We start from the raw sequence: 53,387 nt of genomic DNA on the forward strand, positions 1-53,387 counted from the left end.
GGCGCAGCAGGTGAAGAAAGAGCGTCGCAATGTGCGCGAGGTCGAGCTCGCCGCCAGGCAGACCGCGCTGCCGCTGAAGAAATATGGCGTCATCTACGCCGATCCCGAATGGCAGTTCACGCCCTATGACGAAGACACGGGCATGGATCGCGCCGCCGACAACCACTATCCGACCAGCGATCTGCTGACGCTGATGCGTCGCGACGTTGGTGCCATCGCGGCTCCGGACTGCGTGCTGTTCATGTGGGCGACGGTGCCGATGCTGGTCGAGGCCATTTGCGTGCTCGACGCGTGGGGCTTCGCCTGGATCGATCGCGACCCGACCACCGGATATCTCGCGCCGAACAAGACGCGTTGCCGCTATGTCAGCCACTGGGCGTGGCTCAAGCAGCGGATCATCACCGGCTATTGGAATCGCGGCAAGCACGAGGTGCTGCTGATCGCCACGCGCGGCAAGCCCGTGGCGCCGGCGATGGGCGACCAATTGGAAAGCTGGCGCGACGACTTCGCCGTCGAGGCGGAAGCCGGCGAGCATTCCGCCAAGCCCGATGTATTCGCCGAGTGGATCGAGCGGCAATGGCCGCATACGCCCAAGATCGAGCTGAACCGCCGTGGTGCTGCGCGCGAGGGCTGGGACGCCTGGGGCAATGAAGCGGGCGAGGTGGCGGCATGAGCGCACCGGTTCCGGAATACTCACCCGCCATGCTTCGCCTGATGCTCGAAGGCCGCGCCGTGCTTGCGCGCGACGACACCGGGCAGACGGCACGGCAGTTCATTCATGGCTTTGCCCGACTGGCCAAGGTGCATGTGCGCTGCGTCCATGACGCACTCGCTGGGCGCCTGAAGAACGCAGAACGGCGCGCCCGCCTTTGGGCCGTGCTGGGACATCACCCTTCCGACCACGGCATCGTGCTGACCGACGATGGAGGCCAGCGCCATGGCTGAGATCGAGCGCAAGCTGTTCGCCGCTGCCCTGACTGCTCGCCTGCGCGAGCTTGGCTATTCCTACGGCAAGGCCGTCGAGATGTGGCCGGCGCTGAACCGGGCGATGCTGTCGCGCGCCTGCAACGGCATGGAGCTTTCGGCGGGCAATTACCTGCTGGTCTGTGAAATGGCGGGGCTCGATCCGTACCGCTTCCTGAAGCGTGAAAAGCAGACGCGCTACACGCTGAAAAGCATTCTGAATCAGACTGTTACAGCAGGCGTTTCCCGTGAAGCGCGGGAGACGGGCCGATGACCGACGCGATGCTGCCGATCATTCGCCAGTTGCACGATGCCGAAAGCGACCAAACGCGGGCGCGGATCCTGCTGGTCGTGCCCGACGCCGTGTTGCAGCGCTACCGCGAGGTGTTCGAGGCGGCATGCCTGCGCGTCGGATTCGACCTCGGCGTGGCCTTCATCCAAATCCGCCGGGCCGAGTGGCACGCCGTGCGCGGCCCCGATGGGCGGCACATCAATCCATTGTTCGCCGACGTGCGCGAAGCCTTCCTCGAATTCGCCGGGGTGACGGCATGACGATCGCCCTGGATAGCGCCAAGACCATGACGCCGCCGCCACTGCATGTGGCGCTGCCCGGAACGCTGGCGGAAGGTGTGCGCCGACTGGCCATGCGTCGCGGGGATCATCCGCAGGTGCTGGTCGCCGCGCTGATGAGCAAGCTCGTCGATGACGTCGCCCGCGTTGACGATCTGATGGGCGAATGCGTCGCCGCTGAAGAAGCGCCGGGGCAGGGCCGGCGCGTGCTCGACAGCTTTCCGCAGGGCCTGACTCAGCGCCAGTGCGGCGTCATCTACGTGCTCGGCTTCCATGCTGACGAAGACGGCGTGTTCCGCAAGCAGCTGATCAAGATCGGCATCATCCTCAACGGCGTCGAGATCACCAGCATCGGCGATGTGCTGGCAGCGCTCAAGAAAAAGGGCCTCGTGCAGACCGTGCCGGGGCGCGAGGGCAAGCCGAACTGGCAACTGACCAAGTCGGGCCGCTTCGTCTTCAAGGAACTCAGCAGCGAGGAGGAGGGGGCATGAACTTTGCCGCGACAATCGATCATCCGCCTTTGATCTGCGACAGCTTTGCCGGCGGCGGCGGTGCCTCGACCGGCATCGAAATGGCGCTGGGGCGTTCGCCCGACATCGCCATCAACCACAACCCGGCAGCGCTGGCGCTGCACCAGGCGAACCACCCCGACACGCTGCACCTTTCGGAAAACGTCTGGCAGGTCGACCCGCTGGACTATGTGCGCGGGCGGCATGTCGGGCTCGCCTGGTTCTCGCCGGACTGCAAGCATTTTTCCAAGGCCAAGGGCGGAAAGCCGGTGGAGCGCAACATCCGCGACCTCGCATGGGTGGTGGTGCTGTGGGCCGAACGCGTGCGGCCCGATGTCATCCTGCTCGAAAATGTCGAGGAGTTCCGCGACTGGGGCCCGCTGATCGAAACCGATCGCGGGCTGATGCCGTGCCCCGACAGCCGGGGCCAGACGTTCCAGAAGTGGCTGAAGCAGCTGAAGAAATGCGGCTACAAGGTCGAGTGGCGCGAGTTGCGCGCTTGCGACTATGGCGCGCCGACAATCCGCAAGCGGCTGTTCCTGATCGCGCGCTGTGATGGCCAAAAGATCGTGTGGCCCAAGCCGACGCACGGCAAGCCCGACGATCCCGAGGTGATCGCGGGGCGCAAGAAGCCGTGGCGGACGGCGGCCGAGATCATCGACTGGTCGCTGCCGTGCCCATCGATCTTCGACACCACAGCAGAAGTGTTCGACAAGCACGGCCTACGCGCGGTGCGGCCGCTGGCCGATGCGACGATGAGCCGGGTGGCGCGCGGTGTTGACCGCTATGTGCTGAAGGCTAAGAAGCCGTTCCTTGTCCGCACCGACATGGCCAGTGCTGCCGCCCGCAACGGGGTCTATGACCTCGATGTTCCGTTGCGGACACAGATGACGGCCGGTTCGTTTGCGGCTGTGACGCCGGTGCTGTCCTATGCCCAGCAGGGCGGCGCCAACAGGAGCGTCGAGGAACCGGCGCACACGATTACCGCCAGCAGCAAGGACCAGAACGTCCTGCTTGCGCCGACGCTGATCCAGACCGGCTACGGTGAACGCGACGGGCAGGCGCCGCGGTCGCTCGACATCGAAGCGCCGCTTGGCACTGTGGTTGCGGGTGGTGTCAAGCATGCCCTGGCGGTGCCGACACTCGTCGGCTGCGGCGGTCGGGCAGGGCAGAGCAGGCCGCGCGGTGGCGATGAGCCTGCGGCGACGATCACAGCCAAGGCCGACGTCTGCGTGGTATCGGCGTTCGTTGCCCAGCACAACAACGATGGCCGTCGCGACGGCGGGGTCAACCCCGGCCGCCCCGCGACTGAACCATTGTCGACGATCACCGCGAACCCGCAGCAGGGTGTCATAGCGGCGTCGCTGATGAGCCTGAAGGGCAGCGACCGGCGTGACAGTCCTGCCGATGCGCCTCACCCGACTGTGCTTGCCGGTGGCGGCCATTCTGCGGTGATCACGCCGCATCTGATGACGATGCGCAACGCCGGCAAGCCATTCAATGGTGCTGATGAGCCGACGCATACCATCACGGCCGGTGGCGCTGGCTTGTCGGTCGTCGCACCGTTCATCAGCAAATATTACGGCGTCGAGCAGGAAAGCGGCCTCGACGAGCCTTTACATACTGCGACGGGCAAGGCTCGCTTCGGGCATGTCGAGGCAGAACTCGACTGCGCACCATTCACCGAAGGGATGGCCGTCCGCGCTCGCCAGGTCGCCGCTCTGCTGCGCGCGCATGGCTTTTGGGACGAGCGCGAGTTCGTCACAGTCGCGATAGACGGCGAACTCTTCACCATCGTCGATATCGGCATGCGCATGCTGACGCCGCGGGAACTGTTTTCGGCGCAGGGCTTCCCAGCCGACTACATCATCGACCTCGACTACAACGGCAAGCCGCTGCCGAAGTCCGATCAGATATCCTGCTGCGGCAACAGCGTGTCGCCGCCCATGGCTGCGGCGTTGGTTGCCGCCAATTGCAGCCACATGAGCGCATATCTGGAGGCTGCGGAATGATGGCGCAGCTAGACCAGCAGCAGGCCGGAACTTTTGCAGAAGGCTTCGAACGCCTCTCGGGCGTCGGCGGTCGACATGGTGCCGTCGACGGCGCCCTGCAGGGCGTTGCTGGCGAGATACCAGAAGGGGCTGCGGGCGTTGACCGGCCATTCCTGGAGCCAGGCGGTGGCGTCAGCCACGGATCTGATTTCCCGGAGGTCGAAGCCGGGGCCTTTGAGCAGAACGGGCGGGGCGAAATCCATCGCACCCAACGCGCGGACGGCGCTGCGGTTGCATCGCGGCTTTCGCCCGATGCGATGAAGCTGAAAGCGATCCGCGCCAACCTGGCGGCGCTCCAAAGCGTGGACTGGACGGTGGTGCATGACGCGGACGGCCGCTACGTGCTCAACGCCACCGGGCCGATGGACGAGCGGCAATGGCGCGTCTGCAGCTTCGCCCGCGACGCCAGCAAGGACGAAATGGCGCTTATCAGCAGCGCGCCGGAGACGATCGGATTCCTGCTCGGCCTCGTCGACAGGGCATGGCGGGCGCTTCGGCCAAGCCATGGCGTGCATGAGCGGCGCGGCGAGGCGAGGGGCGAGGCTCAGGTCGACCCGAAGAACTATGCCGCCGAGGCGGCGATGAAATGCCAGGAGCCGGCGTTTCTCGTCTTCCTCGAGCAGGAACACGGGCTGGAAAGGCCGCTGACGATGGAGCGGGCGGCGCAGAAGCTGCGTTCGCTCTGCGGCGTGACCTCCCGAAAACAATTCAATGACGGCGGGCAGGCGGCGGAGGCGTGGCGACAGCTGCGCGACGCCTATGCGGCATGGAAGAAGGCAGGGCGATGAGCGAAGAAGCCACGATCAGGCGCGGCGTTCGCAATGCCCGCTACACGACATTGCCGAACCATGTGTTCGAGGATGTCAGGCTGTCGATGGAGGCGCGGTGGCTGCTCGGCTACCTGCTGTCCAAGCCCGACAACTGGACCGTGCGCATGGGCGACGTCGCCAAGAAAGGCGTCTGCGGCCGCGACAAGGCGCGCCGGATGATCAACGAGCTGGTCGAGCATGGCTATGCTGAAAAGGACCAGCAGCGCGAGGACGGCCGCTTCGCCAAGCTGTCGCTTGTGATCTATGACGAGCCAAAAGAGGCGAGCGAAATCAATGGCTCGGCGCAAGGTGTTGCATTTGTACCGCAGACTGAAAACCCGTCGACGGTGAATCCGTCGACGGAAAAACCGGCGACGGTAAATACGGCACTAGTAAAGACTGAAGATCTAGCAATACCTGAATCTCAGTCTGAGAGAGAGCGCGGGCGAGATGAGGAAGATCACAGGGTTGTGGTCAGGGCCTTCAAGCGGGCCTTCATGGCGTGGCCGACGGCCATCTCGGACAGCGAACCGCAGGCTTACGACGTGTGGGCGACGCTGTCGGCGCAGGAGCGTGAAGCCGCTGTTGCCGGCGCCGAGCGGTATGTGACCGCCTCGAAGGCGACGGGCCGCACCAAGGTCTGCTCGTTCGCCGTCTACCTCAAGGAACATCGCTGGGAAAAGCTGCCGGAGGTGGCGGCGGCCACGGCAAAGCCGCTGAACCGGGAGGTTCGTCCCTTCGGTCCCGGCTGGGCGCTGCTGAGGTTCCGGGCGCTGCTCGCCGGGCATGTCGAGCTCGGCGAGCCGGAGGTGACGCGCGAGAAGCGGACGGCGAACTATCAGGCTTCGCGCCAGATGCTGGGCGCGGCAAAGGCCGAAGCGACCTATCGCAACATGGGTCACGATATCGGTCCCGACGGCGAGCTGTTGTTCCCGGACGACTTCGAAGAGCGGGCCTGGCGGGCGCACATCATGGCGAACGGCTATCCCGAGGTGACGCGCCTCGACAAGGCTGCGAGCGAGGGCAGGGCGTTGCCTGCCGCCGAGGGGTTCGACCCCATGGCGCAGCTGATGGAAGCGGTGCCAGTAGGCCTCAGGACCTGGCAGGCGTGGAAGGTCGAATTCGAGCGGCGTGGCTGGCCATGGCTGCCGGCGCCGGGAAAGCAGCCCGTCGTGTTCTTCCCGGTCGGTGGGCCGGAAGGTTTGGAGCAGTTCGAGCAGGCAATTCGAGACGAGGGAAACGACGATGATGGCGGTACGCGGCAGCAAGCAGCTGAGTGAGAGTGACCGCGTATGGCTCGACCCGAAGGGCGAGCCGATCAACATCGATCGTGCATGGCAGAAGAGCGACAGGCGAATCGCACTGTCGCGTCGTGAGCAGGCGATGCTCGCGGCTGCTGGAATGGATGGTCCTGACGCGCAGTGGTATGTGCTTCAGGTAGAGCGCGGCAGCGACAGTGTTGTGGATAAGTCCCTTGAAGCCGCGAACATCGAACGCTGGATGGCACAGGAAACCATCGTCGTTCGGCGTCGCGGACGCTTCGGAATGATGCGTCCGACGCCTCGCACAGTGCCCTTCCTGCCGGGCTACATCTTCGTAAAAGTGGTGTGGTGCGCACCATGCTGGCATGCGCTGACCAGCATCAAGGGCGTGGTCGGCGTGCTTGGCGGTGGCGAACGTCCTGCTTCAGTGCCTGACAGCAAGATGTTGAAAATGCGGGCAGATGTGGAACACGACCCGGAGGCCATCAAGGCGATGATCAAGTCGTTCCAGCCCGGTGACGAGGTTAGTGTCGATGATGGTCCCTTCGCATCGTTCCCCGGTGTCGTCGACCGGGTCGACGACAAGGGCAGAGCCGTCATCGAAGTGCTGATCTTCGGGCGCACTGTGTCGGTCGACCTCGATCTTGCGCAGATCAGCAAGAGGTAGTAGCCGAGTCAGCACAGGACGCGCTGAAAGAGTCGCACCCGCCATTTGGCGAGGGAAGCGCCATCAGCCCCAGGTGAAGCGGATCAGCTTCACCGCAATGGGGTTCTATGGCCACCATCTAGCTGACCGACCGAACTCGATAACGACCAATGCCCATGCAGCAGCTAAACCGGCTGCTGCTAAACCGCGTTCGAAAGTCGAGAACCGCTTAGTCGTCTCCAATCTCTGGCCATTCCAATACAAATCCCCGGTCGATTGGTGCACGGCAAAGAGCTGCAATCCATTGAAGTTCAGCGTGCGTATCTGGGGATCCCAGTCGGGAGGTAGGATGGCATCGGCATACGGCTTGCTACGGATCTTGTCCCAGTCGAGCTTTGCATTTCCATGCTCATCGAACTCAATTTGTTTGGTCATGGCGTTGTCCCCCTGCCGCGTAGAACGCCAGCAACGGTAAGCGCGCGTGGCCAAACTTACCAGCCTCAAGCCGCGCATCGCTGCGCTGGCTCCGCGCATCGGGTATGCGCCCGGTGATGAGAAGCAGCGGCTTCGGCAGCGTGATGCAACGGTGGCATGGCGTGCCTGGTACAAGACTGCACGGTGGTACAAGCTGCGGCAGAAGATCCTGCTGCGCGACCACTACACCTGCAAGCGGACTGGTGTGCTGTGCATCGGCAAGTACCCAGCCGACAACAGCGCTGTGGTCGATCACATCGTGCCGCATCGTGGTGATGAGGCGCTGTTCTGGGATGAGAACAATCTCCAGACCGTGAGCAAGGCCTACCACGACAGCGAGAAGCAGAAGCAGGAGCGGGCGCACCCCTGACCGCCGAGGCGGGGGGGGTGGGTCGAAAGTCCAGCGACCCATCCGGCCCGTACCCGCGTCCCCCTCATTCAGGGATTTTTTTCGTGACGACTGAGAATTTCGACCTGTTCGGCAATCCTTTTGTGGAGCGACCGACCAAGCGCGGTCGGCCGCCTCACGACGTAACGCCGAAAACTCGCAACAGAGTCAGTATGTTGGTGGCTCTTGGTTGGACCAATCCGCGGATATCGGCAGCGATGGGTGTTACGCTGCCGACGTTGCACAAGCATTATTTTTACGAGCTGCGCCAGCGCAAGGTCGCTCGCGATCGACTTGAACTCCGTCGCCTCGAGATGGCTTGGGACATGGCTGAGGCCGGCAACGTCGGCGCCTTCAAGGAATTCGGCAAGCTGCTCGAGCGTAACGATCGCATGGAGATCGAGCGTCAGATGGGTTCACAGCCGAAGCCCGATGCTTCGTCACCTGAACGCCCCGGCAAGAAGGTCATAGACGAACAGCGGGCGATCGACGCCGATGCTGACTTGATGGCCGAGCTGGAGCTTGAGGCATCGCAGAATGCTCACCACCACTGAGGATCTGCCACGCTTTGCCTGCCCAGACTGGTGGGAGCGCATCCAAGCCGGCGAAACGCCGATGGTCGACGTCCCGCTAAACAACGCAAAGGCCGCAAAGGCGCTAGCGTTCTTCAATCGCCTGCGATTGCCGGACGTCCCGGGAAATCCGCCGCTGGCTGAGGCCTGCGGAGACTGGTTTCGCGCCATCCTGTGTGCGTTCCTGGCGAGCGAGGATCCGGACACCAAACAGCGCCTGGTCTGGGAACTGCTCTGCATGGTTCCCAAGAAGAACTCGAAGACGACTTACGTTGCAGCCCTTGGCTTGACGGCGCTGTACATGGAAGACGCCCCGAACCGGCAGATGCTGCTGGTGGCGCCCAGCCAGAACATCTCGGAGCGCTGTTTCGCCCAGGCCCAAGGAATGATCAGACTGGATTCTCGGCTCGACGCGATCTTCAAGGTGCAGGATCACCTGAAGTGCATCACCCGCCGTAAAACCGGCACCAAGCTCGATGTGAAAACCTTCGACACCACGATCGTTACGGGCGAGATCCCGATCCTGACGATCATCGACGAACTGCACGAGCTGGGCAAAAAGGCCAAGGCTGCGGCCGTCATGCAGCAGATACGTGGTGGTGGCATCACGATGCAGGGTGGTCAGGTACTGATGATCACGACGCAATCGGACGAGCCGCCATCCGGCATCTGGAAGAACGAACTGGCCAAGGCGAGGAAGATCCGCGACGGCAAGGGCGGCCAGTCTCCAATCCTGCTGCCGGTCCTCTATGAGTTCCCGGTCGAGTTGCAGCGCAATCAGGACTTCTGGCGCGATCGCCGCAACTGGAAGCACATCCTACCCAATCTTGGCCTGTCCATCGACCCGCAGCGGCTTGCCGATGACTATGAAAACAACGGCAAGGTCAACAAAGAGGCGGAGCAGATCTGGGCCAGCCAGCATCTGAATATCGAAATCGGCGTCGGCTTGGGTGGGGATGGTTGGTCGGGTGCGCCGCACTGGGAAACCTGCGTAGATTCCAGTTTGACCGGGCTTGATGCGCTGTTGCAGCGCTCCGAAGTCTGCACGATTGGCATCGATTGGGGCGGCGCTGACGATCTCGCAGCGATCTATGTGATCGGGCGCGAAGCAGCGACCAAGCGTTGGCTTGGCTGGGGCAGGGCGTGGGCGAGGCCTACTGTCTTCGAACAACGCAAGGGCATTTCCGCCCGCCTGCGCGAGTTCGAGGGGGCCGGCGACCTGGTCATCTCGAAAACCGGCGAAGACCAGGCGGCATCGGCCGCCGACATTTGCCGTCTCGTTGCTGATAGCGGCCTTCTGCCAGACACCGCTGGCATCGGCCTTGATAGCGCTGGAATAGCGCTTCTTTTGGATGCGCTCGAGGAGCGCAATCTGGAGCAGCCGCTTGTGCAGGCGATTGCGCAGGGCTGGAAGCTGCAAACCGCCATCGCATCGGTGCCGCTCAAACTTGAGGATCGGCGATTTCTTCATGGCGACCAGGCCATCATGGCGTGGTCGGTAGGGAATGCGAAGCAGACGCTGAGGGGCAGCAACTACGTCGTTACCAAGGAAGTGTCCGGCGCGGCGAAGATCGACATGCTCATGGCGATGTTCAACGCCGCGATGCTGATGTTCTTGAACCCGGAAGCCAAGCGCGCTCCGGCCTATCAAATGCTCTTCGTGGGCTGATCAAGGAACTCCGACATGAACAGGGCCTATTCGATCCTGACCGTGAAAGCGGTCGAGGAAGATCAGCGCGTTATCCGCGGCACCGCCACGACACCGTCACCTGACCGGGTCGGTGACATAGTCGAACCCCTTGGCGTCAAGTTCAACAACCCCATGCCTCTGCTGTGGCAGCACAAGCATGACAAGCCGGTCGGCACCGTCACCTTCGACAAGCCGACGAAGGACGGCATCACCTTCGAGGCGAAGCTCGCCAAGATCGACGAGCCCGGCACGCTGAAGGAGCGGACCGACGAGGCATGGCAGTCTGTCAAGGCCGGCCTGGTCTCGGCCGTGTCGATCGGTTTCCGCGCCCTCGAATACACCTTCATCGAGAACACCGGCGGCATTCGCTTCACCGAGAGCGAGGTGATGGAGCTTTCTCTTGTCACCATCCCGGCGAATGCCGACGCAACCATTTCCCAGATCAAGTCGATCGACACCGAAATCCGCGCCGCGACCGGCATCAAGGATGGTGAAGGTCGGCCTGTACCTCCCGGCGTCACGGGAACCCCGAAAGTCAAAGCCAACAAACCGACGCCCAAGGAGGGCACGAAAATGAAGACCATTGCAGAGCAGATTTCTGCATTCGAGGCCACCCGCCTGTCGAAGGCAGCCGACCTCGAAACGCTGATGACCGGATCGGAAGGCGAAACCCTCGACGCCGACAAGGCTGAGGCCGCCGACACGCTGACCGCCGAAATCAAGTCGATCGATGACCACCTCAAGCGCCTGCGTATCGTTGAGGGCCTGAAGGCGTCGACGGCAAAGGCCGTGGCCGGCGTCGTGGACGCCAAAACTGGTTCGGATGCGCGCGATGCGCGTATCCAGGTGAAAGCCCAGCAGAAGTCCGACCCCGGCATCGAGTTCGCTCGCCTCGCCAAGGTCAAGGCGCTGGCATTCCTGAGCCAGGGCGAGCATCGTCAGGTTGACGTCGCCAAGGCGCTCTACGGCGAAAACTCGCTTGTCTATGGCATCGTCAGCAAGGCCAATGTCGTTGCGGGCGCCTCGGTGTCGGGCAACTGGGCCGAAAACCTCGTTGGTGACGAAACCTCCGTCTATGCCGACTTCGCGGAATTCCTCCGCCCCATGACCATCGTCGGCAAGTTCGGCCAGGGCGGCATCCCGAACCTTCGTCTCGTCCCGTTCCGCACTCCGTTGATCGGCCAGACCGGCGGCGGTCAGGCCTACTGGGTCGGCGAAGGCAAGCCGAAGCCGCTGACGGCGTTCGACTTCAACCGCACCACACTCGATGAGCTGAAGGTCGCCACGATCTCGGTCGTGACGGAAGAGCTTCTTCGCAAGTCCAGCCCGTCCGCCGATGCCATCCTTCGCGATGCACTGGCTGCGGCTGTTGCTGAACGTATCGACATCGATTTCATCGATCCTGACAAGGCGGCTTCTGCCGGCGTGTCTCCGGCATCGATCACGAATGGCGTTGCGGCCATCGCGTCCAGCGGCAACGACGCTGACGCGATCCGTGAGGACATCCGCGCTCTGATGGCGATGTTCGTGGCGGCGAACAACCCCCCGACCTCTGCGGTATTCATCATGTCCTCGGCGAACGCACTCGCCGTGTCGCTGATGCGCAATCCGCTCGGTCAGCAGGAGTTCCCCGGAATCACCATGAACGGCGGCACTCTGGAAGGCATTCCGGTCATCGTGTCGGAATACTTCGCTCCGGTCACGGCCGGCGGCTTCGTCGCTCTCGTCAATGCGTCGGATATCTACTTCGCGGATGAAGGCGGCGTCATGGTCGACGTCTCGCGCGAAGCATCGCTCCAGATGCTCGACAACCCGACCAACGACGTCGTCACGCCGACCGCAACCAGCATGGTCTCCATGTGGCAGACCAATTCGGTTGCTTTCCGCGCGGAGCGCATCCTGAATTGGGCGAAGCGCCGGACCTCCGCAGTTGCTCTGCTCGACGAAGTCAACTGGGGCATGCCTGGTTCCTAATCCTCACTGACTTCTTGCCCGCCGCGGCTGCATAGCTCTGCGGCGGGCTTCCTCATTCTCGGAGGTTCCGACGTGAAGAAGAACAACGGTTACATGAACCGCGCCTTGCAGTCCTCCGACCCCCGCTTTGCCCGCATTCTCGGCAAGCTGGGCTATGGCCGCCGCGACATGCAGGCCACACCCATCCAGAGCGCCCCGACCTTCGACGATATCGCCCGCGTGCGCGAGGAATATGCAGAGATCGTCGGCAGGCAGCCGTTCATGGGCTGGGATATAGACACGCTGCGCGAGAAGATCGCTGCGGCGAAGGCCAAGGGCTGACCCATGCGCCTGTTGGGCTTGCCGATCCCGTTTACGCGCCAGAAGGCGCAGAACCTCGCTTCGGTTGCAGACAACCGCGGCTGGTTTCGTATCTTCGAATCGTGGCCGGGTGCTTGGCAGCATAATGTCGTCGTCGATCGCGATCTGGCTCTGTCCTACCATGCGGTGTTCGCATGCATGACGCTGATTGCGTCCGACATCGCCAAGCTGCGGGTCAAGTATGTCGAGAAGGACAAGGACGGCATCTGGACCGAGGTCGCGAACTCCGCATATGACCCGGTGCTTCGAAAGCCGAACACCTATCAGAACCGGATCCAGTTCTGGGAAAGCTGGGTGCTGTCGAAGCTCTCGCGTGGCAACACCTATGTCTTGAAGGTGCGCGACAGCCGGGGTGTCGTGGCCAAGCTCATGGTCCTGGACCCGAACCGGGTTATCCCGCTCGTGGCCGACAGCGGTGACGTCTATTACCGGCTGGATAGTGACAACATCGTCGGCATCGAAGACAGCATCACGGTCCCTGCCAGTGAGATCATCCACGACCGGTTCAATTGCCTGTTTCATCCGCTCGTCGGCTTGTCGCCACTCTTCGCCGCCGGCGTCGCGGCCATGCAGGGCTCGCGCATCCAGAGCAATTCAGCATGGTTCTTCGGTAACAAGTCGCAGCCGGGCGGCATTCTCACCGCACCAGGCGCCATCGACGACGGCACCGCGCAGCGCCTCAAGGAAGCGTGGGAGACCAAATTCACGGGCGAGAATGCCGGAAAAATTGCGGTTGTCGGCGATGGCCTGAAATACGAGCCGATCGGCATGTCGGCGCACGACAGCCAGCTGATAGAGCAGCTGAAATGGACGTCCGAGGTCATTTGCTCGGTTTTCCACGTTCCTCCGTACAAGATCGGCGTCGGCCAGATGCCGTCCTACAACAACATCCAGTCGCTCAACGTCGAATATTACAGCCAGTGCCTGCAGTCTCACATTGAGGCCGGCGAGCTTTGCCTCGACGAGGGGCTGGAGATCAAGAACGGCGCCGGAACTGAGTTCGAGGTCGACAACCTGCTGCGCATGGACAGCATCACGCAGATGGAAGTCCTCGATAAGAGCAAGGGCATCCTGTCGCCGAACGAGCAGCGGGCCAAGCTGGACAAGAAGCCCGTGAAGGGCGGCAACAGCCCCATGCTCCAGCAGCAGAACTTCAGCCTTGAGGCATTGGCAAAGCGTGATGCGCAGGCCGATCCCTTCGGCGGCCCGAAGCCTGCGGCGCCAGCGGAGCCCGTGGCAAACGACAACGCAGAGGCTGAAGCGCGCGCCGCGCTCGTCGAGATCTACAAGGGGTTGCGCTGATGGCATTCGACGGCAAGGCGTTCGGCGCGGAGATCGTCGACGTCGTCAAGGACTTCATGTCCAAGGAACTGGCACCGCTCGCCGCGCGGATGGCCGATATCGAGCAGCGTCTCGCTGAATTGCCGGCTCCGAAGGATGGTAAGGATGCGGACATGGACGAAGTCCGTCGCATCATCGGTGCGGAGTTTGGTGATCTGAAGTCAGCCATTGAGGCAATCGCCCCGGCGCCAGAGATGCCCGACATCGCGGCCTTGGTTTCGGGCGCTGTTGCAGCCCTGCCAGCACCACAGGATGGCAAGAGCGTCACAGCCGAAGACCTACGTCCGTTGGTCGAGCAATGCGTCGCCAAGGCCGTTGAAGCGCTCCCGGTGCCAAAGGACGGCAATCCTGGCAAGGATGGTGTCGGCCTCGCTGGCGCTCTGATCGACCGGGCCGGCAACCTCGTCGTCACGCTGACCGACGGCACCACCCGAGACCTTGGCCCTGTGCTGGGCAAGGACGGCGATCCGGGCCAGCCCGGCAAGGATGGCAAGGACGGGTTCAACCTCGAAGACTTCGACGCCACCGTCATGGATGACGGGCGCACAGTGCTCCTGTCGTTCGAACGTAGTGACCTCTCCTACAAGATCGAACTCGGCTTCCCAGTGATGCTCTATCGCGGCGTCTTCACCGAGCGGGAATATGAGCGCGGCGATACCGTGACCTGGGCTGGCTCGCTCTGGCATTGCGATGCCGCGAAGACGACCGAAAAGCCGGGTGAGGGCTCTTCGTCATGGACGCTGGCCGCCAAGCGCGGCCGGGACGGCAAAGACGGCACGATGAAGGCCGTCCCCGAAAAGCCAATCGTGAGGGTCTGATGCTGGCGCTGGTTACGCTCGAGGTGGTGAAGGCAGCCCTCCTAGTCGACACGGACGACGATGACGACACGCTCGAGCTGCTTATCTATGCGGCTTCGCGGTCGGTCGTGAAGTACTTGAAGGCGCGCGCCGAGGTGCTGCTCGATCTGGACAGCAGCGGTGAGATTTCCTCCGGCTTCGAAGTGCCGCCAGAAATCGTCGTCGCGACCATCTTCCTTGTCGGCACGCTCTATCGCGAGCCAGACGGCGACGCGGAGAAGGCATTCGAACAGGGCTACCTGCCAAAGCCGGTGACGGCGCTGCTCTATCCATTGCGGGATCCGGCACTGGCATGAACGTCGCGCTGAAGCGAGAGTGCAGCCCATTCGAAGGGGCGCCCGCCTGGTTCCCGTGGTGGCGAGGCGAGACGGTCGTGCTGGTTGCGTCCGGCCCGAGCGCCAAGGATGTGCCGCTGGATCTGGCCAAGGGCAGCGCCCGGTTCATCGCCATCAACAATTCCTGGCAGTTGGCCCCATGGGCTGACGTGCTCTACGCCTGCGACGGCGCATGGTGGAAGAATGCCAACGGTTGCCCAGAGTTCGGCGGCCTCAAGCTTACCATCGACCGCCGAACCACACAGGAGCACGATTGGGGCGTGCGCCGCGTCGAGTGCAGCAAGGGCTCCGACATGCTGGAGCTGCGCAAGATCAACACCATCGGCTGGGGCGGGAATTCAGGCTTCGGTGCTCTGAATCTCGCCATTCAGTTCGGGGCCAGCAAGATCATCCTCGTCGGCTACGACATGACGGTCAGCTACGGCGCGCACTGGCACGGCGAGCACCCGTCACACATGAACAATCCACGGCCTGGCAATGTCGAGCGGTGGCGTCGGGCGATCGACAACGCGGCGAAGCAGATCGAGCCGCTGGGCATCAAGGTCATCAACTGCAGCCCGATCTCGAAGTTGCAGAACTATCCGCGCATGACGTTTCAGGAGGCGCTGGAGGAATGAGGGCGTTGATGAACATGCTGAAGGCTCTCCTCGGACAAGTGCGAAAGGGCGGGCTAAATGAGCTTCCCACCCCCCATGACAGGATGCGGTTACGCCCGGTCCCTCCCTTCAAAGATGCGAAAACAGGTTGGTCATGATCCATCATCGCGCCTTCGTGCATCCGAAGGCACATGTCGACATGGACACGGTCCAGATCGGCGCCGGCACCCGCGTCTGGCAGTTCGCTTCGATCACGCGCGGCACTGTGCTTGGCGAGGATTGCAGCGTGTCGCCATTCGCCATGCTCGACGGCTCGATCTATGGCGACCGGGTTGTGATCTCGGCCGGCGTGGCATGCGGTGCCGGTTTCAAGGTCGGCAATGACGTCTTCCTTGGCCCCGGTGTCTGTCTCGCCAACGATTGCTGGCCGTTCGCGTCCAAAGATGGATACGACGATGCGGCCTTGCGATCTGGTGCCCACTTCGCGGTCCAGATCGGCGACGGCGCTGCCATTGGCGCAGGTGTCGTAATCCTGCCGGGTGTTCGTATCGGCGCGGGCGCCGTCGTAGCAGCTGGGGCTGTCGTCGAGCGTAGCGTGCCAGATGGCTTCCTGCTGAGGCGCGACGGGTGCCTCGGCGTCATTCCTGAAAACTGGCGAGAAAAGAGGATGCGATGGGCAAATCCGGCGGCATAGAGTTCTTGGGCGATCTGCAGCGGCTTGATCTTAAGCCAGGTGATCGTTTTGTGCTTACCATGAACGGCCCTGTCAGCATGGATACTGCTGCTCGCATCCGTGATGCGTGGACGCATTTTGTCGGCGGCGATGAGGATCAATTCAAGCTCCTGATCCTTGATGGAGGCTGCAAGCTGGGAGTGATCGGCTCTGAGGCGATGGACGAGGCGTCGTCTTGATCACTGTCGCCACGCTGTTTTGGCAACCGAACGGCGCATCCCGCAATTTCTCCCGCTGCTACAGCGAGGAGTGGGTGGAGAAGCTTTACCGCGGCTTCCGGCGCAATCTGACGATGCCTTTCCGCTTCGTCTGCTTTTCCGACCGGCCGCGCAGGTTCGCCGAACCGGATATCGAGCAGGAGCGGATCAAGGCGGAAAGGCCCGACTACGGCACCTGCATCGAGCCGTACCGGTTGGGCGTGCCGATGATCCTGGTGGGGCTGGATACCGTCGTGACGGGCAACATCGACCATCTGGCCGACTACTGCCTGACCGGCGACAGGTTGGCGCTGCCACGCGATCCATACAAGCCGGCGATAGCCTGCAATGGGGTTGGCCTGGTGCCTGCCGGGCACAGGGACGTTGCTGAGCAACATCGGGGCGAAAACGACATGGAATGGGTGCGGAAGTTCCCGCATCGGTTCATCGACGATCTGTGGCCAGGTCATGTCGTCAGTTTCAAGGGCCACGTCAAACGTCGCGGCATGGCCGATGCCCGCATCATCTATTTCCACGGACTGGAAAAGCCGCACCAGTTGCCGCACGTCGACTGGATCAAGGAGCACTGGACCTGATGGCCGCCAAGACATCTGCCGGGCATCTGCGCCAGCGCGTTGCCTTCGATGAACGCCCGCCGGTCAGCGACGGCTACGGCAATTCCGAAGGCGAGTTCGCCGAGGTGTTCTCTTGCCGCGCTGGGTTCACCTATCTGCGAGGTGGCGAAACCGTCATCGCTGGACGCCTCGAAGGCCGGCAACCGATCGTCGTAAGGGTCCGGGCATCATCGGAGACGCGCCAGATCACGGCGGGCTGGCGGATGCGCAATCTGCGCGACGGCGCATGGGCTGGATCGTCCGGCGAGGAATACTGGACTGGGCCTCTCTACGCCGTCCGCTCGATTGCCCCGACTGAGGACCGCCGGTGGATCGATATCATGGTCGAAAGTGGTGTGGCGGCGTGATGGTCCAGGGTATCGCTGCGCTTAACCGCAAGCTGACGGTCACCATTCCGGCCAAGGTGGAGGCAGCCACCAAGAAGGCCATGGAGAAGGGTGCCGATGAACTCGTCGACATGATGAAGCGCCTAGTTTCGGTGAGTGCTGACGGTTCGCATGGAAAGGCTCCCGGTACGCTTCGCGATAGTATTGGCTGGACCTGGGGGGATGCGCCCAAGGGTAGCTTTACCATCATGAAATCGAGTGGTGGGCGAGAGTATTCAGGCCTCAAGATCACGATATACGCCGGCAACAAGGAAGCATTCTACGCTCGTTGGAACGAATTTGGCACCATGAAGATGTCAGCACAGCCGTTCTTCTTCCCGAGCTATCGAGCTATGCGCAAGCGGATCAAATCGAGGATCACGCGCGAGATGAAAAAGGCCATCCGGTCGGAAAGCGCGGAATGAGCGTCCAAGCTGAACTTCAAAAGCTGGTCAAGGACACGCTCACCGCAGACGCGTCAGTGATGGCGCTGGTGGATGGCGTTCATGATCGGGTGCCGACCGATCCGTTCAAGGCGAAAAAGGCCTACCTGGCGTTCGGTCCATCTGATGCCGTCAGCGATGACGCAGAGTGCATCACCGGTGATGAGATCACGCTGCAAGTCGATGCCTTCTGCCGGCATTCCGAACTCGACGTCACCTGCCGTCGGATCGTCGACGCGGTGAAGCGTTCCCTGCACGGCCAGGAGTTGGAACTAAACACGAATGCGCTGGTCGAGATCCGCGTCGACAGCCGCCGGGTTTTTCGCGACCCAGACGGGCTTACCAGTCATGGCGTCGTGACGATCACTGCCATGGTTGAAGAACCGGAGGTGTCATGATGGCTTGGGTCTTGGTGTTCCGCGAGATCAACTATCGCCGACCGAATTCCCGCTTTTCCTTCAACCTGAAACCGTCTCCCGTGCCCCAGGAATGGCCGCGAGACGTCTGTGATTACGCCGTGTCGAAAGGCGCGGCAGAACAGGTTCCTTCTCCGACCCCGGAGAGGAAACGCGCCATCAAGCGCGCACACCGGGCGTCGTAGCCCAATCCTGAACCGGGCCTCGGCCCCATCTTCATCGGCTGGTTCGTCACCGGCCTATCAGCGCATGGAGAAATCAAATGGCGCGCGCTTCAACTGCCAACTTCCACGAAATGGTACTGGAGGTGGAAACCACTCCCGGCTCCGGTGTCTATGCTAAGCTCTGCGGCCTCACTTCACGGGGGCCCAGCCGTTCGCACAACATGCAGACGAGCGAAGTGCCGGACTGCGACGATGAGAGCCTGCCGGCCGCTGTCGAGCGCGCCGTTCAGTCATCTGAGGTGACCATTTCCGCATCGGGTGTGTGGGCTGCTCAGAGCCATCAGACCATGTTGGACTGGTGGTATTCGGGGCAGACCAAGAACATCCGCATTGGTCACCTGAAGGCCGATCCGGGCGACACCGAATATGAGACTGGCCCAGCATATCTGGTCAGCCTGAACAATACCGCCGAACGCGGCCAGAAGGTAACCGCCGAGCTCGATATCCAGTTCGACGGCCTGCCGACCCGCACGGCGGCGGCGTCCTCGTAATGCGGCAAGCAGAGAGCATTGTCTGGCCGGGCGGGGAGCATGACTTCCGGCTCGGCATCGGCGAGCTGCGCGCGCTCGAGCAGAAGTCGGACGCCGGTTGCGCCGTGATCCTCATGCGCCTGCTCGGTGCGGCGTGGAAGATCGACGACGTGATCGGCCCCATTCGGCTGGGGCTGATCGGCGGCGGGATGGCCTCGCATGAAGCTCAGAAGGCAGTGGACGAAGCTCTGCAAGAGGTCAGTCCCTATGCCCTGGCGGTGACAGCTGCCGATGTCCTTCGCCGCTTCATTATGTGGGATGGAGACGATCAACCGGGGGAAGCGGACGCGGGGGCGGGGAAGCAGACCCAAACCCGCTCCCCAACGGCCGAACCCGATGGTCAAGCTACTACGGCGCCGGTGGCGCCATAGGAATGTCGCCGCGCGAAGTGGACGAAAGCACCCTTTGGGAATTCGCCTGCACCGTTGAAGGCTACCGCAAGGCCAACAGCACTGAAGAAGAAGCGCCACCCACGATGGGTGACGACGACCTGGCCAAACTTGGGATCGAAGGTTTTAGCTGATGGCTGCTACAGCAGAAGACCAAGCCCGACTGCTCGTCTCGATCGAGGCGACGCAGAAGCGTTTCGAAAAGCAGATGGCGGTGATCGCCAAGTCGGCGGGCGATTCCGCAACCAACATCGAGCAACGCTTCAAGAAGGCCAACGACAACGCCGCCAAGTCGTTCGACACCGCCAGCAAACGCTCGACGGCATCGGTGCGTCAGACGCAGGCTGCGGTCGCCAACCTGTCTTTCCAGCTGAACGACATCGCTATGGGGCTGGCTTCCGGCACCTCGCCATTCACCATCATGGTGCAGCAGGGCAGCCAGGTTTCGCAGGCGTTGTCGATGGCTGGCGGCGGACTGGGAGGGGCAGTTCGGGCGCTTGGCGGGGCGTTTGCCTCGATGGTCAATCCTGTTTCGCTTGCGACCTTTGCGGTGATCGGGCTTGGCGGCGCCGCGGTCCAGTATTTTGCCAGCCTGCTTGGCGATAGCGAGCGGTCTGAGGAGAAGCTGAAAGAGCAGGCCCAGCTTATCCAGAAGATCGCCGACAAGTGGGGCGACGCCATACCGGCGCTCAAGGCCTACAATGATGAGGTCCAGAATGCACTGGAATTGGCCGACATCGAGGCGAGCGGCAAGGCTGCGTCGCAGAACCTGATCGACAAAGCTCAGCAAGAATTGGCGAAGATTTCGAGCGCTGGCGAAGATCTGATGTTGGAGTTGAGCCGCAGCAGCACTGCGTCGACTGAAGCTATTTTGGAGCTGCAGCGTGCCCTCAAGAAGACCCGCAAGGAGGCGGACGACACCAGCAAGACGACCGAGAATGTCGCGGCGGTACTTGCCGCGTTGAACGGTGTCGTCGGTACGGGCAGTGATGCGATTAATCTGTACCAGAGCAAATTTTCGTTGCTCGTCGCTGATATGGCTGAGGCGACCCGCAAATCCAAGGAGTTGGAGCAGCAAACCAAGAGCCTCGCCGACACCATGCGTGTGCAGGCGCAATTGGCAAACAACCCCGCCGGCCTGGCGCCCCTGTCCCCACTGTTCAGCGGCGGCGGCAACTTCATGAATGCCAACCAGTTCCAGTCGTACAAGTTCGATCAGACGGCTTTGCGTGAGGCCGGCTCGTCTGCTGCAGCCGAGATGATCCGCGGGTTCGAGAGCTTTGTTGAAAAGGCCTATGCCGACAAGCGAACGTCGACTGGCCAGTTCGATGCTTGGCGCGTTGGATTTGGCAGCGACACAATCACCACGGCAAGTGGTGAAATTCAGCGAGTAACGCAGCAGACCGTGGTCACACTGGCAGATGCCGAGCGGGACCTTTCTCGCCGGATTGTCGAGTTCCAGAGCGGCATTCAGAATGCTATCGGCGTGGAGACCTGGAAGAGCCTGAACGACGCTCAGCAGGCGGCGCTGACATCGATTGCCTACAACTACGGCAGCCTGCCGAAGTCGATTGTGGCAGCGATCCAGAATGGTGGCGGCCCGCAGTTGGTCGCACAGGCCATTGCAAAGCTAACGGCCAATCCCTCGCGACGAAAAGAAGAGGCACAGGCATTCCTGTCGGGTTCGGGCTTTTCGATGTCGGATGCCGGGCTGGGTGGCAGCAAGTCACCAGCCGATCTGTTCAAAGGCGATGTTGCCGAGGTGCAGAAGCGCATCGACGTCCTGAATGCGCAGTACCAGGCGCAACTGAAGCTCAACCCGCTGATCAACGACTATGGCTACGCGGTGCAAAAGGCGCGCATCGAGGAGCAGCTGCTCGCTGACGCGAAGAAGGCTGGGCTGGAGATCACGCCTCAACTCTCGGCTCAGATATCTCAGTTGGCCGAGAACTACGCCAAGGCGACCGCCGCTGGTGGGATGCTGGCCGAGAGCAACCAGAAACTGCTTGCCACCATGCAGCAGTCGTCGACCTTCGGCAAAGACGTCCTCGGCGGGTTTATCAGCGACCTGAAGGCCGGCAAGTCGGCGACGGAAGCATTGGCTGGCGCGCTGGAGAAGGTCGCCAACAAGCTGCTCGATATCGCGCTCAACAGCCTCTTCGATGGTTCCAAGCCCGGCTCGGGTGGCGGCATCCTCGGCGGTCTGTTCAGCTTCCTGTTCGCCAAGGGCGGCGTGGCGGCCAACGGCAGGCCTCAGCCACTCAAGACGTTTGCCCGAGGCGGGGTGTCCAGCACGGCCGCCATATTCGGTGAGACTGGCCGGCCGGAGGCAGCGGTGCCACTACCAGACGGGCGCCGTATCCCCGTCGACCTCCGGGCGCCGACTGTGCCCCCCGGATCGGCTGGCCGGCAGTCGGTCGACGTCACAGTAGGCGTGTCGGCTGACAACAACGGAAACCTGATGCCCTTCGTCGAGAGTGTGTCGCAGCGAACGGCAGCAGGTGTCACCCGGCAAGGCATCGCCGCCTACGACAAGCAGCTTGACCGGTCGATGGGCGGGAAAATCGCACAGGCGCAGTCGAGGCAGCTCTGATGACATTGATGTGGCCGGTAGGCGTCCTTAGACCGCAGAACGTCGCATTCGACCTTGCGCCTCGCACACTCGCTGGGCCGTCATCGGTCAGCGGCTTCACGCAAGTTGTCGCCTCGGATGCCGGCATCTGGAAGGCGGAGTTCGGCAGCGTCGTCATCAATCGACGCCAGCATGTTCTGGCGTTTCGTGCGATCGACGCGCTGCTCGAGGGGAGGATGACGCCGATCCTGGTGCCGTTGTGCCGTGGCTATCAGCCGGTGCCGGCAGGCGCGGTCGCGGCGGGGCTGTATGGGGAAGTGCCGCATTCGGATGACGCGTTCTTCGACGACGACACCGGCTATGTCGGCACCGTCATCGACGTGACCGCGTCTTCTGACGTGCTGGTGCGCGCGGTGAGCCTGTCGGTCGACATCGGCTATGCCGGTGATATCGAACCGGGGCAGCATTTCAGCATCGGCGAGCGGCTGTATCGGGTGAGGGGGATCACCTATGCCAGCCCAACAGCGGCGACGATCAGCTTCCGTCCGCCGCTCCGCGAGGCCGTGACAGCAGGTGATCGGCTAGAGTTCGACAACCCCATCTGCCGGATGCGGCTAGCCTCCGACGACGCCATGAACCTCGACCTGCAGCTTCGCCGCTTTGGGTCGCCTTCGGTCGAATTTATCGAGGATCTGTGATGGACTTCTTCACGCCTGACCAGATCGCGCTGCTGTCAGCGTCGACAGTGCGGTGCGACTTCCTGGTGAAGTTCGAGTTCGCGTCGTCGACGATGCGGGCATGGAACGGCAACACTGAGCTGGTGGTGGATGGCGACACCTATCTGCCGATGTTCGGTTTCGGCCAGATCGACGGGCTCGGCATGAGTGGTGGCACGGTATCAGAGGCGGTGACGCTGTCGCTGAGCGGTTTGCCGGGGCAGGCGCTCGATCTTCTGTCGGTTGCGCTCGACGACACGCCAGAGGTCGACCAGCAGATGCTGACGATTTTCCTGCAACTGTTCACCGAGGAGTGGCAGCCGGCGGGAACGCCTATCCCGATCTTCCGCGGCTTCATGCAGCCGCCCAGCGTTTCGCGGTCGGCAATGCAGGGCACGGAAGGGGCGACACAGTCGATTTCACTGACCGCCGAGAACATCTATTACGGCCGCTCTCGCCCTGCCTATGGCCGCAACACCGACCGCGACCAGCAGGCCAGGTCGCCGGGGGACAAGTTCTTCGGCTTCGTCGCGTCGCTGATCTCCAAGACGATCACCTATCCCGACTACTAAGGGCCGTTCCATTGAAGCAAGCCATTGATGCCGTGCGCGAGTTCATCGCGTCCGAGAGCGCGAAGCCGTTCGAATGGGGCAAGACCGACTGCGCCTCGACAGCAGACCGCTGGGTAACTGGGGTGCTCGGCGTTTCGCCGCTGCGGATCTTCGGACGGGTGCATCATGACGAGGCCGAAGCTCGCGCGTGGTTGTCGCAACCCGGCGGCATTGCCGTCGCGGTCAACCGTGTGACGCGCAATGCCGGCCTGAGCAAGACCTCTGCACCTCAGGCCGGCGACATCGGCCTGATCATCCACCGACAGAAGCTCTGCGTGGCGATTCATGCCGGCGGGCTGTGGTTCTCCCGCGACACTGACGGCCTGATTGGCGCGCCGCTCGCCTCGGTCTGGAAAGCCTGGAAGGTGGTTTGATGCCCGGCCTGATCGAAAGCTTCGTCCTGCTGGCGTTGACGTCGGCCGGCGTGACAGGTGCTGCGCTGACCATCGGCGTGTCGCTGATCGCTGGAGCTATCGGCATCGGCTTGAGCGTAGGTCTGTCTTACCTGGCTTCGTCGCTGTTCCGGCCTGACCCGCCCAAGCCCGAGGACGTGCAGGTTACGGTGAAAAGTCCGGTCGCTCCGCGTCAGCGGCACTATGGACGGGTAAAGACGTCAGGGTCATGGGTCTTTGCCGAGAGCAAAGGGGGCGGTCTTCACAAGGTTCTCGCTCTTGGAACTGGTGAACTGGATGCCATTGAAGAGCTGTGGGTGGATGACAACCTCGTTGTCAACAGTGGCACGAATGGGCTTGTTCCGACTGCTCCATATAACAACCGGCTGCGCTTGCAAACGCGGCTGGGGCTCTCGACCGAGACACACTACTCGCTGCTGACAGCCGCCTTCCCAGAATGGACATCGGCACATCGTGGCGATGGAGTTGCCTCCATCTATGCTACTCAGGCTGGCGTCGCCCAAGACCAGATCTCATCCGTTTTCCCAAACCTATCGAACACGCTCTATCGGGTGGTTACCCGTGGGGCCAAGGTGCTCAACCCGTCGACGGGTCTGACCGGATGGAGCGACAACGCTGCGGCAGTCATCCGTGACTACATCACCCATGCAGATGGGATGCGGTTGCCGTCGTCTCTGGTTTCTACGCCTCAGGCAGCCGCAGGGTGGCTGGCCGCCTACAACAGGGCGGCAGAGGCTGTCGAGCGCAAGGCTGGTGGCACGGAGGCCCGATATCGGCTCTGGGGAACCTATCGCTTTGATGAGCGGCCTGCCGACGTTCTGGGGCGGTTCCAGGAGTGCTGCGACGCTCGGATCGTACCGACACCAGACGGTGGGGTGACGCTCGACATCGGCACATGGGAAGAGCCGACCGTGATCCTCGACGAGGATGCAATCGTCGGGTTCTCCGAGCTGGCGCGCGGTCGCGATATCCTGACCACTGCAAACACCATTCGCGCCACGTATCTGTCGCCGACGCACGACTATCAGTCGACAGATGCCGACCAGTGGATCGACGACGCTGACGCCGCACTTCGCGGCGAGATCGCTACCGACAAGCAGTTCCTGCTGGCACCCAGCCACGGCCAGGCGCGCCGGCTGATGAAGTTGGCCGCCTATCGGGCGAACCCGTCATGGGTCGGCGGCTTCCAGTGCAACCTCAAGGCGCTCGCAGCCTTCGGCAAGAGGTTCGTGCGCATCCGCTATCCGCTATTCGGGATCGACGAGGTGTTCGAGGTGCAGGACTTCCGCTTCAACCTCGGCGAGGGCGGCATTCTCACCGGCGTGTCGCTGCAGGTGATCTCGATGCCGGCGGCGGCCTATGCCTGGGATGCGGCCACCGAAGAAGGCACGGCGCCGATCAGCGAGGATGTCGCTGTCGACCGGACGATCCCTGTTCCGACCGGGCTTTCCTTCGGTGTCAACAGGATCACCATCGGCGGCCAGCAAGTGCCGGTCGGCGTGATCCAGTTCGACACGCCTCCCTCGGAGGCTCTGATCGTGGAAGGCCGATACAAGCGCACTGCGGTCAGCGAATGGCAGGTCATCCCGATCGGCGACAAGGCGACTGAGGCGCAATCCGGTGCGCTTTCCGATGGTGATCAATATGAGGCGCAGGTTCGCCATATCACCATCACCGGGCGTCAAGGCGCTTGGTCGGCAAGCCAGACCGTCAACGTGGTTGCCGACACCACGGCGCCCGGTGTCGTGACCGACGTTACCAAGACGGGCGGGGTCGGGACCGTGGATCTCGGCTGGAAAAGCCCGAACAGCGCCAACTACTCGGCGGCCAACATTCGCCGGAACACCGTCAACACCGAAGGCACGGCAACGCTGGTGCGCACCGAGTATGGCGCGCCCTCGGCCAACGACAGCTGGCAGGACACCGGCCTTGCCGCCGGCACTTACTACTACTGGATCAAGGCCCGTAATGCCTCCGGCGTCGAAAGCGCCAGCGTGGCCACCGGGTCCGTGACCGTCACCTGACACCCCTGAAATCTGACAATTCGAACAGCTGGAGCCTGGCATGGTTGATCTTGCCTCGACGATCTTTCGCGACTTTGAGACAGATGGAGTCCCCTCGTCGGGGCTTCACAAGCCGCACAAGTCGAAGATCCGTGAATGGGGTGCTTGGCTGGAAGCGCGCCAGACCGGCGCCGGATTGCTGTACGGCTTCGATGAGGCGACGGCTGACTCCGACCCTGGTGCCGGGCTATTCCGTGTGAACAATGCTTCGGCAGCGGCAGCAACGAAGATGTTCATCGATGATGTCGATGCCTCAGGCTCCAATGTTGGCGACATCCTTGCGGGGTGGGACGACAGCACCAGCTCTGTTCGTGGCACGCTTGTTTTCCGTGGTGTCGACAATAGCAGCGTGCTGCACGCCTATAATGTGACCGGGGCGGTTGTTGAAGGAGCCGGATACCGTACAATTGATATTGTTCATGTTGGTGGCGCCGGCGATTTCGCGGACGGCGAGGAATACGTCCTTGCCTTCTCGCGAACGGGGGATGCTACCCACCCCGGTATGACGTTTGACGGGACTGTCCCGCCACATGATGGGTTCTTCAAGGACACCACACCTGCCACAAAAATCATCCGCTGGCAGGACCGCATGTTCGGCGGCGCATCCTCCGTCCACACGGGAAACAAGTCGCCTAATCCGCTAGGCGGGTCGTGGCTGACAGAGCGCGGCGCGAATTACTTCGAAAAGAACGCCTACTTCGCAATATCCACGGAAGAAGAGAACCCGCGTATCGCCATTCTCGGCGCTGCTTGGAACCCGCCGGGATCGGCAGGAACCACAGTCAACGGGGGTGTCTTCGGTGTCTCTCTGGTCGAAGATGGGTTTGGCCGAGCCATCTATGCCGAAACGATGATGAAGGGAACGGCAGTAAATTCTGTCGGCATCGAAGTGCAGGTGGGCAACTACACGGCCATCAATTTCAACCCGAACGCTTACTCCATGGGCGGAGTGTGCGGCTTGATGCTCGGTGTTGTTGGCGGCAACGGGTACGTCTTGGGGGACGCGGATACGCCGCAGGTCGACCCCACGCTCCCTGCGTCCTGCGCTGTCGACATTTCGGGTGGGGACACTGCGGCGACGTGGCAAAAATGGCGATCTGGCATCGTCTTCCGCAACGGGGCGCTCTATCGTCATATCGACGGGTCTACCGGGCACGCAAAAGCAATCTCCATGGCACAGGGCCATGAAATTTCTTGGGAGGCGTCCAGCGCCCTTAGGGGCGCTGTCATTCGGTCCGATGTCACTGCTGTTTCCGGTCAAGATGTGGGCGTGATCTTTGCCAACACCGAGGTAAAGATTTCCGGCACGAGCGAGCGCGCTATAGCGAGCTTCAAAGACGACACCTCAGGGGCTGGCGCGGTCAACTGGTTGCAGATCACGAACGCGCGCACCGGGGTTCCTAACTCTATCCGTGCCAAGGGTGCCGATGCCAGTGCCTCTATCGACGTCAGCACCACAGGGACAGGCGTCATGCGCTTCCAATCGCATGACGGGGCAGGCGAACATTTTCGCGTATCTCCAGCTTCGCAGGCTGTCAATTATGCCTCGGCGACCGGCGGAACTGCTGGTATCAACCCGCGCTTGGCGGCTGCAGGGTCGGACACCAATCTATCCCTGATCCTGCGCGGCAAAGGGACCGGAGGGGCGCGGCTTGAGGACGGCGGATCTGCCGCGAAAATAGAAGTCAATACGACTGGCGTCGGCTTCTTTGGTGTTTCACCTGTAGGTCGTCCATCCTTGGCGGCGGCTACAGGAACTGCAACCCGCACTGCCTTTGACACTGCATCGGTAACGCTTCCGCAACTCGCTGAGCGGGTCAAGGCGATGATTGATGATCTTCGGGCCTACGGGCTCCACGCATAAGGATGAAAGAAACATGGAATATGTACTTAAGTTCAACGAGCAGCAGATGCAGGTGCTTGATGCTGCCTTACGCGAGATGCCCTACCGGCTAGCCGCGCCCGTATTTCAGACCATCAATGAGCAGATTGCAGAGGCCTCCCGGGGGCGGCAAGAGGTTGGTAATGACAAGGAGGAGGAGTAATCACTCGATCCCTGGCCACGCCAGTTGTCCAGTAGCTGGATCGAGAGGGGGATTCCCGCCTGCACCCTCGAACGGATCCTTCGCTTCGACCGATTGCGCTCTCTCTTGACGATCTACCTGTTCTTCGGTCGGCTTATCTTGCAGCGCGGGGGTGTCTTTTCGGTTCATGGTATTGCGGTCTCCTAGTTGTCGGCTCACGTCTGCCTTGTCCGAGTTACCCTAACGTGTCATGTACCTGTCATCAAAGTGTCATTTTGCGGAGACAGGGATTTGCTGCACGACAATCGCGTGGGCGGGCGCGACAAGGGGAGATATTGGAACGAATTCTATGCCGGTCGGCCGGGCGGAAAAATAGACCCGCCATCCCAATTCGCCGCATTCGTCCTCCAGGAAGCGCCTGATCTCAGCCTTATGATCGAGGTCGGCAGCGGTGGCGGCCGTGACAGCTTCTTCTTTGCCCGTCATGGCGTCACAGTCGCAGCGATCGATGGGTCGATCTCAGCTGTTCAGGCTTGCGAACGATCGCGGGCTGATTCTGGGCTGGCCAATGTGACATTCCATTGTGCGTCAGTTGGAACATCACAGTTCCACGAAGTCATATCCGCCCTGCGAAGCGCGACAGATGGGCCCGTCATGGTGTATGCGAGGTTTTTCCTGCATGCGCTGACTGATGACGAAGAAGATGATTTCTTTTCGGGTTTGGCCGAAGCGCTAGAGATCGGAGATCTCGTTGCGTTCGAATATCGAACTGTACGGGACGCGTCAGGTGCAAAGGTGACGCCAGATCATTACCGACGCTTCGTTGACCCTGCGCAGGTGTTCGTGAAAGCAGGCAGTCACGGCTTCGTCGTAGACTATGCTGTGGAGGGCTACGGCCTGGCTAAATTCAAGCAGGATGATGCCTATGTCGCCAGATGCATCTTGCGGAAGATCTGACATGCTGGAGGCAAGTGCAGCGTCGTTCCATGACAAATACTGTGCGATGGTGGCCAACGGCGACTATGCCGGCGCCTATCGCGGCCTGCTTGCAGAGACTGAGCTGTCGCCCGAGGAAAAGAGATCAATCATCGCGGCCATCAATACCGAGTACTTGAGCCTTAAGGGGCTGGAGTGGGGAAACCACGGTATCCGTCGAACATTCCGGTTCTGGACAGACGAGCAGAAGATCGGGATGATTCGGCAAGCCAACAGGCTCACGGATGCACTCTCACGGTTCACCCCGCATGTTAGCTTCGGTTTTGGTTCGGTGTTGGGGTTCGTGCGTGACGGCGGGTTCATCCCGCATGACGATGACCTCGACCTCATCATAGCTCTGCCGTCCGAAGGTGCTACGTTTCAGAAAGCCAAGCGAGAATTAAGAGAGTTTCTTGAGGCGAACGGGTTCACGCCGCATGGGTTCGACGGGAACTTCCCAACACATTTTGGGGTCAATGAAGGAAACGGGACAGCCGTAGACGTGTTCATCGGTTTCGTCGAAGCAGACCGGGTAGCATGGTTCCCAAGCGCCCGCGCCGGAATGCTTGTTTCCGACGTTTTTCCGACATCATCGATGACAATTCTGGGGGAAGAAGTCCGCGTTCCGGCGAACCCGCAGCGCTACCTCGAGGTGACTTATGGTAGTGATTGGCGAGAGCCGATCGCTAACTGGCACCATCCCTGGGACATACGCGAATTTGTCGATTTCTGGGAAGCACCTCCGCCCGACCCAAATGACTCAACCGACTAAGGTTTAGGTAGCACGACGTATCCGGACGATATGAGCGTGCTCACGTAGGCTGCGGCTTCGGCCGCGCTTGGCTTTTTGCGTTGGTCTCGGATCGATACCTGGGCAGTCGAAGCAACTCGAGCCGGCTCGGGATCGTCGAATTTGTGGTGCACAATTTCGGGCCTCACTACAGCCTTGAACGATTTGTCGAAGGCGTCGCGCTCCAGATGCGGAAAGGCGTGGAGCAACTTGCCGAATAGATATTCCGGGTCTTCGGTAAGGCGAGGGAATGCGATGAAAGTCGCCGGGATATCGTTGCGAACCAGAGATTCCATCAGCGTTGTGAACTTCCGGCGAATGACCGCCTCCTGATCAGCTCCACGTTCGGTGCCCCATAGACCGCCGGGGGCGCCCCACCCGTTTGCGCTGCCTACAGTCGCATGCTGGACGTGGCGGCGGCTTGCGGCAGCATCTGCAAAATTTCGCACGGGAATGATGACGTGATTAATCGTCATCCCGAGAGACAGCATTTGGTCGATCTGGTCGCAAAAGTGCGGGCCTTTGATAATTCCGGGAAGATTGGGATAGTCCGACAAGTGCCATTCCAGCCCAGCCCGCGCCTTCTCGAAATACCCCTTTGACAAGTCCGATGTGAATCCGGTGTCCTCGCCAAGGTGCGTCAAGAGCTGAACAAGCAGGGTCGTCCCAGCGCGTCCAGTACCAGTGATGACAATACGTCCGTTCATTCCCTCTCTCTCCAACCAAATGCGGCGCGAAACTATCTCGCCGTTGCGTATCGCGATAGTCTAGGCAAGCCTTGGGGCGGTGTTCGCCTCGCGCCCCTGATAGAACCGGCGCTCTATGTGCTCGTAAGTGAGCATCGAAAGCGGGAAGAGTGCCGCCAGGGTGACTGCTAGGCACGTTAGGTAGGCTGAAAAATCTCCCGGAAGGGACGAATATATCCATTGATACAGTCCGGCGCGCATCATCAAGGCGATGATCGCCGGGTGCAGTAGATAGAGGCTGAAACTGGCTTCACCGAGCATGGAAGCGAAACGGAGCGGAGCGCCGACGCGCTGAAAGCTCTGGCCGAGGATCAGTATGCCGAATGCGCTAGCCCATATTGCCGTCAGAACAGACTTGCCGAACTGATGGTGCAGATAACCTGATACGAAAATCAAAAGGACAAGAATGAAGGCGGCGACACCCGTGAGTGTACGGTGAAGCCATGGTGTCCACCGGATTTCTTTCCATAGAAAAAACGTCAGAATGCCCCCCGAAAAATAGTGGATGTGCGCGATCAGCGAAAAGTTGCCAAAGTTCGCAATGTCACCCGTGCTCCCTGAGAACGCGCTGGTCCATAGATGGACTATGAAAACCGAGACGACAAAAGCCGCTATTGCTCTAGGTAGGTTCGATATCGCCAGAAGCGCGACCGGGAAGATGGCGTAAAACAGCATCTCAACGCCGATCGACCATGATGCAAAAACGAATCCGGTGATGTATCTCGGCACTAAATTGAAGGTGAATGTGGCGGATGTGATGAAACTCCCCAGCGTGGGGAGTTTGTGAAAATACCAGAGATACAGAGCGTAGTAGGCCATCATGGCGTAAAATAACGGAGCAATTCGCCAAAAGCGCCGATTGTAGAACCTGCGTATTTGATCTGCGCTATCCAGTTTTCCAGAATAGCCATAGCAGAGAGCGAATGCGCTCAGCATGTAGAACAGGGGTACCCCGAAGCCGCCGAAATTTGTGATGAACTTCAGTTCGTCGGGCATCGCCAACTTCGGCATGAGCGCGACGTGAAACATGACGATCATCATGGCCGCGATGAAGCGAACTACATTGGCACCTTCAAGCTTGGGTCTTGTCGTCATCTTCGCGCCCTTGGTCAGGTGGCCAGTATCTAACGAGGGCGCTCGCCCCTAGCAACCATCCAAAGCTCCCATCTCCCGAATACGCGCACCGCGCCTGCGGACGGCGGCTGACACCCACAATCTGAGGAAATGCCATGGACCGTAGCAAGTTCTACGCGGCATTGCGCGAGCGCTCGTCTGGCGTGTTCGGAGCGTCGCTTTCGAAGTGGCGCAAGGCCACCTTCATCTCGCGAGATCACCCGTATTTGTGGGTGCTTTCTATTGAGTTGGGGCTGTCAGATGCAGTGGTGGACGAGTTGTTGATAGCCGCCGCTAAGATCTAGCTTCAGTAGCGACCGCCTATTTTGCCCGAAGGACTGCCGAGGTTTGGAAGGTGTCGAAGATCGATCGGTCGTAGCCAAGATAGTCCCAACCCTCTTGGTCTTTGAAAAAGTCGAAGGTCAGCGAGGTGTCTCCGTAGGTCTCGCCTTCAGTGCCGCCGTGAGGCAGATATGCAATACCCTTTGAACGATGGTCTGCCATGAGTGATGACTGATGCGTCGTCTTTCGGGTCGCGTCGATATAGGGCCAGAACTCGACGGGGCGAATAGTCAGAATGAAAAGCCCGCCCTCGTCCATATGTTCTCGTACGGCCTTCAGGCAAGCCGTTGCAGCGCTCGGCGCCAGATGCGTAAAGACAGAGAATGCGAAGGCCACATCAAATTTGGCGTCTCCGACCGGCAAGTTGCTCGGCACACGATCCGACTGAGCGAAATTGCCCAATAGACCAACTTCCTTGCAGGTGGCCAGGGACTTGTCCCACGCGTCTACACCCCAGATGTTCTGTGGGTCCGAGTAGTAATACATCATCCGAAGAATGCGGCCGTATCCACATCCGAAATCGAGAATAGACGCATTGTGGAGAGTTCGGCCTGCATGGCGAACGACCATGTTTTCGACAATGCGGGTGAATGCCAACGTCTGCTTCAGAAGTTCGACGCCACTGGCGCCTGTCCACGTCTTTTGAATGTGGTCGCTGGCCATGTTGGGCAACACACTGGAGAGTGCGGGATAGCGCTTGTTCGGCAATGAAATCATGAACAAGCCGAAGTCATCGAGACTCAATTGACGTAGTGGCACCAACGCTTTGACCGGATCGTGCGTCTCGGCGGCTACGCGCTCGGCTTCAGCCAAAAACGGCAAAGTATGTTCCAAGTCGATCTCTCCGGGCAGGGGGGTCTGAGTCGCGTGTAGATAGCCAGTTCAGCGCTTTTTCGCAAACGCGACCGCGCGCATTTCTCATATTGCTCCAACAATCGAAGGAAATCCCATGGATCGCAACTTCGCGCGGGCGCTATCGCTCGTCCTGAAACATGAGGGTGGCTGGTCGGATCATCCGGCGGATCCCGGCGGCGCCACCATGAAGGGCGTCACGCTGGCGAACTTCCGCCGCTATGTGAAGCCTGGCGCGACCAAGGACGATCTGCGGGGGATCTCCGACGAGCAATTGGCCACGGTCTACCGCCGCTTCTACTGGGACGCGGTGCATGGCGCTGAGCTGCCCGACGGCATCGACTATGCCGTCTTCGACTTCGCTGTGAACAGCGGTCCGGGCAGGGCGGCCAGATACCTGCAGGGCGTTGTCGGTGTTGTTCAAGACGGCCGGATCGGGCCGGCGACGATCAGCGCCACCAAGGCGATGATGCGCGCCACGGTCATCAATGACCTCTGCGACAAGCGCATGAAGTTCCTGCGCGGCCTGAAGACCTGGCCGACCTTTGGCAAAGGCTGGACCTCTCGAGTCTCCGGGGTTCGTGCGGGGGCGCTGAAGCTGGCCGAGCCGACCGCGGCCCCAGCTGCGCCAGCGGAACCCGCCAAGGGGCTGCGCTTCATCCTCCAACTCATCGCCAAGGCGATTGCCGCGCTCTTCTCCCGAAAGGATCACTGACATGCGCAAGTATTCGAAATTCTTCGTCGCACTGTTCGGTATCGGTGCGCTCATCGGCCTGCGGCAGTTCGAGGTCGACATTCCCGGTCTGGACGCGATCGTGCGTGACCTGATCGTCGGTGCTCTTGTGGCCGGCGGCGTCTATCAGATCCCCAACCAGTCGGCGGACCAGTGACATGACGGCGCTGGTCCTTTCTCTCCTTAGCAGTCCAACGCTGTTGGCGATCATGGCCGGCATCATCGGGGCGCTGGGCTGGGGCTTCAAGCAGAGGCTGACAGGCGCCCGCCTCGAGCGCGAAAAGCAGGCCAAGGCCGAGCAGAAGGCGAGGGACGTCGCCGACGAGGTGCAATCCGACGTTGGGGCGATGTCTCCTGACCAGGTGCGCGCCGAGCTCGCCAAGAGGACACGGCCATGACGCGCCGGCTGCTCGATCTCATCACGCGGATCCTGCTGCTGATCGTCGTGCTGACCGGTGCGGCCGCCTGCACCACAGCCCGGGGCAGCATCTGCCTTGGGCCTGACATCCGCTATCGCCAGCAGGTCTATGACGCGATGAATGCCGATGAGGCAGCGCGCCACCTGGCGGCGCTGAAGGTGCGCGAACAGCTTTGCCCAGCTACAGGGGTGCGGGAATGACATTCGATTTCACGATCAACATTGGCACGATGGTCACACTGATCGTGGGGTTCGGAGCGGGCATAGCCGCGTGGGTCACCGCTTTGAACCGGATAGCAGGCCACGACACCAAGCTTTCCGAAAATGCCGTTTCGCTGGCAACGGCGCATGAATCTCACAAGCACCTGGCGGAACGGGTGGAAACCATCCGTGCCAAGGGGGCGCAGGAGCTGGCAGATTTCAAGCTCGAGGTGGCGAAGAACTACGCTACCAATGCCGCCATCAAGGAAGTCGAAGAGCGGATCGTGGTGGCCATCGACCGGCTGGGCGATCGGCTCGACAAGATCATCGACCGACAAGACAACCCGGGCAGGGATCGGCGTAGCGCCTGAAAGGCAAACTTATCCGCGCCCGGCGGTACCGGGTATCAACCAAGGAGAAGACCGATGACGGTCCAAGCAATGTTCTATGTGAAGGGTATCAACCACCATGCCACGGCAGATGCGGCCTCGGTCAATGTCGAGGTCAAGCTTGCGGCTGCTTTTGGCAGTTACCTGAAGGGCCTTCCCGAGGGGAATGGCGACTGGTCGAAATGGACGCCTTCGGGTGAACTGTCGTTGACCATAACCAATCCGGCGGCTGTCGCTCAGTTCGAAATCGGCGAGGTCTATTCGCTCACCTTCGAGAAAGCGGCGAAGCTGCCTCCCCAGTAGTCCGATACAGCAAACCCAACGAAGCCCTGTCGCCGAAAGGCGGTGGGGCTTTTTTGTTATGGGAAGGAACCGGCGGTTGGCTTTCAGAGTTATGGAAGAACATCGTGGCCATCCTGTCAGCCACGGCGTCGAGGTGAAAGCCCGCCGGCTCCTTTGCCCACGGCGGGCTTTCACATTGCCCGGTTCAGTGCCGGAAAGTTGATGGAACGGGTGGTGCCCCCAAGGCTTCTGTGCCGGGGAGCCGCCAGATGAATGATGAAAAGCTATCCGACGTCGAGTTGATCCGAGCCGAGCTTCGCGCTCTGAGGCGACATATCGCCCTTTCACCGTTCAGAGATCAGCTTGAGGAAGCAGACACGCTGCTTTCAGTGGCGGAAAGTCATGTTGAGCGTGCTGTCCAGTCGGCGCGTTGGAGTGCTTTTCAACGACGGGACTAGCTCTGCTAAATTGGATACCGCTCACACAAGCTTGCGGATGCGGCCCTTCTCGAGCTGGAAAATGCCGTGCGTGCCGCCTTGCTTTTCCAGGTCTGTTTGGAGCTCGTCCCACACACCGAGATATTCGCCGCAGTCATCGCAGACAATTGGCGTATCAGGCTGGGCGTCCTCTGGAATTCTCAGCCGGATCGTATTGCAATACGGGCATTCCAGCTTGTGGTTCAGATACTGCGTCGTGGCCATAGGGATGCCTCCGGCAGGGGTGAACTACCCACGGCCAAGGTATTCCGATAACTGCAAAACGCAAGCGCTCTAAGAGGTTTCGGCCACGATCTGTGCTTCGGCGGCGCGATATCACCGTTTGCGCCCCTTCTGCCTCGACGGGCTCGTCGGATCGATCGACACGATATCCGGGCACTCTGCGCTGATCGTGATCGGCACGGGATAGCCGGCCAACTGGAAGGTGATCCTGCCATCTTCCCAAGTGTCGACGACCTCAACCTCTATGGTGAGGGTATCGCCGGCACGAACGTCTTTCGGTTTCTCTGCCATGACGCTCCCCGCGTTCAATCAGCGTGGCAGCTTACCAGCAATGTAGAACCTGTTGAGATGCCCATTTCCGCAGCGCTTGCAGTGGATGTACCGGCTGGCAAACCGAAGCAGTCGGTTCTGTGCCTTGCGCTCGATCCAGTCGCGGTTAAGCGGCCCCTTGTGCCCGCAGCAGCCGCAGACCCCGCCCAAGATCCACCATTCCGCGATGTCATCCAGGGTAATCTCGTAATAGGCTTTACCGACGAGGGCGGTGACTTCCATTTCCATAGCGGCCTCCTGAGCATGAAAGGTCGCCGCACGGAGAGGGATTTATTCCTGATGGCGGGCTCTGGTCAATTGACAGAATGAGGTCGAGGTTCGTATTTCGTCCGTCATGGCTGGATGGACGGTGCAAGGTCTGATCGACAAGCGGATGGACGTGACAGCCTACTGTCACAACTCACGCTGCAATCACCACAAGGTGCTCAACTTGCTCGCAATACGCGACAGGTTCGGCCCTGATACGCCAGCAATGGCTGATGACCTGACGCCAAGGCTTCGGTGCGAAATGTGCGGTGGCAAGGCTGTCGGGCTGATCTACACGCCGAAGACCAGCGACGTGAATCCCTACGCGCAGAATTCGAACGGCCGCTGAGTGGGGCCGAAAATCGTTTCAACTTTTGTTGGCCCAGCCGGGTGTTGGGTCGAGCGGAAAATTGAAACTCGGCCTTGAGTCGCAACAGGTTTGTACTGGCCTGTCACGCCGGAGGTCTAATCCGGGGAAGTGGTTTTGGTTCTTTGCACCCCACTGAGCACCGCTAGAAGCTCGCGCCCCTTCTTTATCGATTGGTCAGCAGCAATAAACGCGAACGCGTCGTCTGCTGCATAGATCTGCGATCTGGCACAGCGAATGATCAGCGTGTTGACCGTCGACACCTGGAGAGGATGGAGAACCAATGTTTCAGAGGCTCCGTCAAACTCGCCTGCAAGAGCTGTCTTGCGATCAATGGGGAAGAAAAGAGCTGTGTTTTTCAACCCGTAGCCCAGGGGCTTCCCAATAAGGTTAGCGTTTGTCGGTTGAAGACAGACGGGGTGGTCGGAGGTGATGAAATCGCCGGCATCGTCGCCGGCTACAAGCAGGCGCCAATTTCTCATGATGAGCAGCCTAATCAGGTTGTCGAACTGACCGACTTCGATCCTTGCGTGCGTCGTTTTCGAAGTGACTATGTCATAGTCATCACTCAGGGCGAACTTTTGTAGACGTTCGAATGGAATGTCCTCGCGGACCTTAATTCCATCTTTGCTCATGCGCCGCTTAAGGCTTTCCCATCGCTCTTTCTTGCTGAAAGTGATGTGCGCAATATTGCGGTATATCTGATCCATGAAGCCCGAAAAATTCTTGCGAAAGCGCGGATTTCTAACGGCCAAGAGCGCGATCAAATTTAGGATCAGGATTTTGTCCTCTTCGCTATCGAGTGAGCGAGCTGCCGAAACTCGCTTGAGTGCGGGGGCCATCTGATCTTCAAATTTTGTGTAGGCGTCTTCTAGGGCGTTGGGATGATGACCTTGAACGTCAATCCGGTTGAAGTCGCGAGACGAGCCTATGTTTCTAACTAGCGTAGTGAAGGTTTTGCCGCGTTCCAAGTCGGCGACAAATACTTGCGCCTGACGATCCACCCCGTGTGAAAAACCGCGTAGGTAGGTTTGTGGCACATAGTGATGATTGTGAGCTTCCGCCAATGGCGACCCTCGACGATCTGCAGCCAGTCTACTGTGATTCTTCGTCTTATCGACCACCCCGATGGATGCCGCCCAAGGTGTGGCAGTGCGCCTCGTAAGTCCTTGATTGACTGCGTCGCGGATTTTTGCCACACCGCCCGCTAAGTAGCCGAGTGAGTTGGGTTGACGGCTTCCGGGCGAGGCCTCCAGCTTCCTCGGCAACCGCCGCCGAGGACCCATTCGGGCAGTTATAGTTGCGCATCACGCGCCGAAGGCGGACCAGTTGAACATGAACGCTGATTTTTCCGAACGTCGCGTGAAGATGGTGGACGGCCAGGTCCGCACCACCGACGTGACCGACGCAGCCATTCTTTCAGCTATGCTGTCCGTGCCGCGCGAAGAATTCGTCGACAGCGGCCATCGCGAGCTTGCCTATATCGACGAAGACATGCGCTACGGCGCGACCGCCGATGCCGATCAGCCGCGCTATCTGATGGAGCCGTCGCCCTTCGCCAAGCTGGCACAGCTGGCAGAAATTCTGCCGAGCGACTTCGTTCTCGATGTCGGTTGCGGCACGGGTTATTCCTCGGCGGTGCTGTCGCGCATCGCCAGCTCGGTGATCGCGCTCGAAAGCGATGCCACGCTCGCCGCAAAGGCGACCTCGACGCTTTCGTCACTCGGCCATGATAATGTCGTCGTGGTAACGGCACCTCTTGCTGCCGGCTATCCGTCGCAGGCGCCATATGACGTGATCTTCGTCGGCGGCAGCGTCGAGCAGGTCCCCGAGGCACTGCTTGCCCAGCTCAAGGACGGCGGCCGTCTGGTCGTTGTAGAGGGTCGCGGCAACGCCGGCGTCGCCAGCGTCTTCCTCAAGGATGGTGCCGTAGTGACGGCGCGTCGTGCTTTCAATGCGGCAGTTAAGCCACTACCCGGCTTCAATCGCGCACACGAATTTGAGTTCTGATCTCCTTTTTCTTGCGGCGGGCAATGCGTCGTGATGATCTAAGGAGCGGACGAGGGTGATTGATTCTGGACTGTGCTAGTCCAGATTGGTCGCTTGTTGTCGGATTCGGCGAGGGGCAATAGTAGCTGTCTTCAGGCAGCTCGCCGCAGAATGAATGAGGGACGCGCGTGTCGTTTTTCCGTAAAAGTGTGTTTGCCGTAGCTTTGGTTTCCGCGACGGCGCTTTCGCCGTTGACGGCCTCCGCGGAAACGATCCTCGGGGCTTTGGCCAAGGCATATCAGAACAACTCCCAGCTCAATTCGGCCCGCGCCGGGGTGCGTGTCATCGATGAAAGCGTGGCGATTGCCAAGTCGGGCTATCGGCCGACGATCAATGGCTCCGCCAGTATCGATTATTCGACGACGCGGCGGGACTCGACGAGCCACCTGACGACCGGCTCGTTCGGCATCGAGATCAAGCAATCGCTGTTCGACGGTTTCCAGACCAAGAACAACGTCGCAGCTGCCGAGGCGCGTGTGCGCGCCCAGAACCAGAGCTTGCGCAATACCGAGCAGAACATCCTGTTCGATGCGGCGAGCGCCTATATGGATGTGATCCGCGACCGCCAGATCGCGGCGCTCAGGGAGCGCAATTTGCAGTTCCTCGGCGAACAGGTTCGCGCTGCCCGTTCGCGTTTCGACGTGGGTGAGGGCACCCGCACCGACGTGGCGCAGGCCGATGCCTCGCGGTCGTCGGCGCTTGCGCAATTGGCCGCTGCCCGCGCCCAGGCACTGGCAAGTGCTGCGACCTATCGCCGACTCGTCGGCGAAGACCCGAAGAACCTGAAGGGGGCAGCGCCGCTGTCCAAGCTTCTGCCCAAGAGCCTCGACAGCGCTGTAGCACTGGCGGCCGATCAACATCCGGCGATCCAGGCGACCGAATATCTCGTCGACGCGGCGGGCTTCTCGGTGAAATCGGCCGAAGGCGCGCTGTTGCCGCAACTGTCGGCATCGGCCGGCATTTCGCAGGTCCATCGCGACAATTCACCGAACAGCATCACCTCGCCGGACGGTTGGACGACCTCGGCCAATATCGGCGCATCGCTCGTTGTGCCGATCTATCAGGGTGGCCGCGCTTCAGCGACCGTGCGTCAATCCAAGGAATCGCTTGGCCAGGCCCGCATCGAAGTCGATGTCAGCCGCGACCAGGTTCGTCAGGCGGTGACGTCCGCCTGGACGCAGTACGCAGCGGCGCGTGAGGCGGTGGCGGCGAACCGCGAAGTGATCTCGGCAGCACAGCTGGCGCTTAATGGCGTTATCGAGGAGCGCAATGTCGGCCAGCGCACGACGCTCGACGTGCTCAATTCGCAGAGGGACGTCATCGACGCCCAGATCAACTTGGCGACCGCTGAGCGCGATGTCGTGGTGGCGAGCTATGCCATCCTGTCGGCCGCCGGCAATCTGTCGGTCGAGCGGCTCAATCTGCAGGTGACCAAGTACAAGCCGGAAGAGCACTACAACGCCGTCAAGGACAAGTGGATCGGTCTCCGCACGCCGGACGGCCGCTGAGCTTCAGCGAGCCGGCTACCTGATAGGCGGGCGTCTGCTCCTATGGAGCAGGCGCCCGTTTTCGTTTTGCCGACGAGCGGCCGGGACACTGTATTCTGTTGAAATCGCCAGGGGTGTCCGATTGGGGATTCTCGAAGGGGAATCAGTCGGCTACGCTTGGGCTCTGATTCGACGCCCGTTTCGGCGGGCGCATTTTGTATCCTGTCACAAAGGCGGCGGATGTGACGATGGCTCAGGCTAGCAGCGCTCAGCGCGAACCCTCGATGGAAGAGATTCTCGCTTCCATCCGCAGGATCATCGAAGACAACGATACCGGACGCCGTCCGGCGGTTGATTTCGAACAGATGCGGCCGGAGCCCGAAGACGACCGCAGCGACCGCAACATCATCGAAGTCGAGGCATTCCGGGCCGAGTTCCAGGCGCCCAAGGCCGCGCCGGTCGATGTGAAGCCGGCAGAGGCCGTACCGATGGCCGCGAAGCAGGAAGTGCCGCGGCGCGACGAGCCCGCGAAGTGGCCGTCGGCAGAGCCGAAGGTCGCGGCGGCCACCGCAATGCCCATGCGCTCAACCGTCGCCGAGGCGCCAGCGCCCGTCGTCGAGACACCGGCGCCCATCGTGGAGATGCCCGCCGCAACCCGTCCGGCTGCCGCAAGCTGGGCGCCGCAGTCGACGATCGCCGTAGAGCAGATGGAGCGCCTGGCTGGTCCGCGCGAAGCGGAGAAGCAGACACCTCAGGTCGTTGCCCAGACCGTAGTGGCAACGCCGGAGCCTGCCGTGGCCGAAGAGCTGGCCGCGCCGAAGCCTGCGATCATCTCGGAACAGGCGGGTCGCCAGATCTCAGCGGCTTTCGGCGAGCTCAACGACGCGTACGCGGCGCGCAGCCGCAAGTCCTTCGACGACATCGCCACCGAGATGCTGCGGCCGATGCTGCAGGACTGGCTGGACAACAACCTGCCGACGCTGGTCGAACGGCTGGTACGCGAAGAGATCGAACGCGTGGCACGCGGCGCACAGTGATTTCGGCTCTGCCGACATGAAAGCGCCGCCTTCGGGCGGCGTTTTCGTTTCCGGCTGGTGCTTGCCGCGCTGTTGACTTGGTTGCACCCATCCGATTTACACCGGACCACCAGATCCGGACCAAAACGGAACCAATTCCGATGCTTGAGAAGACCTACGACGCCAATACAGTCGAACCCAGGATTGCCAAGGCCTGGGAAGATGCCGACGCCTTCAAGGCAGGCGCCGGCGCGCCCGAGGGTGCCGACCCGTTCACCATCGTCATCCCGCCGCCCAATGTCACCGGCTCGCTGCATATGGGCCATGCGCTGAACAACACGCTGCAGGACATTCTGGTCCGCTTCGAGCGCATGCGTGGCAAGAACGTGCTGTGGCAGCCCGGCATGGACCATGCCGGCATCGCCACCCAGATGGTGGTCGAGCGCAAGCTGATGGAAAAGCAGATCCATCGCCGCGACCTGACCCGCGAGCAGTTCGTCGACAAGGTCTGGGAGTGGAAGGACGAGTCTGGCGGCATGATCTTCAACCAGCTGAAGCGGCTGGGTGCCTCCTGCGACTGGTCGCGTGAGCGCTTCACCATGGACGAGGGCCTGTCCAAGGCCGTCATCGAGGTGTTTGTGACGCTGCACAAGCAGGGCCTGATCTACAAGGACAAGCGCCTTGTGAACTGGGATCCGAAGCTCCTGACCGCGATTTCCGATCTCGAGGTCGAGCAGCACGAGATCAACGGCAATCTCTGGCACTTTCGCTATCCTGTCGAAGGTGAGGTCTACGATCCGGAGAACCCGGCGACCTACATCACGGTTGCGACCACGCGGCCTGAGACGATGCTCGGCGATACCGCCGTTGCCGTCCATCCCGAAGACGAGCGCTACGCAGCCCTCGTCGGCAGACACGTCGTGCTGCCGATCGTTGGCCGCAGGATCCCCATCGTCGCCGACGAATATTCCGATCCGGAAAAGGGGTCGGGCGCGGTCAAGATCACGCCGGCACATGACTTCAACGACTTCGAGGTCGGCAAGCGCCACAACCTGCCGCAGATCAACATCCTGACCGTCGAGGCCAACATCAACATCGTCGACAACGACGAGTTCCTCGAAGGCGTCGAGCGCACCGAGATGCGCGACGGCGTGTGGGCGCAACTGCACGGCCTCGACCGCTTCGCGGCGCGCAAGCTGATCGTCCAGATCATGGAAGAGGGCGGTTTCCTCGACAAGATCGAGCCCCACAAGCACATGGTGCCGCATGGCGACCGTGGCGGCGTGCCGATCGAGCCGTTCCTGACCGACCAGTGGTACGTCAACGCCGCCGAGATGGCCAAGCCTGCCTTGCGCTCGGTGCGCGAGGGCCGCACCAACTTCGTGCCCAAGAACTGGGAAAAGACCTATTTCGACTGGATGGAGAACATCCAGCCCTGGTGCGTGTCGCGTCAGCTGTGGTGGGGTCACCAGATCCCGGCCTGGTATGGCCCGGACGGCCAGGTCTTCGTCGAGCGCAGCGAGGAAGAAGCCCTCGATGCAGCGATCCAGCACTATCTCGCGCTTGAAGGGCCGTGGAAGGCCTGGGTCGAGGAGCGCCTCGAGAATTTCGAACCGGGCAAGATCCTGACCCGCGATGAGGACGTGCTCGACACCTGGTTCTCGTCGGCGCTGTGGCCGTTCTCGACGCTCGGTTGGCCGGACAAGACGCCCGAGCTCGAAACCTATTACCAGACCGACGTGCTGGTGACCGGCTTCGACATCATCTTCTTCTGGGTCGCCCGCATGATGATGATGGGCCTGCATTTCATGGAAGAGGAGCCGTTCCACACGGTCTACGTCCATGCGCTGGTTCGCGACAAGAACGGCCAGAAGATGTCGAAGTCGAAGGGCAACGTCATCGATCCGCTGGAGCTGATCGACGAGTACGGCGCCGACGCGCTGCGCTTCACCCTGGCGATCATGGCCGCGCAGGGCCGAGACGTGAAGCTCGATCCGGCCCGCATTGCCGGCTACCGCAACTTCGGCACCAAGCTGTGGAATGCCACGCGCTTTGCCGAGATGAACGGTGTCGCGCGCAATGACGAATTCTGGCTCAACGACGCCAAGCTGACCGTCAACCGCTGGATTCTGACCGAGCTGACCCGCGCGACGCGCGAGGTGACTGCGGCGATCACCACCTACCGCTTCAACGAGGCGGCTGGTGCTGCCTATCGTTTCGTCTGGAACACCTTCTGCGACTGGTACCTCGAACTGCTCAAGCCGATCTTCATGGGCGACGACGAGGCTGCCAAGACCGAAAGCCAGGCGGTCGCGGCTTTCGTGCTCGACGAGATCTACAAGCTCTTGCATCCGATGATGCCGTTCATGACCGAGGAGCTGTGGGCGCACACCGCCGGCGAGGGCAAGGAGCGCACGTCGCTTCTGTGCCACGCTGCATGGCCGGCGCCTGATTTCGAGGACGTGGGCGCTGCGGCCGAGATCAACTGGCTCGTCGATCTCGTCAGCGGCATCCGCTCGGTTCGGTCCGAAATGAACGTGCCGCCGGCGGCGATCGCGCCGCTCGTCTTCGTCGGTGCCAATGCCGAGACGCTGGAGCGCCTGAAGCGCCACCAGTCGGCGATTGCGCGCCTGGCCCGTGTCGGCGAGATCACCCATGAGGCGGCTGCACCCAAGGGCGCGGCCCAGATCGTTGCCGGTGAAGCCACCGCCTGCCTGCCGCTCGGCAGCCTGATCGACCTGTCCGCCGAAGCAGCACGCCTGCAGAAGGAACTGGCCAAGACAACCGAGGAGATCGCCCGGCTGCACAAGAAGCTGTCGAACGAGAAGTTCGTGGCGTCCGCCCCGGAAGAGATCGTCGCGGCCGAGCGCGAGAAGCTCGAGGACTACCGCCGGACGCAGGAAAAGCTCGACACGGCGCTGTCGCGCGTGCGCGACGCCGGCTGACGATTCGAAGCTCAAAACCTGCCGCGCGATGACGTTGCGGCAGGCTTTGCTTGCGCCGTCAGAAACGGCATGTCGCTGCGTAAATTGTGGCCAATGTAACTATTTTGCGCCCGATTGTTGCCATAATGTAACAAGCCTCCAAAACAGCCCGATTTCGGGCTGTTTTTGCATTCCGGTTCCGGATTTCCCTGGAGATTCAGGATCGAATGATGCGGAATTGGCTAAAATTGACGTTTGCGTAAGCGGAAGGCGATGACCCCTGCCATGCCCCTGCCGCTGGGCCGCCAATGTTTGCAAAAAATCAATGTTGCGTGAGCAGTCTGAATTCGTTCAATTCTCGTCACGAGGCATTCGGGAGAGGACCACCATGAACATTTCGCGTCTCAAAGCGCTGCTGGGGGCAACGGCGCTGACGATCGTTGCGGCAGGCGCAGCCCAGGCTGGCGGTTTTTCGCGCGGCACGGCCGATACGGACATCCTGTTTGAACAGGGCAACTTTAACCTGCGTACCAGCGTCGTCGTGGTCAAGCCGCACCGCGAATTCACTGTAAATGGCTACGCGGACGGTACTGGCTACAATTTCGCGGATACTTATGTCGTCCCGTCAGCTGCCGTTAAGTTCAAGTTCTTTGACCAGCTTTCCTGCGCCGGGACAGTGAGCCAGCCGTATGGCGGTGGCGTGACCTATCGTGGGCTGGGCAATGGTACGCTGAGGAAACTGGAAGAGGATTTTACCGTAACTGAGTATGGTGCTACTTGCGCCTTCAAGTACGAAATGGGCAAGGGAAGCCTCTCGTTCCTTGGCGGTCTTTTTGTCGAAAACGTCGACTACACTCTGCTTGGCGGCAGTGGTACCGTTTCGGTAAAGCTGAAGGATAACGATATTGGTTGGCGAGCTGGCCTCGCATACGAGATACCGGAAATCGCACTGCGCGCTCAGTTGATGTACCGCTCGGGTACCGATGTGGCGGCAGAGGGTACGACCAACGGAGCACCGGTTGCTCAGGGCTTCGCGGAGCTTCCACAGAGCGTTGAGTTGAAGGTTCAGTCCGGCATCGCTCCGGGTTGGCTCGCATACGGTAGTGTGAAGTGGACGGACTGGTCGGTAAACGAGCGGCTCTTGCTCGTTCTAAACAAGTTCAATCCTGGTCCCAACACTCGGGTTAACACCTACAATTGGCAGGACGGCTGGACGGTCACGGGCGGTATCGGCCACGCGTTTACGGATGCGATCTCCGGCACGGTCTTTGCGACCTGGGATCGTGGCGTCGGCACCGGCTGGGATCTTCAGAGCGATACCTACACCGTTGGTGCCGGCGTTTCGATGAAGGACAAGATCGGCGGCGAACTCCGCGCCGGCGTCGGTCTGTCTTATCTGACCGCCGCGACCGAAGATAAGTATAGCCTTGCTCTGCCCATGACTGATCCGGCATTTGGCTTCAATCGTGCCGTCGGCAACGACTGGTCCGTCGCCGTCTCGGCTGGCTACAGCGTGAAGTGGTAAGCTCCACAATCTGATCCAGAAGAAGCCGGGCCTCGTGCCCGGCTTTTTTGTGGCCTGTCGCCGATGCAGCGCGTTTCTTATTTGGAAACCATGGCGCGGCAAGTCGGCAACAGTTGTGACGATTCGGCAACACTTTTTAATCAAGCTATCGGCTAAGGAACATGACGGGGACATTGCCAATTTCCCGCCATAAACCCGGCGCACCTCGAATGGGTCTTCGGACCAGCGCCCGGTTGAGGGACGTTGGCAATGGAATCCAACAGCAAAGTCGCGATGTCGCGGCAGGAACAGAAATGAACGCCAAGGCGACCTTCATGGCCAAGCTGCCCAGCCGTCGAAAGACGGCGGCATCGGCCTTTGGACGCCGCTTTTCCTGCCGTGCTTCGAGTTTTCGCGCGCCCCGCAGAAGTATTGGCGTCGTCGTACACTCCACGAGCGTGCCGGCGCAGTTGGCCGCCGATCACGATTTCTTGCAAGGCCTTGGCCGTAGTTTGGTCGAAAACAACGCGCATCTTGATGTGATCGATGTCGTGGACCTGGCGCAGACGGCCGCTGAGGCTGGCCTGGCGCGGTCCGACTGCGAAAGCGTGGAGAGGGCGAAAGAGTGGAATCCGGGTCCGGCCGAAAAGCCGGGCACGATCTGGAATTGTGTCCGAGCCGCAAGGCAAGGGCACGGTCACCCACCGAGGTGGGCGGAAGAAACGTACTGCCATGCGCATATCTGAGTTGGTAAGAGCATCAGCCTTTTCGGCGCTTGTCGCGGTCTCCCTGTTGGGCGCCGCAGGCGAGGCACTGGCGTTCGACGACAAGGTGTTCGACGACAAGACCGGCGTGAAGCCGGAATCGAATCCGTGGGCTGTGTTCCAGTTCGGCTTCTCCGCCTACAAGAGCGGTCACAAGGACCAGGCCGTCGAGGCCTATCGCTACGCTGCTGAAAACGGCCAGATCGGCGCCACCTGGAAGCTTGCACGCATGTATGCCGAAGGCGACGGCGTCGCCCAGGACGATTACGAGGCGTTCAAGTTCTTCACCGAGATCGCCGAGCAGGATGTCGAGCCCGGCTCGCCTGAGGAGAGCTATGTCTCCGATGCGCTCGTGGCACTCGGTGGCTACATGAAGGAAGGCATCCCGGGAAGCCCGGTCTCGGCCAACCCGGTCGCCGCGCAGGAATATTACATGCGCGCCGCCGCCAACTACCGCAATGCCAATGCCCAGTACGAGATGGGCAAGATGTTCCTCAAGGGCGACGGTGGCGTGAAGGCGTCCGTCAAGCAGGCCGGCCGCTGGCTGCAGCTGGCGGCGGAAAAGGGCCATGCCGGCGCGCAGGCGACGCTTGGCAACCTGCTGTTCCAGAGCGGCAAAGTGGTGCGCGGCCTTGCCATGATGACTGCGGCCCTCGAACGCGCCCAGCCCTCCGACCAGCCCTGGATCCGCGGCATGCAGGAGGAGGCATTTGCCTTGGCCGACGAATCCGATCGCCGCACGGCGATCTCGCTTGCCGAAGACATCCTGACCAAGGGCAACCAGTAGGCGGAACGATTACCGCTGCCGGGTTGCATACGCCTGTTGGCAAGACCGCCACTGGCGGTCGCCCGATGTTTTTCAACAGCATGACATGTTGTGCCAGGGCCGAAGCCCTGGCTGGGGCTCACGCCGCCTGAAGATTGAGATCGATCGCCACGGGCACGTGGTCGGACGGCTTTTCCCAGGCGCGGACGTGCTTTTCGATCGAGGCCGAGGCGAAGCGGTTCGCGGCTTCCGGCGACAACAGCAGGTGGTCGATGCGGATGCCGTTGTTCTTCTGCCAGGCGCCGGCCTGGTAATCCCAGAAGGTATAGACGTCGGGCTGGTCGGTGACCGCGCGCACGGCCTCGGTAAAGCCGAGGTTGATCAGCCGGCGGAACGCCTGCCGCGTCTCAGGCTGGTACAGCGCATCGCCCAGCCACAGCTCGATGTTGCGGGCGTCCATGGCCTCGGGGATGACGTTGTAGTCGCCGGCGAGCACCAGCGCCTCTTCGAGTGCCAACCGCTGCGTTGCCCAGCGCTCCAGCCGCGCCATCCATGACAGCTTGTAGGGGAATTTTTCGGTGCCGACGGGGTTGCCGTTGGGCAGGTAGAGCGACACCACGCGCAGCACGCCCTTGTCGGTCGAGAACACGCCTTCGATGAATCGCGCCTGCTCGTCGGCATCATCGCCCGGCAGGCCGCGATTGACCTCGTCGAAGCGCAGCTTGGAGAGGATCGCGACGCCGTTGAAGCCCTTTTGGCCGTGGGTTTCGACATTGTAGCCGAGCGCCTCGATCTCGAAACGTGGAAAGCCTTCGTCGACCGTCTTGATTTCCTGCAGACAGACAATGTCCGGATCGCTTTCCTTGAGCCAATGCACAAGGTTCTCGATACGGGCACGGACACCGTTGATGTTCCAGGTGACGATCTTCATGAATTTCACGCGATGATTTCAAACAATTCTTGATAGCCTGCACGGCGGTTCCAGACGATCCTGCACCATCCCTTGGGAGAAGGGAACCGGTCCTCTTCGGCATTCTTCGGACCGGCTGGCAAAAGGGGAACAAATGCCATGTCCAACAGTACTCATCCTGTGGACGAGGTGCTTCCAGCGCCTCGCCTAGCCGCGCTCGGCATCCAACACGTGCTGGTCATGTATGCCGGCGCTATCGCGGTGCCGCTCATCATCGGACGAGCCCTCAAGCTCGATCCGGAGCAGGTCGCCTTCCTGATCTCCGCTGATCTTTTCGTCTGCGGCCTCGTCACCATCATCCAGTCCTTCGGCGCGACCCAGTGGTTCGGCATCAAGCTGCCGGTCATGATGGGCGTCACCTTCGCCGCCGTTGGCCCGATGGTCGCCATGGCCAACGCCAATCAGGGCCCCGACGGCGCCCGCATGATCTTCGGCGCCATCATCGGCGCCGGCATCGTGGCCTTCCTGATCGCGCCGCTTGTAAGCCGCATGCTCAGGTTTTTTCCGCCTGTTGTCACCGGCACCATCATCGTCGTCATCGGCGCGTCGCTGATGCGCATCGGCATCAACTGGATATTCGGCAACCCGGTCGGTCCGACCGCGCCCCGGCTGGTGGCGCCCGAGCATGCCGAATGGCTGAAGACCGTGACCGAGATGGCGGCTGCCACCGGCTCGACCATCCCGCCGATCCCGGCCAAGCTTGCGCTCGCCGCAACCGCGCCCAACGCCGCCTATGCGCCGCTGGTCAATGTCGGCATCTCGGCGGTCGTGCTGCTGTCGATCGTGGTCATCGCCAAGTTCGGCAAGGGGTTTGTCGCCAACATCGCCGTGCTGCTCGGCATCCTCATCGGCGGCGTGCTCACCGCTTCGCTCGGCATGATGCATTTCGACAAGGTCGCTTCGGCTGAGTGGTTCGAGCTCATCACGCCGCTGCGCTTCGGCATGCCGATCTTCGACCCGATCCTGATCATCACGATGGTTCTGGTGATGATCGTCGTCATGATCGAATCGACAGGCATGTTCCTGGCGCTCGGCGACATGACCGGACGCAAGGTGACCCAGCCGATGCTGTCGGCGGGCCTGCGCACCGATGGTCTTGGCACCATTATCGGCGGCCTGTTCAACACCTTTCCGTACACCTCCTTCTCGCAGAATGTCGGCCTCGTCGGCGTCACCGGTGTCAAGAGCCGCTTTGTCTGCGTTGCCGGCGGCGTGATCCTGCTGATCCTGGGGCTGGTGCCCAAGATGGGCGCGCTGGTCGAGGCGCTGCCCACCGTGGTGCTCGGTGGTGCGGGGCTGGTGATGTTCGGCATGGTGGCGGCGACCGGCATCCGCATCCTGTCCAATGTCGACTTCAAGACCAACCGCAACAACCTGTTCGTGGTCGCGGTCTCCATCGGCTTCGGCATGATCCCGCTCGTCGCCCCCGACTTCAAGATGTGGATGCCGCACGACATCCACCCGCTGATCGAGTCGGGCATCCTTCTGGCATCGGTCTCGGCGGTGGTGCTGAACGCCTTCTTCAACGGCACCAAGGTCAACGAGGCCGAGATCCGCGAAGCTGCGATGGCGTCGGAAGCTTGATGCCGGACCACTGGCAAGAGACGAGGGCCCCTGCGTGGGGCCCTCTGCTTTTCAGGCATCCAGCCGGTGCACGTAGAACTTGGTGTCGATGAACACGACCGGGAAGCTCGCCGGCAGGTCGGATCTGGCGACCTCGGCAAAGCCGTTCTTCTCGTAGAAGCGATGGGCGGCAAGAAACCTGTCGGTCGTGCCGAGATAGACTGCACGGATGCCGCGTTCGCGGGCCGTGGCAAGCAAGAGCCCCAGCAGCTTTGCGGCGATTCCATGTTCGCGGCCACGCCACTCGGCGGCGACGAACATCTTGCGTAAGGCGGCGAGCCCATCGCCAATGTCGACCAGGCCGATCGTCCCGACGATCTTGCCATCTGCCTCGGCGACCCAGAAATCGCCAAGGTCGCGCTGATAGAATTCTGGAATGATCCGGAGGTCCGGCTGGTGGTCGACGGTAACGTCAAAGCCGAATTCGTCTCGCTGGATGGGCAGGATGACGTTCACCACGGCATCGTAGTCACGCGGTTCAAAACGACGGATATGCACGCTGTTCCCTTACGCTCGGAATCTTAGAACGCCCGGGGGCAGCGGCGCATCGCGACGAGATGCAGTGGTTCGGACGAATGCGCAAGCCTATTTGCGCTCGACCAGCCCGATCGTGTTGCCGGCAGGATCCTTCAGGAAGGCCATCCACTCGCTCTCGCCGGCAGGGCCGAATTCGCCCGCCGCATCGCGGTGGACGAGCGTTGGTGCCGTGGTGAACGCCACGCCATTGTCGGATGCGGTTTCGTAAAAGGAGTCGAGGTCGTCTATGTCGAGATAGACGGTCGCCTGCGGTACGCCGCCGGTGAAAAACAGCCTGATGCCGCCGACGATGATGAAGGCGATGCCGGGCGGGTCGTAGCGGGCGTGTACGGGGAGGCCGAAGATATCGAGCCAGAAGGCAAGCGTCGCGTCGATATCGCGACCGGCCGAAAGCGCCACCTGACGGAGCGCTTGCGGCCTGCGCATGACTAGATGGAGAAGCTGGTGCCGCAGCCGCAGCCGGCGACCGCGTTGGGGTTCTTGATCTGGAACGACTGGCCCATCAGGTCGTCGACGAAATCGACGACCGAGCCGCCCATATAGACGAGCGACAGGTCGTCGACGAGAAGCGTCGCACCGTCGCGCTCGATGGCGACGTCGTCGTCGTTGCGGCCTTCGACGAGGTCGAATTTGTAGGAGAAGCCCGAGCAGCCGCCGCCTTCGACCGAGATGCGCAACGCGATCTTGCCCGGATCGTCGGCGACGATCTTGGCTATCCGCTTCGCTGCGGCTTCGGTCATGTCGACCTTCATGGCGGTCTTGGCATCAGCGCCCATTGGCGTCACCTTGCTTTCGGTTTCTTATGATAGGTATGAAGCCACCTGGGGCAAGTCAACAGGTGGGGAGTATGGCAGGCGAACGGCAACTTGGCGATATCGGCTTCGGCTACCGGCCGCGCGCGGCCTATGCCTGCGATCCCGCGGCCTCGCGCGGCCGCCTGTTCGACGAGGTTGAAAGCCCGACGCGCACGCCGTTCCAGCGCGACCGCGACCGCATCATCCATTCGACGGCCTTTCGTCGCCTCAAGCACAAGACTCAGGTGTTCGTTGCCCATGAAGGCGATCATTTCCGCACCCGGCTGACGCACACGATCGAGGTGGCGCAGATCGCCCGCGCCCTGGCGCGTGCGCTGCGCTGCGACGAGGATCTCGCCGAGGCGATCGCGCTGGTCCACGATTTCGGCCACACGCCGTTCGGCCACACCGGCGAGGACGCGCTGAACGACAAGATGGCGGCCTGGGGTGGCTTTGACCACAACGCCCAGTCGCTACGCGTGGTGACGCGGCTGGAGAGCCGTTACGCCGAGTTCGACGGTCTCAACCTGACCTGGGAGACGCTGGAGGGGTTGGTCAAGCACAACGGCCCGCTGACCGACGCCACCGGCAAGGGGCTGAAGGGCCCCGTGCCGCAGGCGATCCGCGACTATTCCGAGTTGCATGACCTCGAGCTCGACCGCTTTGCCAGCTTGGAGGCGCAGTGTGCCGCGATCGCCGACGACATCGCCTACAACACCCATGACATCGATGACGGGCTGAGGGCAGGGCTGCTGACCCTCGAAATGCTTGACGACGTGCCACTGCCGGCCGCGATCCTGCGCGGCGTGCGCGAGCGTTATCCCGCGCTCGACCCAATGCGCACCGGTCACGAACTGATGCGGCGCCAGATCACCATGTTCGTCGAGGACGTCATCTCCACCGCGACCGCAAGGATTGCGCGCCTGGCACCGCAAAGCGCCGATGAGGTGAGGAACGCGGGCGAGGTCATGGTGACCTTTTCGGGCGAGATGACGGCTTCGGAGAAGGAGCTGAAGGCGTTTCTCTACCGCAACATGTACCGGCACTCCGAGGTGATGCGGGTGCGCGCCAACGCCGACCGCATCGTGCGCGACCTGTTCGACGCCTATTACGCTGATCCCCGCGCCATGCCCGAGGGCTGGCGTGAGGGGCTTGACAGGGCCGAGGATCGCATCAAGGCACGCGCCGTCGCCGATTTCCTGGCCGGCATGACCGACACCTATGCGGTCAAGGAGCACCGACGCTTGTTTGACCATACGCCCGATTTGGTTTAGGCCGGGCGAAATCATCATTCAGTGGAATGTCACGTCAAAAGTGACGTCGAAGCGTCCTACGAAAGCCCAGAAATGAACATTTTCGCCGATTTCAGCGAGCGGATTACCAAAGCCGTCGAAGCGCTTGATTTGACTCCGAAAGAGGGCGGCGCGCTCGACCTGACGCGCATTGCCGTCGAGCCGCCGCGCGATGCGACCCATGGCGATCTGGCGACGAATGCGGCGATGGTGCTGGCGAAGCCGACCGGGCAGAACCCGCGCGCGCTGGCTGAACGCCTTTTGGCGGAGCTGTCCAAGGATGCCGACGTCGCCAAGGCAGAGGTTGCCGGCCCGGGCTTCGTCAATCTCAAGCTCCACGACGGCTTCTGGCAGAAGCACCTGGCTGACCTGCTGTCGCGCGGCACCGACTACGGCCGCTCCGGCTTCGGCAAGAAGAAGCGCGTCAACGTCGAATATGTCTCGGCCAATCCGACCGGGCCGATGCATGTCGGCCATTGCCGTGGCGCGGTTGTCGGTGATGCGCTGGCCAACATCCTCGGCTTTGCCGGCTACGACGTGACCAAGGAATATTACATCAACGACGCCGGCGTGCAGATCGACGTGCTCGGCCGCTCGGTAATGCTGCGCTATCGCGAGGCGCTTGGCGAGCAGATCGGCGAGATCCCTGCCGGCCTCTACCCGGGCGACTACCTTGTGCCGGTCGGCCAGGCGCTGGCCAAGGAATTCGGCCGCGACCTGCTGCAGAAGCCCGAGGAGGAGGCGCTGGCGCTGATCAAGGATCGCACCATCGATGCGATGATGGTGATGATCCGCGAGGATCTGGCGCTGCTCGACGTTCGCCACGAGGTGTTCTTCTCCGAGCGCACGCTGCATGCCGACAACGCCAAGGCGATCCGCTCCGCGATCAGCGACCTGACGCTGAAGGGCCATGTCTACAAGGGCAAGCTGCCGCCGCCCAAGGGCGAGAAGCCTGACGACTGGGAAGACCGCGAGCAGACTTTGTTCCGCTCGACCGAGGTCGGCGACGACATGGATCGCGCCCTGGTCAAGTCGGACGGCGCCTTCACCTACTTCGCTGCCGACGTCGCCTACCTCAAGGACAAGGTCGACCGCGGCTTCGAGGAGCTGGTATTCGTGCTTGGCGCCGACCATGGCGGCTACGTCAAGCGTATGGAAGCGCTGGCGCGTGCCGTCACCGACGGTGCGGTCAAGCTCGACGTGCTGCTATGCCAACTGGTCAAGCTGTTCCGCGACGGCGAGCCGGTGCGCATGTCCAAGCGGGCAGGGGAGTTCATCACTCTGCGCGAGGTCGTCGAGGAAGTTGGTCGCGACGCGATTCGCTTCATGATGCTCTACCGCAAGAGCGATGCGCCGCTCGACTTCGATTTTGCCAAAGTCACCGAGCAGTCCAAGGACAATCCGGTGTTCTACGTGCAGTACGCATCTGC

70 protein-coding genes (2 of these 70 only partly in view) are annotated in these 53,387 nt (G+C 61.5%); 55 read left to right on the forward strand and 15 right to left on the reverse strand.

Going from position 1 to position 53,387, the window contains the following annotated elements; genetic code table 11:
* The 6 genes in view from IG197_RS36345 to IG197_RS27560 are tightly spaced (each overlapping or abutting the next) and all read left to right on the forward strand, a layout consistent with a single transcriptional unit that may run on beyond the window.
* Positions 1–673, forward strand: the 3' portion of a protein-coding gene (locus IG197_RS36345) for an S-adenosylmethionine-binding domain-containing protein (RefSeq protein ID WP_246765266.1). 533 nt of this gene lie to the left of the window's left edge; the window shows 673 of its 1,206 coding nt (coding positions 534–1,206); its start codon lies beyond the left edge, outside the window; the stop codon is at positions 671–673.
* Complete coding sequence (locus IG197_RS27540) at positions 670–945, forward strand: hypothetical protein (protein WP_192316100.1); 276 nt, start codon at positions 670–672, stop codon at positions 943–945. Before IG197_RS36345 ends, IG197_RS27540 begins: the two co-directional genes overlap by 4 nt.
* A complete protein-coding gene (locus IG197_RS27545) occupies positions 938–1,237 on the forward strand; it encodes a hypothetical protein (RefSeq protein WP_192316102.1) in 300 nt (99 codons plus the stop codon). The genes IG197_RS27540 and IG197_RS27545 overlap by 8 nt, the downstream gene beginning before the upstream one ends.
* Positions 1,234–1,515: a hypothetical protein gene (locus IG197_RS27550; protein ID WP_192316104.1), complete on the forward strand. Its 282-nt coding sequence runs from the start codon at positions 1,234–1,236 to the stop codon at positions 1,513–1,515. Before IG197_RS27545 ends, IG197_RS27550 begins: the two co-directional genes overlap by 4 nt.
* Positions 1,512–2,024 carry a hypothetical protein gene (locus tag IG197_RS27555; protein WP_192316105.1) on the forward strand — a complete coding sequence of 171 codons (513 nt, stop codon included), beginning with the start codon at positions 1,512–1,514 and terminating at the stop codon, positions 2,022–2,024. Before IG197_RS27550 ends, IG197_RS27555 begins: the two co-directional genes overlap by 4 nt.
* The gene (locus IG197_RS27560) at positions 2,021–4,054 is read left to right on the forward strand and encodes a DNA cytosine methyltransferase (protein ID WP_192316107.1); all 2,034 of its coding nucleotides are present in this window, start codon (positions 2,021–2,023) and stop codon (positions 4,052–4,054) included. Before IG197_RS27555 ends, IG197_RS27560 begins: the two co-directional genes overlap by 4 nt.
* An 8-nt stretch (positions 4,055–4,062) precedes the next feature.
* Here the strand turns inward: IG197_RS27560 and IG197_RS36900 are convergent, their stop codons facing one another.
* On the reverse strand, positions 4,063–4,608 hold the full coding sequence (locus tag IG197_RS36900; RefSeq protein WP_371746498.1) for a DUF982 domain-containing protein: 546 nt from the start codon (positions 4,606–4,608) through the stop codon (positions 4,063–4,065).
* Here IG197_RS36900 and IG197_RS36905 point away from each other — a divergent pair.
* From IG197_RS36905 to IG197_RS27580, 3 genes are read left to right on the forward strand one after another with little or no spacing between them, the layout of a single operon-like run.
* Complete coding sequence (locus IG197_RS36905) at positions 4,603–4,881, forward strand: hypothetical protein (RefSeq protein WP_371746499.1); 279 nt, start codon at positions 4,603–4,605, stop codon at positions 4,879–4,881. The two genes, IG197_RS36900 and IG197_RS36905, sit on opposite strands and share 6 nt — an antisense overlap.
* Positions 4,878–6,182, forward strand: a complete 1,305-nt coding sequence (locus IG197_RS27575; RefSeq protein WP_192316113.1) for a hypothetical protein — start codon at positions 4,878–4,880, stop codon at positions 6,180–6,182. The genes IG197_RS36905 and IG197_RS27575 overlap by 4 nt, the downstream gene beginning before the upstream one ends.
* Positions 6,148–6,831 (forward strand): transcription termination/antitermination protein NusG, encoded by a 684-nt coding sequence (locus IG197_RS27580; protein ID WP_246765268.1) that lies wholly within the window; start codon positions 6,148–6,150, stop codon positions 6,829–6,831. Before IG197_RS27575 ends, IG197_RS27580 begins: the two co-directional genes overlap by 35 nt.
* A gap of 105 nt (positions 6,832–6,936) precedes the next feature.
* Here the strand turns inward: IG197_RS27580 and IG197_RS27585 are convergent, their stop codons facing one another.
* Positions 6,937–7,245 (reverse strand): hypothetical protein, encoded by a 309-nt coding sequence (locus IG197_RS27585; RefSeq protein ID WP_192316115.1) that lies wholly within the window; start codon positions 7,243–7,245, stop codon positions 6,937–6,939.
* A 46-nt stretch (positions 7,246–7,291) separates the two neighbouring features.
* Between IG197_RS27585 and IG197_RS27590 the strand changes: the two genes are divergently transcribed.
* From IG197_RS27590 to IG197_RS27710, 25 genes are all read left to right on the forward strand, one after another.
* Positions 7,292–7,654, forward strand: a complete 363-nt coding sequence (locus IG197_RS27590; protein WP_192316117.1) for an HNH endonuclease — start codon at positions 7,292–7,294, stop codon at positions 7,652–7,654.
* 83 nt (positions 7,655–7,737) lie between these two features.
* On the forward strand, positions 7,738–8,226 hold the full coding sequence (locus IG197_RS27595; protein ID WP_192316119.1) for a hypothetical protein: 489 nt from the start codon (positions 7,738–7,740) through the stop codon (positions 8,224–8,226).
* Positions 8,210–9,913, forward strand: coding sequence for a terminase TerL endonuclease subunit (locus IG197_RS27600; protein ID WP_192316121.1), 1,704 nt, complete (start codon positions 8,210–8,212; stop codon positions 9,911–9,913). Before IG197_RS27595 ends, IG197_RS27600 begins: the two co-directional genes overlap by 17 nt.
* 15 nt (positions 9,914–9,928) lie before the next feature.
* On the forward strand, positions 9,929–11,908 hold the full coding sequence (locus IG197_RS27605; RefSeq protein WP_192316123.1) for a phage major capsid protein: 1,980 nt from the start codon (positions 9,929–9,931) through the stop codon (positions 11,906–11,908).
* Between the two features lie 72 nt (positions 11,909–11,980).
* Positions 11,981–12,229 (forward strand): hypothetical protein, encoded by a 249-nt coding sequence (locus tag IG197_RS27610; RefSeq protein WP_246765269.1) that lies wholly within the window; start codon positions 11,981–11,983, stop codon positions 12,227–12,229.
* A gap of 3 nt (positions 12,230–12,232) precedes the next feature.
* The gene (locus IG197_RS27615) at positions 12,233–13,570 is read left to right on the forward strand and encodes a phage portal protein (RefSeq protein WP_192316124.1); all 1,338 of its coding nucleotides are present in this window, start codon (positions 12,233–12,235) and stop codon (positions 13,568–13,570) included.
* On the forward strand, positions 13,570–14,427 hold the full coding sequence (locus tag IG197_RS27620) for a hypothetical protein (protein WP_192316126.1): 858 nt from the start codon (positions 13,570–13,572) through the stop codon (positions 14,425–14,427). Before IG197_RS27615 ends, IG197_RS27620 begins: the two co-directional genes overlap by 1 nt.
* A complete protein-coding gene (locus IG197_RS27625) occupies positions 14,427–14,762 on the forward strand; it encodes a head-tail connector protein (protein WP_192316128.1) in 336 nt (111 codons plus the stop codon). The genes IG197_RS27620 and IG197_RS27625 overlap by 1 nt, the downstream gene beginning before the upstream one ends.
* The gene (locus IG197_RS27630) at positions 14,759–15,418 is read left to right on the forward strand and encodes a hypothetical protein (protein WP_246765270.1); all 660 of its coding nucleotides are present in this window, start codon (positions 14,759–14,761) and stop codon (positions 15,416–15,418) included. The genes IG197_RS27625 and IG197_RS27630 overlap by 4 nt, the downstream gene beginning before the upstream one ends.
* Positions 15,419–15,551: 133 nt before the next feature.
* Positions 15,552–16,091, forward strand: coding sequence for a DapH/DapD/GlmU-related protein (locus IG197_RS36750; protein WP_192316129.1), 540 nt, complete (start codon positions 15,552–15,554; stop codon positions 16,089–16,091).
* Positions 16,070–16,309, forward strand: coding sequence for a hypothetical protein (locus tag IG197_RS27640; RefSeq protein WP_192316131.1), 240 nt, complete (start codon positions 16,070–16,072; stop codon positions 16,307–16,309). Before IG197_RS36750 ends, IG197_RS27640 begins: the two co-directional genes overlap by 22 nt.
* Positions 16,306–16,923 (forward strand): hypothetical protein, encoded by a 618-nt coding sequence (locus tag IG197_RS27645; protein WP_192316133.1) that lies wholly within the window; start codon positions 16,306–16,308, stop codon positions 16,921–16,923. Before IG197_RS27640 ends, IG197_RS27645 begins: the two co-directional genes overlap by 4 nt.
* Entirely contained in the window at positions 16,923–17,309 is a 387-nt protein-coding gene (locus IG197_RS27650; RefSeq protein WP_192316135.1) for a head-tail adaptor protein, read from the forward strand. The genes IG197_RS27645 and IG197_RS27650 overlap by 1 nt, the downstream gene beginning before the upstream one ends.
* The gene (locus IG197_RS27655; protein WP_192316136.1) at positions 17,309–17,752 is read left to right on the forward strand and encodes an HK97-gp10 family putative phage morphogenesis protein; all 444 of its coding nucleotides are present in this window, start codon (positions 17,309–17,311) and stop codon (positions 17,750–17,752) included. The genes IG197_RS27650 and IG197_RS27655 overlap by 1 nt, the downstream gene beginning before the upstream one ends.
* Entirely contained in the window at positions 17,749–18,168 is a 420-nt protein-coding gene (locus IG197_RS27660) for a DUF3168 domain-containing protein (RefSeq protein ID WP_192316138.1), read from the forward strand. The genes IG197_RS27655 and IG197_RS27660 overlap by 4 nt, the downstream gene beginning before the upstream one ends.
* Before the next feature lie 280 nt (positions 18,169–18,448).
* Positions 18,449–18,901 (forward strand): phage tail tube protein, encoded by a 453-nt coding sequence (locus tag IG197_RS27665; protein ID WP_192316140.1) that lies wholly within the window; start codon positions 18,449–18,451, stop codon positions 18,899–18,901.
* On the forward strand, positions 18,901–19,311 hold the full coding sequence (locus IG197_RS27670; protein ID WP_192316142.1) for a gene transfer agent family protein: 411 nt from the start codon (positions 18,901–18,903) through the stop codon (positions 19,309–19,311). The genes IG197_RS27665 and IG197_RS27670 overlap by 1 nt, the downstream gene beginning before the upstream one ends.
* Before the next feature lie 2 nt (positions 19,312–19,313).
* The gene (locus IG197_RS27675; RefSeq protein WP_192320034.1) at positions 19,314–19,463 is read left to right on the forward strand and encodes a hypothetical protein; all 150 of its coding nucleotides are present in this window, start codon (positions 19,314–19,316) and stop codon (positions 19,461–19,463) included.
* Between the two features lie 74 nt (positions 19,464–19,537).
* A complete protein-coding gene (locus IG197_RS27680) occupies positions 19,538–21,922 on the forward strand; it encodes a phage tail length tape measure family protein (protein ID WP_246765271.1) in 2,385 nt (794 codons plus the stop codon).
* Positions 21,922–22,599 carry a hypothetical protein gene (locus IG197_RS27685; RefSeq protein WP_192316145.1) on the forward strand — a complete coding sequence of 226 codons (678 nt, stop codon included), beginning with the start codon at positions 21,922–21,924 and terminating at the stop codon, positions 22,597–22,599. Before IG197_RS27680 ends, IG197_RS27685 begins: the two co-directional genes overlap by 1 nt.
* A complete protein-coding gene (locus IG197_RS27690) occupies positions 22,599–23,189 on the forward strand; it encodes a hypothetical protein (protein ID WP_246765272.1) in 591 nt (196 codons plus the stop codon). Before IG197_RS27685 ends, IG197_RS27690 begins: the two co-directional genes overlap by 1 nt.
* Positions 23,190–23,221: 32 nt before the next feature.
* On the forward strand, positions 23,222–23,602 hold the full coding sequence (locus IG197_RS27695; protein WP_246765273.1) for a hypothetical protein: 381 nt from the start codon (positions 23,222–23,224) through the stop codon (positions 23,600–23,602).
* Positions 23,602–25,665 carry a fibronectin type III domain-containing protein gene (locus IG197_RS27700; protein WP_192316149.1) on the forward strand — a complete coding sequence of 688 codons (2,064 nt, stop codon included), beginning with the start codon at positions 23,602–23,604 and terminating at the stop codon, positions 25,663–25,665. Before IG197_RS27695 ends, IG197_RS27700 begins: the two co-directional genes overlap by 1 nt.
* 40 nt (positions 25,666–25,705) lie before the next feature.
* Entirely contained in the window at positions 25,706–27,568 is a 1,863-nt protein-coding gene (locus IG197_RS27705; RefSeq protein WP_192316151.1) for a hypothetical protein, read from the forward strand.
* Between the two features lie 13 nt (positions 27,569–27,581).
* Positions 27,582–27,749, forward strand: coding sequence for a hypothetical protein (locus IG197_RS27710; protein ID WP_192316153.1), 168 nt, complete (start codon positions 27,582–27,584; stop codon positions 27,747–27,749).
* Here IG197_RS27710 and IG197_RS27715 read toward each other — a convergent pair whose 3' ends face one another.
* Positions 27,750–27,917: a hypothetical protein gene (locus IG197_RS27715; protein ID WP_192316155.1), complete on the reverse strand. Its 168-nt coding sequence runs from the start codon at positions 27,915–27,917 to the stop codon at positions 27,750–27,752. It abuts the gene before it with no gap.
* A gap of 102 nt (positions 27,918–28,019) precedes the next feature.
* Here IG197_RS27715 and IG197_RS27720 point away from each other — a divergent pair, with 102 nt between their 5' ends.
* Together IG197_RS27720 and IG197_RS27725 are read left to right on the forward strand one after the other, a co-directional pair.
* Positions 28,020–28,685, forward strand: a complete 666-nt coding sequence (locus tag IG197_RS27720; RefSeq protein WP_192316157.1) for a class I SAM-dependent methyltransferase — start codon at positions 28,020–28,022, stop codon at positions 28,683–28,685.
* A gap of 1 nt (position 28,686) precedes the next feature.
* Positions 28,687–29,475 carry a LicD family protein gene (locus tag IG197_RS27725; RefSeq protein WP_192316159.1) on the forward strand — a complete coding sequence of 263 codons (789 nt, stop codon included), beginning with the start codon at positions 28,687–28,689 and terminating at the stop codon, positions 29,473–29,475.
* Here the strand turns inward: IG197_RS27725 and IG197_RS27730 are convergent.
* Complete coding sequence (locus IG197_RS27730; RefSeq protein WP_192316161.1) at positions 29,472–30,200, reverse strand: hypothetical protein; 729 nt, start codon at positions 30,198–30,200, stop codon at positions 29,472–29,474. The genes IG197_RS27725 and IG197_RS27730 overlap by 4 nt on opposite strands.
* A 60-nt stretch (positions 30,201–30,260) precedes the next feature.
* Entirely contained in the window at positions 30,261–31,334 is a 1,074-nt protein-coding gene (locus IG197_RS27735) for an acyltransferase (RefSeq protein ID WP_192316163.1), read from the reverse strand.
* Positions 31,335–31,468: 134 nt separating this feature from the next.
* Here IG197_RS27735 and IG197_RS27740 point away from each other — a divergent pair, with 134 nt between their 5' ends.
* Positions 31,469–31,657, forward strand: a complete 189-nt coding sequence (locus tag IG197_RS27740; protein WP_192320036.1) for a hypothetical protein — start codon at positions 31,469–31,471, stop codon at positions 31,655–31,657.
* 16 nt (positions 31,658–31,673) lie between these two features.
* Here IG197_RS27740 and IG197_RS27745 read toward each other — a convergent pair whose 3' ends face one another.
* The gene (locus IG197_RS27745; protein WP_192316164.1) at positions 31,674–32,528 is read right to left on the reverse strand and encodes a class I SAM-dependent methyltransferase; all 855 of its coding nucleotides are present in this window, start codon (positions 32,526–32,528) and stop codon (positions 31,674–31,676) included.
* 115 nt (positions 32,529–32,643) lie between these two features.
* Here IG197_RS27745 and IG197_RS27750 point away from each other — a divergent pair, with 115 nt between their 5' ends.
* From IG197_RS27750 to IG197_RS27780, 7 genes are all read left to right on the forward strand, one after another.
* Positions 32,644–33,261, forward strand: a complete 618-nt coding sequence (locus tag IG197_RS27750; RefSeq protein ID WP_192316166.1) for a glycoside hydrolase family 108 protein — start codon at positions 32,644–32,646, stop codon at positions 33,259–33,261.
* Between the two features lies 1 nt (position 33,262).
* On the forward strand, positions 33,263–33,436 hold the full coding sequence (locus IG197_RS27755; protein WP_192316168.1) for a hypothetical protein: 174 nt from the start codon (positions 33,263–33,265) through the stop codon (positions 33,434–33,436).
* Position 33,437: 1 nt separating this feature from the next.
* A complete protein-coding gene (locus tag IG197_RS27760; RefSeq protein WP_192316169.1) occupies positions 33,438–33,677 on the forward strand; it encodes a hypothetical protein in 240 nt (79 codons plus the stop codon).
* Positions 33,674–33,898: a hypothetical protein gene (locus IG197_RS27765; protein ID WP_192316171.1), complete on the forward strand. Its 225-nt coding sequence runs from the start codon at positions 33,674–33,676 to the stop codon at positions 33,896–33,898. The genes IG197_RS27760 and IG197_RS27765 overlap by 4 nt, the downstream gene beginning before the upstream one ends.
* Positions 33,895–34,269 (forward strand): hypothetical protein, encoded by a 375-nt coding sequence (locus IG197_RS27770; protein ID WP_192316172.1) that lies wholly within the window; start codon positions 33,895–33,897, stop codon positions 34,267–34,269. The genes IG197_RS27765 and IG197_RS27770 overlap by 4 nt, the downstream gene beginning before the upstream one ends.
* Positions 34,270–34,323: 54 nt before the next feature.
* Positions 34,324–34,590 (forward strand): hypothetical protein, encoded by a 267-nt coding sequence (locus IG197_RS27775; RefSeq protein WP_192316174.1) that lies wholly within the window; start codon positions 34,324–34,326, stop codon positions 34,588–34,590.
* A 248-nt stretch (positions 34,591–34,838) separates the two neighbouring features.
* Positions 34,839–35,027 (forward strand): hypothetical protein, encoded by a 189-nt coding sequence (locus tag IG197_RS27780; protein ID WP_192316176.1) that lies wholly within the window; start codon positions 34,839–34,841, stop codon positions 35,025–35,027.
* Between the two features lie 21 nt (positions 35,028–35,048).
* Here the strand turns inward: IG197_RS27780 and IG197_RS27785 are convergent, their stop codons facing one another.
* The 3 genes from IG197_RS27785 to IG197_RS27795 all read right to left on the reverse strand — a co-directional run bounded on the left by IG197_RS27785 (position 35,049) and on the right by IG197_RS27795 (position 35,846).
* Positions 35,049–35,270, reverse strand: coding sequence for a hypothetical protein (locus IG197_RS27785; RefSeq protein ID WP_192316177.1), 222 nt, complete (start codon positions 35,268–35,270; stop codon positions 35,049–35,051).
* A gap of 111 nt (positions 35,271–35,381) precedes the next feature.
* Positions 35,382–35,579, reverse strand: coding sequence for a hypothetical protein (locus tag IG197_RS27790; RefSeq protein WP_192316179.1), 198 nt, complete (start codon positions 35,577–35,579; stop codon positions 35,382–35,384).
* An 18-nt stretch (positions 35,580–35,597) separates the two neighbouring features.
* Positions 35,598–35,846: a hypothetical protein gene (locus tag IG197_RS27795; RefSeq protein WP_192316181.1), complete on the reverse strand. Its 249-nt coding sequence runs from the start codon at positions 35,844–35,846 to the stop codon at positions 35,598–35,600.
* Between the two features lie 121 nt (positions 35,847–35,967).
* Here IG197_RS27795 and IG197_RS27800 point away from each other — a divergent pair, with 121 nt between their 5' ends.
* A complete protein-coding gene (locus IG197_RS27800) occupies positions 35,968–36,213 on the forward strand; it encodes a hypothetical protein (RefSeq protein WP_246765274.1) in 246 nt (81 codons plus the stop codon).
* Between the two features lie 116 nt (positions 36,214–36,329).
* Here IG197_RS27800 and IG197_RS27805 read toward each other — a convergent pair whose 3' ends face one another.
* Positions 36,330–37,298 carry a DUF4238 domain-containing protein gene (locus tag IG197_RS27805; protein ID WP_192316184.1) on the reverse strand — a complete coding sequence of 323 codons (969 nt, stop codon included), beginning with the start codon at positions 37,296–37,298 and terminating at the stop codon, positions 36,330–36,332.
* Positions 37,299–37,566: 268 nt separating this feature from the next.
* On the opposite strand from IG197_RS27805, the gene IG197_RS27810 reads away from it, so the two are divergent.
* The 7 genes from IG197_RS27810 to IG197_RS27840 all read left to right on the forward strand — a co-directional run bounded on the left by IG197_RS27810 (position 37,567) and on the right by IG197_RS27840 (position 46,762).
* A complete protein-coding gene (locus IG197_RS27810; RefSeq protein WP_192316186.1) occupies positions 37,567–38,241 on the forward strand; it encodes a protein-L-isoaspartate O-methyltransferase in 675 nt (224 codons plus the stop codon).
* A 167-nt stretch (positions 38,242–38,408) separates the two neighbouring features.
* On the forward strand, positions 38,409–39,788 hold the full coding sequence (locus tag IG197_RS27815) for a TolC family outer membrane protein (protein ID WP_192316187.1): 1,380 nt from the start codon (positions 38,409–38,411) through the stop codon (positions 39,786–39,788).
* Positions 39,789–40,015: 227 nt separating this feature from the next.
* Positions 40,016–40,804: a PopZ family protein gene (locus tag IG197_RS27820; protein ID WP_192316189.1), complete on the forward strand. Its 789-nt coding sequence runs from the start codon at positions 40,016–40,018 to the stop codon at positions 40,802–40,804.
* A gap of 140 nt (positions 40,805–40,944) precedes the next feature.
* Complete coding sequence (locus IG197_RS27825) at positions 40,945–43,728, forward strand: valine--tRNA ligase (RefSeq protein ID WP_192316191.1); 2,784 nt, start codon at positions 40,945–40,947, stop codon at positions 43,726–43,728.
* A gap of 367 nt (positions 43,729–44,095) precedes the next feature.
* Positions 44,096–45,232 carry an outer membrane protein transport protein gene (locus IG197_RS27830; protein WP_067966471.1) on the forward strand — a complete coding sequence of 379 codons (1,137 nt, stop codon included), beginning with the start codon at positions 44,096–44,098 and terminating at the stop codon, positions 45,230–45,232.
* A gap of 293 nt (positions 45,233–45,525) precedes the next feature.
* Positions 45,526–45,957: a hypothetical protein gene (locus IG197_RS27835; protein WP_192316193.1), complete on the forward strand. Its 432-nt coding sequence runs from the start codon at positions 45,526–45,528 to the stop codon at positions 45,955–45,957.
* The gene (locus tag IG197_RS27840; protein WP_067961595.1) at positions 45,944–46,762 is read left to right on the forward strand and encodes a tetratricopeptide repeat protein; all 819 of its coding nucleotides are present in this window, start codon (positions 45,944–45,946) and stop codon (positions 46,760–46,762) included. Before IG197_RS27835 ends, IG197_RS27840 begins: the two co-directional genes overlap by 14 nt.
* Positions 46,763–46,880: 118 nt before the next feature.
* Here IG197_RS27840 and xth read toward each other — a convergent pair whose 3' ends face one another.
* Both xth and IG197_RS27850 read right to left on the reverse strand, forming a co-directional pair.
* Positions 46,881–47,672: an exodeoxyribonuclease III gene (gene xth / locus IG197_RS27845; RefSeq protein ID WP_067961597.1), complete on the reverse strand. Its 792-nt coding sequence runs from the start codon at positions 47,670–47,672 to the stop codon at positions 46,881–46,883.
* Positions 47,673–47,677: 5 nt separating this feature from the next.
* A complete protein-coding gene (locus IG197_RS27850; RefSeq protein WP_157097079.1) occupies positions 47,678–47,818 on the reverse strand; it encodes a hypothetical protein in 141 nt (46 codons plus the stop codon).
* Here IG197_RS27850 and IG197_RS27855 point away from each other — a divergent pair.
* Positions 47,811–49,295, forward strand: coding sequence for a nucleobase:cation symporter-2 family protein (locus IG197_RS27855; protein WP_192316195.1), 1,485 nt, complete (start codon positions 47,811–47,813; stop codon positions 49,293–49,295). The two genes, IG197_RS27850 and IG197_RS27855, sit on opposite strands and share 8 nt — an antisense overlap.
* Before the next feature lie 51 nt (positions 49,296–49,346).
* On the opposite strand, the gene IG197_RS27860 is transcribed toward IG197_RS27855, so the two are convergent.
* From IG197_RS27860 to erpA, 3 genes are all read right to left on the reverse strand, one after another.
* Complete coding sequence (locus IG197_RS27860) at positions 49,347–49,832, reverse strand: GNAT family N-acetyltransferase (protein WP_192316197.1); 486 nt, start codon at positions 49,830–49,832, stop codon at positions 49,347–49,349.
* A gap of 87 nt (positions 49,833–49,919) precedes the next feature.
* Positions 49,920–50,297 (reverse strand): VOC family protein, encoded by a 378-nt coding sequence (locus IG197_RS27865; RefSeq protein WP_192316198.1) that lies wholly within the window; start codon positions 50,295–50,297, stop codon positions 49,920–49,922.
* Positions 50,298–50,299: 2 nt separating this feature from the next.
* Positions 50,300–50,647: an iron-sulfur cluster insertion protein ErpA gene (erpA, locus tag IG197_RS27870; RefSeq protein WP_192316200.1), complete on the reverse strand. Its 348-nt coding sequence runs from the start codon at positions 50,645–50,647 to the stop codon at positions 50,300–50,302.
* Between the two features lie 71 nt (positions 50,648–50,718).
* Between erpA and IG197_RS27875 the strand changes: the two genes are divergently transcribed.
* Entirely contained in the window at positions 50,719–51,939 is a 1,221-nt protein-coding gene (locus IG197_RS27875; protein WP_182574088.1) for a deoxyguanosinetriphosphate triphosphohydrolase, read from the forward strand.
* A gap of 72 nt (positions 51,940–52,011) precedes the next feature.
* Positions 52,012–53,387, forward strand: the 5' portion of a protein-coding gene (gene argS, locus IG197_RS27880; RefSeq protein WP_192316202.1) for an arginine--tRNA ligase. It continues 382 nt past the right edge of the window; 1,376 of the gene's 1,758 nt are visible here — the first part of the coding sequence; it begins with the start codon at positions 52,012–52,014; its stop codon lies off the right edge, out of view.

It is taken from the genome of Aminobacter sp. SR38 (genome assembly GCF_014843375.1).
Classification (GTDB): Bacteria; Pseudomonadota; Alphaproteobacteria; order Rhizobiales; family Rhizobiaceae; genus Aminobacter; species Aminobacter ciceronei.

Bases quoted from the DNA above. Each gene is read 5' to 3' on its own strand.
- IG197_RS27540 (WP_192316100.1), top strand. From the start codon at position 670: ATGAGCGCACCGGTTCCGGAATACTCACCCGCCATGCTTCGCCTGATG.
- IG197_RS27545 (WP_192316102.1), top strand. From the start codon at position 938: ATGGCTGAGATCGAGCGCAAGCTGTTCGCCGCTGCCCTGACTGCTCGC.
- IG197_RS27550 (WP_192316104.1), top strand. From the start codon at position 1,234: ATGACCGACGCGATGCTGCCGATCATTCGCCAGTTGCACGATGCCGAA.
- IG197_RS27555 (WP_192316105.1), top strand. From the start codon at position 1,512: ATGACGATCGCCCTGGATAGCGCCAAGACCATGACGCCGCCGCCACTG.
- IG197_RS27560 (WP_192316107.1), top strand. From the start codon at position 2,021: ATGAACTTTGCCGCGACAATCGATCATCCGCCTTTGATCTGCGACAGC.
- IG197_RS36900 (WP_371746498.1), bottom strand. From the start codon at position 4,608: ATGCACGCCATGGCTTGGCCGAAGCGCCCGCCATGCCCTGTCGACGAG.
- IG197_RS27575 (WP_192316113.1), top strand. From the start codon at position 4,878: ATGAGCGAAGAAGCCACGATCAGGCGCGGCGTTCGCAATGCCCGCTAC.
- IG197_RS27580 (WP_246765268.1), top strand. From the start codon at position 6,148: ATGATGGCGGTACGCGGCAGCAAGCAGCTGAGTGAGAGTGACCGCGTA.
- IG197_RS27585 (WP_192316115.1), bottom strand. From the start codon at position 7,245: ATGACCAAACAAATTGAGTTCGATGAGCATGGAAATGCAAAGCTCGAC.
- IG197_RS27600 (WP_192316121.1), top strand. From the start codon at position 8,210: ATGCTCACCACCACTGAGGATCTGCCACGCTTTGCCTGCCCAGACTGG.
- IG197_RS27605 (WP_192316123.1), top strand. From the start codon at position 9,929: ATGAACAGGGCCTATTCGATCCTGACCGTGAAAGCGGTCGAGGAAGAT.
- IG197_RS27615 (WP_192316124.1), top strand. From the start codon at position 12,233: ATGCGCCTGTTGGGCTTGCCGATCCCGTTTACGCGCCAGAAGGCGCAG.
- IG197_RS27620 (WP_192316126.1), top strand. From the start codon at position 13,570: ATGGCATTCGACGGCAAGGCGTTCGGCGCGGAGATCGTCGACGTCGTC.
- IG197_RS27625 (WP_192316128.1), top strand. From the start codon at position 14,427: ATGCTGGCGCTGGTTACGCTCGAGGTGGTGAAGGCAGCCCTCCTAGTC.
- IG197_RS27630 (WP_246765270.1), top strand. From the start codon at position 14,759: ATGAACGTCGCGCTGAAGCGAGAGTGCAGCCCATTCGAAGGGGCGCCC.
- IG197_RS36750 (WP_192316129.1), top strand. From the start codon at position 15,552: ATGATCCATCATCGCGCCTTCGTGCATCCGAAGGCACATGTCGACATG.
- IG197_RS27640 (WP_192316131.1), top strand. From the start codon at position 16,070: ATGGGCAAATCCGGCGGCATAGAGTTCTTGGGCGATCTGCAGCGGCTT.
- IG197_RS27650 (WP_192316135.1), top strand. From the start codon at position 16,923: ATGGCCGCCAAGACATCTGCCGGGCATCTGCGCCAGCGCGTTGCCTTC.
- IG197_RS27655 (WP_192316136.1), top strand. From the start codon at position 17,309: ATGGTCCAGGGTATCGCTGCGCTTAACCGCAAGCTGACGGTCACCATT.
- IG197_RS27660 (WP_192316138.1), top strand. From the start codon at position 17,749: ATGAGCGTCCAAGCTGAACTTCAAAAGCTGGTCAAGGACACGCTCACC.
- IG197_RS27665 (WP_192316140.1), top strand. From the start codon at position 18,449: ATGGCGCGCGCTTCAACTGCCAACTTCCACGAAATGGTACTGGAGGTG.
- IG197_RS27670 (WP_192316142.1), top strand. From the start codon at position 18,901: ATGCGGCAAGCAGAGAGCATTGTCTGGCCGGGCGGGGAGCATGACTTC.
- IG197_RS27675 (WP_192320034.1), top strand. From the start codon at position 19,314: ATGTCGCCGCGCGAAGTGGACGAAAGCACCCTTTGGGAATTCGCCTGC.
- IG197_RS27680 (WP_246765271.1), top strand. From the start codon at position 19,538: ATGGCGGTGATCGCCAAGTCGGCGGGCGATTCCGCAACCAACATCGAG.
- IG197_RS27685 (WP_192316145.1), top strand. From the start codon at position 21,922: ATGACATTGATGTGGCCGGTAGGCGTCCTTAGACCGCAGAACGTCGCA.
- IG197_RS27690 (WP_246765272.1), top strand. From the start codon at position 22,599: ATGGACTTCTTCACGCCTGACCAGATCGCGCTGCTGTCAGCGTCGACA.
- IG197_RS27700 (WP_192316149.1), top strand. From the start codon at position 23,602: ATGCCCGGCCTGATCGAAAGCTTCGTCCTGCTGGCGTTGACGTCGGCC.
- IG197_RS27705 (WP_192316151.1), top strand. From the start codon at position 25,706: ATGGTTGATCTTGCCTCGACGATCTTTCGCGACTTTGAGACAGATGGA.
- IG197_RS27710 (WP_192316153.1), top strand. From the start codon at position 27,582: ATGGAATATGTACTTAAGTTCAACGAGCAGCAGATGCAGGTGCTTGAT.
- IG197_RS27715 (WP_192316155.1), bottom strand. From the start codon at position 27,917: ATGAACCGAAAAGACACCCCCGCGCTGCAAGATAAGCCGACCGAAGAA.
- IG197_RS27725 (WP_192316159.1), top strand. From the start codon at position 28,687: ATGCTGGAGGCAAGTGCAGCGTCGTTCCATGACAAATACTGTGCGATG.
- IG197_RS27730 (WP_192316161.1), bottom strand. From the start codon at position 30,200: ATGAACGGACGTATTGTCATCACTGGTACTGGACGCGCTGGGACGACC.
- IG197_RS27735 (WP_192316163.1), bottom strand. From the start codon at position 31,334: ATGACGACAAGACCCAAGCTTGAAGGTGCCAATGTAGTTCGCTTCATC.
- IG197_RS27740 (WP_192320036.1), top strand. From the start codon at position 31,469: ATGGACCGTAGCAAGTTCTACGCGGCATTGCGCGAGCGCTCGTCTGGC.
- IG197_RS27750 (WP_192316166.1), top strand. From the start codon at position 32,644: ATGGATCGCAACTTCGCGCGGGCGCTATCGCTCGTCCTGAAACATGAG.
- IG197_RS27755 (WP_192316168.1), top strand. From the start codon at position 33,263: ATGCGCAAGTATTCGAAATTCTTCGTCGCACTGTTCGGTATCGGTGCG.
- IG197_RS27760 (WP_192316169.1), top strand. From the start codon at position 33,438: ATGACGGCGCTGGTCCTTTCTCTCCTTAGCAGTCCAACGCTGTTGGCG.
- IG197_RS27765 (WP_192316171.1), top strand. From the start codon at position 33,674: ATGACGCGCCGGCTGCTCGATCTCATCACGCGGATCCTGCTGCTGATC.
- IG197_RS27770 (WP_192316172.1), top strand. From the start codon at position 33,895: ATGACATTCGATTTCACGATCAACATTGGCACGATGGTCACACTGATC.
- IG197_RS27775 (WP_192316174.1), top strand. From the start codon at position 34,324: ATGACGGTCCAAGCAATGTTCTATGTGAAGGGTATCAACCACCATGCC.
- IG197_RS27780 (WP_192316176.1), top strand. From the start codon at position 34,839: ATGAATGATGAAAAGCTATCCGACGTCGAGTTGATCCGAGCCGAGCTT.
- IG197_RS27785 (WP_192316177.1), bottom strand. From the start codon at position 35,270: ATGGCCACGACGCAGTATCTGAACCACAAGCTGGAATGCCCGTATTGC.
- IG197_RS27790 (WP_192316179.1), bottom strand. From the start codon at position 35,579: ATGGCAGAGAAACCGAAAGACGTTCGTGCCGGCGATACCCTCACCATA.
- IG197_RS27795 (WP_192316181.1), bottom strand. From the start codon at position 35,846: ATGGAAATGGAAGTCACCGCCCTCGTCGGTAAAGCCTATTACGAGATT.
- IG197_RS27810 (WP_192316186.1), top strand. From the start codon at position 37,567: ATGAACGCTGATTTTTCCGAACGTCGCGTGAAGATGGTGGACGGCCAG.
- IG197_RS27820 (WP_192316189.1), top strand. From the start codon at position 40,016: ATGGCTCAGGCTAGCAGCGCTCAGCGCGAACCCTCGATGGAAGAGATT.
- IG197_RS27825 (WP_192316191.1), top strand. From the start codon at position 40,945: ATGCTTGAGAAGACCTACGACGCCAATACAGTCGAACCCAGGATTGCC.
- IG197_RS27830 (WP_067966471.1), top strand. From the start codon at position 44,096: ATGAACATTTCGCGTCTCAAAGCGCTGCTGGGGGCAACGGCGCTGACG.
- IG197_RS27835 (WP_192316193.1), top strand. From the start codon at position 45,526: ATGAACGCCAAGGCGACCTTCATGGCCAAGCTGCCCAGCCGTCGAAAG.
- IG197_RS27840 (WP_067961595.1), top strand. From the start codon at position 45,944: ATGCGCATATCTGAGTTGGTAAGAGCATCAGCCTTTTCGGCGCTTGTC.
- xth (WP_067961597.1), bottom strand. From the start codon at position 47,672: ATGAAGATCGTCACCTGGAACATCAACGGTGTCCGTGCCCGTATCGAG.
- IG197_RS27855 (WP_192316195.1), top strand. From the start codon at position 47,811: ATGTCCAACAGTACTCATCCTGTGGACGAGGTGCTTCCAGCGCCTCGC.
- IG197_RS27865 (WP_192316198.1), bottom strand. From the start codon at position 50,297: ATGCGCAGGCCGCAAGCGCTCCGTCAGGTGGCGCTTTCGGCCGGTCGC.
- erpA (WP_192316200.1), bottom strand. From the start codon at position 50,647: ATGGGCGCTGATGCCAAGACCGCCATGAAGGTCGACATGACCGAAGCC.
- IG197_RS27875 (WP_182574088.1), top strand. From the start codon at position 50,719: ATGGCAGGCGAACGGCAACTTGGCGATATCGGCTTCGGCTACCGGCCG.